This window comes from Bradyrhizobium sp. GW821-FHT12B03 (assembly GCF_058807535.1).
The window spans coordinates 1-54,331 of sequence record NZ_JBXAQU010000030.1; the positions used below are offsets into that span (position 1 = coordinate 1).

Genomic DNA, 54,331 nt, shown 5'->3' on the forward strand with positions numbered 1-54,331 from the left:
AACCTGTCGCGCCGATGTGACTTGCGTCCACCGCAGCTCACCCCACGTTCGTGACGATCGCGATACGCCCCTCTGACCGGAATGAGGTGGCGCATGACTACGCCAAAGCCGAATTTCGGTAAAGTGGAATATTTTCGTGTGCGCGGATTGACCCCGCGATTGGGTGTTTTGCCCGTCGGGCAACGCGATATCTTGTAGCCCGGATGGAGCGCAGCGTAATCCGGGAATCCATCCAAGCGGAAAGTGCAGTCCCGGATTGCGCTACGCTCCATCCGGGCTACGAAACGCCCCCTTACAGCTTCGCCTCGGTAAAAATGCCCGATATCCAGTCCAGGAACACGCGCAGGCGCAGCGCGAGCTGGCGGTTCTGCGGGTAGAGCGCGGAGAGCGGCGTCGGCGACGGCGGATGGTCGGCCAGCACCTCGACCAGCGCGCCGCTGGCGAGATCCTCCGCGAAGCGATAGCGGGGCGCCTGCGCGAGGCCGAAGCCGAGCCGTGCCAAATCGGCCATCGTGTCGGAGTTGTTGACGCGAACCCGGCCCGGCAGCACGACGTGACGCAGCGCGCCGGCGACGGAAAATTCCAGCGGCAGCACGTCGCCGGTGCGCGACGAGACGAAGGCCACCATCTGATGGCCGCCGAGTGCATCCGGCGTCGTCGGCATGCCGTGGCTGGCAATATAGGCCGGGCTCGCCACCGTGATCTCCGCGATGGTGCCGAGGCGGCGCAGGATCATCCCGCTGTCCTCGGGCTCGCCCGACCGGATCACGCAATCGACACCCTCGCGCACGAGATCGACCAGGCGGTCGCCCTGCCCGATCTGCAAGTCGAGCTGCGGATAGCGCGCCAGGAAAGCCGGCAGATGCGGCAGGATGAAAGTGCGGGTCAGCAACGGATGCGCGTCGATGCGCAGGAGGCCGCGCGGCCGCGTATCGCGCATCGCGGTTTCGGCTTCCTCGACTTCCGCCAGGATGGCGACACAGCGGCGGTAATAGTCCTCGCCGTCGAGCGTCGGCGTGACATGGCGCGTCGTTCGTTCGAGCAGGCGCGCGCCCAGCCGCGCCTCGAGGGTCCGCAGGACCTCGCTCGCCGTCGAGCGGGGAATGCCGAGGTCGGCCGCCGCGGCTGTGAAACTCTGCCGTTCCACGAGGCGGACGAACAGCCGCATGGCGTCAAATCGATCCATGGCTCATTGTTCAGCACAGCCGACAAGTGATGGCAAGTTTCCTGCGATTATCCGGCTACAGCGATCAAGTATCTCCCAGTCAGACGACAAATTTGAGGAGATCCCGCCATGACCAACCAAGCTCAGCGCGCCGCCATCGTGACCGGCGGCTCCCGCGGAATCGGTGCTGCGATCGCCCGACGGCTGGCGCAGGACGGAGTCGCGGTCGCGATCAACTATGCGAGCGGCAAGGCGGCCGCCGACGAACTCGTTGCCGAGATCGAAGCGGCCGGCGGACGCGCCATCGCCGTGCAGGCCGATCTCGCCGACCCGGCAACCCCGGCCCGGCTGTTCGATGCGGCCGAGCGCGCCTTCGGCGGCGTCGACATCCTCGTCAACAATGCTGGCATCATGGAGCTCGGGCCGCTTGCCACGGTCACCGACGAAGCCTTTGCACGGCAAACATCGGTCAACCTCGACAGCGTGTTCCGGTCGTTGCGCGAAGCAGCGCGGCGGCTGCGCGATGGCGGCCGCATCGTCAATTTCTCCTCGAGCGTCATCGGCCTCTATCAACCGGGTTACGGCATCTACGCCGCAACCAAGGCCGCGGTCGAAGCCATGACGCACATCCTCGCCAAGGAGCTCGGCGGCCGTCGCATCACCGTCAACGCGGTGGCGCCCGGGCCTGTCGAGACCCGGCTGTTCCTTGAAGGCAAGAGCGAGCAGCAAGTGCGCGCCATTGCCGCCATGAACCCGTTCGGCCGCCTCGGCCAGCCCGACGACATCGCAGGCGTGGTCGGCTTCCTCGCAGGCAACGACAGCGGCTGGGTCAACGGCCAAATCATCCGCGCCAATGGCGGCGTGGTCTGACGCACTGCACGACACCTCACACGGAGACATCCATCATGCCGTTCGCCAATATCAAGATCCCGCAGGCCGCACTGTCGCAGGCTCAGAAGGCGGAGATCGTGCATAATCTCACCGCGCTGTTCGTCCACTATTTCGGCGAAACGGCGCGGCCGCACACGATGGTGCTGATCGAGGAAGTCCCCGACGGCGGTTATGGCCGCGCCGACGAGGTGTTCGTTGTTCCCGACGCCTATCGCGCCCGCGACACCGTCACGCCAGCTTCAGGCTGAGCTCGGTGCCGCCCTTGAGCGGCAGCGTCATCGAGACGAAGCCGTTTTTGGGATCGCGGATGAAATCGAGATAGTCGGGCTCGGCGTTGTCGTTCATGACGTAGCCGCCGACCAGAAGCTGCGGCGCGACGATCTCGATCACCTCGCGCGCCAGCGACGGACCTCCCTCGCCCGGCCAGCCGTCGATCAGCACGAAATCGACCGGGCCGCCGAGATCGCGCAAGGTTTTGCGCGCGTCGCCCTCGCGGATCTCGGCATAATCGGCAAGGCCCGCTTCAGCGAGATTGCGCCTTGCGGTTTCGACCTTGGTCGGCACGATCTCCGAGCCGATCACGGTGCAGCCGCCATTGTCGCGCAAGGCCGCCGCGAAATACAGCGTGGACATGCCGACGGAGGTGGCGAACTCCGCCACGCGCGTGGCGCGCAGGCCGCGACACAGCAAGTAGATCAATTCGCCCTGCTCGGGGTGGATCGAAAAGCCCTGCTCGGCATAGGCGTGCGGATCGCGGCTGTTGAAGGAACCGCGCGGGCCGCCGCCTGATGGACGCTGCCGCGCGCCTTGCAGGCGCGCGAGCACGGCGTTGACCCGCGGATCCTGAATCGGACTGTGAGGCCGATCGTTCATATGCTGGCTCCGTTCGGTCACTTCCCGAGGATTTCCGCTGCGGCGCGATCCAGGATCGCGGCGATACGGCGTGCTTCCGTGGCATCGCTGCCGTGCTTGGTACGCAGCGCGCGCTTGAGATTGTGACGGGCCCGGTGCAGCTCGTCCGAGGCGCCACCATCGAGATCGCTGACGCCGGCGAAGGCCTCGCGCACCTCGTCCATGCGGCGGCCGATCCGCGACAGCGCCTGCAGGATCGCATCGGCGGTCGCGCGGTTCTCGACCAGATGCGCCACGCCCTGTGGCGTGATGCTGTACAGCTTGCGGCCACCATCCTGTTCGACGCCGGCGTGGCCGACCTCTTCGAGATAGGTCAGCGCCGGATAGATCACGCCGGGACTCGGCGTGTAGAACCCCTCGGAGCGCTCCTCGATGATCTTGATCAGCTCATAGCCATGCGCCGGTTTTTCGGCGAGCAACGCCAGGATCACCAGTTGAAGATCCTGCGAGGACAGCCGCCGCGCGCCGGGAAAATCGTCACCGCCGCGCCCGAAGAAGCCGTGCCCGCCGCGACCGAAGCGATGCCGCCCGCCGCCATGCCGGCCCACGGCAAAGGCGAAGCGGAACTCATGGTCCTCCCGGCCGTGCCGGCCGTGGTGTTTGTCACGAAACATATCTTACGTCTCCATTGTTAGATATATCGTAAGATATGTTTTGAGATCCAATTGGCAAGGCACGAGTCCGTGATTTCGTCGCAAGGCTCGTTTCACCGGCAAAATCAGCTGGCAAGCTTGACATTCCTCTGCCATCCCGCTGGTATGTCAGTTATGCCCACTGCCTCCCTCGACCGCGACCGCGCCTATTCGCTGCTCCGCGATCTCGTCATCTCCGGCGAGTTCGCGCCGGACGAGCCCCTCTCCGAACGCAGCCTGTCGAGCCGGCTGGCGCTGGGCCGCACCCCGATCCGCGAGGCGCTGAAGGCGCTCGCCAGGGACGGCCTTCTCACCATCCATCCGATGCGCGGCACCTTCCTGCGCCAATTGTCGTTCGACGATCTGCGCGAGATCCATGAATTGCGGCTCGCACTCGAAGGCATGGCGGCCTATCTCGCCGCAACGCGCGGGCCAACCGAGCCGCTGCGCACATGCGCCGGGGAGCTGCGCAGCATCCAGTCGCGCGACAACCTCGATGTCGAGGAAGCGCAGCAGGTCGGCTGGGCCTTCCACGACGAACTGTTTCGCGCGACCGGCAATGGCCGGCTGGCGCAATCCTACGACAATCTGCGCGCGCAGAGCGGCCTCGCCCTCCAGAAGATGCGGCAATACAGCGTCGCGCGCACGCGCCAGGCCGTCAGCGAGCATCTCGATATCTACGCGGCGATCGAAGCGCACGACCCTGACGCCGCACAGCAGCGCATGTGGCGGCATCTGTCGTCCGCATTCGAGGCCCGCCTCACCGCGCTCGGCGCGATCCGCACGCAATATCCGGGACAAGGAGACCACCACGCATGATCCGGCCGCTGCTCAGACTGCCGCTCGTGTTCCAGATGCTGCTCGGCCTGGTGCTGGGCCTCTCCGTCGGCCTGCTCTGGCCGGATTTCGGCGCCAGCCTGCGCCCGATCGGCACCGCCTTCGTCGAAGCGGTGAAGATGATCGTCATTCCCGTGGTGTTCGCGGCTGTCACGCTCGGCCTCTACCGCATGGGGAGCGAGCTGAAGGTCCTCGGGCGCGTCGCCGCGATCAGCCTCGGCTATTTCTACCTCGCCACCGTGATCTCGATCCTGATCGGCCTGCTCCTCAACGCCGCCTTCCATCCGGGCGCCGGCGCCCCGCTGGCCGCGACCGGCAAGGTGCCGCAGAATCTCGCGGTGTCGGTGGACTGGATCAAGTTCTTCATGGACATGATCCCCTCCAACATCGTCGCGGCGATGGCCGAGCAGAAGATCCTGCCGACGCTCGTCTTCGCCATCCTGTTCGGCCTGGCCCTCGCTTCGGTCGGCAAGGTCGGCGAGCCCATGGTCGCGGTGCTCGAAGCGGTGATGGCGGCGATGTTCAAGATCACCAAATGGATCACCTCGCTCGCTCCGATCGCCATCTTCGCGGTGATGGCGTGGCTGTTCGCAACGCAAGGGCTCGCCACCGTGCTCGCGCTCGCCAAGCTCGTCGGCGTGATGTATCTCGGCCTCGCGATCATGGTTGCGATCTTCTGGCTGATGCTGCTCGCGATCGGCGAGAAGCCGATTGCCGTCACCAGGGCGGTGATGGAGCCGATGATCCTGGCCTTCTCCACCCGCTCCTCGGAAGTGACGCTGCCGCTGCACATGGAGAAGCTGCGGGCGATGGGCGCCTCAGAGCGCATCGTCTCGGTGGTGCTGCCGCTCGGCTATGCCTTCAACCGCGACGGCGCCATCATGTATTTCGCGCTGGCCGTCACCTTCCTCGCCGAGGCCTATGGCGTGACGCTGACCTGGTCGACGCTGTTCACCATCGTCATGGTCACGACCATCGCGAGCAAGGGCAGCGCCAACGTTCCCTCCGGCGGACTCGTTGCGATTGCCATGGTGCTGTCGGCGATCGGGCTGCCGATCGAGGCGCTGGCGATCATCGCCGGTGTCGACGCCTTCCTCGACATGGGCCGCACCGCGATCAACGTGTTCGGTAACACGGTCGCGGTGAAGCTGGTCGAAAAATTTGCCGGCGACGTGGTCGCCGATGAGGTACAGCCTGTTGCGGTCGGCCTGCAAACGCAGGACGCGTGATGGCCGCGGCGCAATCTCATGTCGATCTGCGCAGCGACACCGTCACGCTGCCAACCGGCGCGATGCTGGAGCGCATGCAGCGCGCACCTCTCGGCGACGACGGCCGCGAGGGCGACCCGACCGTCCGCGCGCTCGAGGTGCGCGGCGCGGCGCTGATCGGCAAGGAAGCTGCACTGTTCGTGCCGAGCGGCACGATGGGCAATCTGCTGGCGATGCTCGCCCATGCCGAGCGTGGCGCGGATGTCTTCGCCGATGCCGGCGCGCATCTGCTGAACTCGGAGCTCGGCAGCGTCGTGACGATCGCGGGGCTGGCGCCAAAGCCCATGCCGGGCCGTCGCGGCGCGATGGACGAAGCGGCACTCGCGGATGCGATCCGCGCATCAAGCCGCCCCGGCCTGATCGCGATGGAAACGACGCACAATGGCGCTGGGGGCGCCGTGCTGCCCCTGCCGCACATGATGCGAATTCATGCGCTCGCGCAAAGCCACGGGATACCCGTGCATCTGGACGGCGCCCGCCTCTTCAATGCGTCGGTCGCGCTCGGCGTGCCGGCGGCACGCATCGCCGAGCACGCCGACAGTGTGATGGTCTGCCTGTCCAAGGGACTGAGTGCGCCGGTCGGCAGCCTGCTGTACGGCTCCGCCGAACTCATCGCGAAGGCACGCGGCTTTCGCAAGCTCGTCGGCGGCACCATGCGTCAGTCCGGCGTTGTCGCCGCCGCGGGTCTCGTGGCGTTGGAGCGCATGATCGAGCGTCTCTCTGAGGATCACGCGGCAGCAAGGCGGCTCGCCGCGGCTCTGAGCTGGCTCGACCCGGCGCTTGCCGATCCCGACCAAGTGCAGACCAACATCCTGCGCATCGACGTCTCCGCAAGCGGGCGCGAGGCCGCCGCATGGGCCGAGGGCGTGAAGCAGCGCGGCATCCTGGTGCAGGCCAGCGGCCCCTCGCAGCTCCGGCTCGTCACCCATCGCCATATCGACGAAGCGGCGGTGGACCGCACCATCGCCGCCTTCGCGGCACTCGGCCGCTAGCGCGTTGCAAGCCGCACGCAACCTGCTATCGCTCGGGCGATGACGCCGAAAAACTTCGAAGCCCGCTGCCTGCGCCTGCCCGCCGCCACCAAGGTGGTGCAGTGGGAGGGCACCTCCGTGTTCAAGGTCGGCGGCAAGATGTTCGCGCTCGGCGGCGGCTTTGCGGCAGGCTCCGGCGGCTACATGTTCAAGGTCTCGGACATGGCCTATGCGATGCTGATCGAGCATGGTGTGGCACGGCCGGCGCCCTATCTGGCGCGCGCCAAATGGGTGCAGCTCGTCAGCAACAACGCCCTGCCGGATGCCGAGCTCACGGCCTATCTGGCGCAAGCCCATGCGCTGATCGTGGCAAAGCTGCCCCGCAAGCTCCGCAGGGAACTTGGCCTCGCCCCGCCGGCATGACCATCCCCGCGTGCACCGCACGAGTTGCTCGCGGCGACATTGAGCTTTCATTCTTCCCCGATATACTGCCGGTTCTGGATTCGATTTAGGGCATCGGCGTGGCGATTGATCTGAAGGCGGTCGAGCAACTCGCTACCGATCAATCCTCGCTCAAGGCCGCCGCCGGCCTTGCCAAGCCCGCCAAATGGTCCGGCGTCGGCGGCAGCCCGGATGGCGCGCTGATCTGGGGCGAATGCGCGGGGTCCGGTGCCAATCCCTACCGCGTGATGGCGGACCTCCGCGACCTCGGCAACAAGTGCACCTGCCCGTCACGCAAATTCCCCTGCAAGCATGTGCTCGGCCTGTTGTGGCTGAACGCCGAGGCAATCGTGCCGTTCACGCCCGCGGACACGCCCGCCTGGGTCAGCGATTGGCTGGGCCGCCGACGCGGCACCGCCGCGGCCAAGCCTGCAAACAGCGCACCGCCCGACGGCGAGAAGGATTTGCACGCCGCGCGCGCTGCCGAACCCGAAGTCGCCGAGGACCCGAAGGATACGGCGCGGCGCGAGGCCCAGGCGGCCAGGCGCAACGAGGACACCGACCGCGCCATTCTCGATGCGCTGGACGCACTCGAGCAATGGATTGGCGATCAGCTTCGCATGGGATTGTCGGGCTTCATCGACGATGCCACGGCACGATGCCGGCGGATCGCGGCGCGGCTGGTCGATGGCAAAGCCGCGGTGCTCGCCGGCCGGATCGACGAGCTGCCGTCCCGTCTGCTCGCGCTTGCCGCAGGCGACCGGCCACGCGGCGCCGTCGTCGAGCTCGGCAAGCTGGTTTTGCTCGCGCGCGCATTCCGCGCCACGCCGCGCGATACCGAGATCCGTCGCGCCGTCGCGGCATCGGAGACGCGCGAGACGGTGCTTGCCGACCCCCGCGCGCTCCGGGTTGACGCGCACTGGGAGGTTCTTGCCGAGCAGGTGCAGACGCGCCGCGACGGTCTGGTATCTCAGACGACCTGGCTGCTCAATCTCGCCGCAGCGGGTCCGCGCTTTGCGATGCTGCTCGATTTCTTTCCGGCAAGCGCCGGACGACGCGGTTCGGTCTTCACACCGGGCGAGCGCTTTCGCGGCGAGCTCGTCTTCTATCCATCGGCGCAGCCGCTCCGCGCCTTGCTCGTTCGACGCGACGCAGGGGAGGAGATGCCAGCACTGGAATGGCCCGCGCCGGACGAAACGCTCCCCGACGCGATGACGCGACCGCTGCTGACAGAACCCTGGGCGATCGACATTCCGTTGCTGCTGCCGCAGGGCCGGATCGCGCACGACGACATCGGACACACATGGTGGCGATCAGCCGATGGCATGGCGACGCTGCCGCTGGCGACGGAGGTCGACGGCCTGCTTTGCGGCACCGATCTCACGCGTACCGCTGCGGTCTGGTCGGGTAGCCGGCTCGCGATCCTCGCCGCGCAGACCCCTTGGGGACGGATCGGCGGCCATGACTGAAGCGATCAAGGCCGAGACGATCTACGACGCGATGGGCGCGGTGCTCGCGCGCTGGACGATGGGATCAGCGGCCGCGCCCGCGGCCTCGTTCTGGCGCGCCGAGCTTGGCGAGGATCCCGCCGAAGCCGAGTTGCGGCTGCTTGCCCTTTCGGGCCAGTTTCTCGGCATCGCGGTGACGATGGAGCCAGCCTCCACGCTCCGCATCCGGCCCGATATTCCAGCGCTCGCACTGCCGACGATACCGGAGCCCCTGCGTCCGCTCGTGCGCCGGATTCTGTCGGCAAAGAAGCAGGCACAGGGCGGGCCCGAACTCGCCCGCTTCCTCGCGGCGCGCGGCTGGACCACGCATCCCCGCGACTGGATGCCCGCGGCCGACGACGATGATGCCCCCGACGTCTACGCACCATGGCGCGACTGGGCGGCCGTTGCAGGGTCCGACAGCGAGACGCGGCAGCAGACGAACGACCGGCTCAGCGCCGGGAATTGGGACGACTTCTGGCCGGCCGCACGCAAGGTGGCATTGATCGAACTGAGGCGGCGCGATCCTTCCGCAGCGCGCACCGTGCTCGAGGCGAAGCTCGGTGGCGAGAATGCCGACATGCGGTTGCGCCTGCTCTCGCTGATGTCGGAGCGGTTATCGGATGACGACGTCAGCTTCCTCGAAGGTATCGCTGCGGACGACCGCGCCCCCAAGGTCAAGGCGCTTGCGACCTCGCTGCTCGCGCGTCTTGGCCGGGGCACTGCGACCGGCGAAGACGTCGCCGAGCTCGCCGGCTTCTTCGCGGTCAAGACCAAGGGTCTGTTGCGCCGCTCGCGCGTGGTCGAGGCCCAACTACTCAAGACGCCGGCGCAGGCACAACGCCGCAAGGCACTGTTCGACGGTGCCGATCTCGCATCGTTTTCCGGCGCGCTCGGCTTGACGCCGCAGGAGCTGATTGCCGCCTGGGACTGGAACGTGGATCCGGCTGCGGACATGGCGCTGATCAACCTGATCGTGGCGGCCGGGACCGATGCGCACGTCGCGCTGGCGGCGGAGACGATCGGCGAACGCGATGCGACCGGTCTCGTCGTGACGCTGGCTCCGCGGCTTGCCCCCGCCCAGCGCGCGAGACACGCCGAAGCGGCCCTGAACGCGCACAATATCCGCTTCGAGCTGGCGCAACTGATCGCGGGCCCGGCGGCACGACTGGACAATCCGCTGTCCGCCCCCGCCGGCAAGGCGCTGCTCGTCGCGCTCCAGCGCGACGATGCCAAATCTTCCGACCATGTTGCAGAACTCCATGCGCTGGGCCTCATCGCCTCGCGCGAAGGAGCACGACAATCGCTGGAACGGCTGACGGGCGCGGGCCTGCTGCAGGGCGACCCGCGCCTCGACATGCTGCGGCTCAACGCCGCGTTGGACGACAAGGGAGCGAAGCCATGAGCGAGAAACTGCGTCTGCCCGCCGAGGACAGCTATGCCGCTGAGCTGAAGGCGCTTGCCGCAGGCGATCAGCATCGACCGCCGGGCTGGGCGCTCGCGCCGCGGCAAGTCGTGACCTATCTGATGGGCGGAAAGGCAGCCGACGGGAGCGTGATCACGCCGAAATATGTCGGAGACCGGCGGCTGATCGAGACCGCCGTTGCGACACTCGCGACCGATCGTGCGCTGCTGCTGCTGGGCGTGCCCGGCACGGCCAAGTCGTGGGTTTCCGAGCATCTCGCCGCCGGCATCACCGGCGATTCAACGCTCGTGATCCAGTGCACGGCGGGGACCGACGAAAACCAGATCCGCTACGGCTGGAACTATGCCCAACTGCTCGCGCACGGCCCGAGCCGCGAGGCGCTGGTCCCGACCCCGCTGATGCGTGCGATGGAGGGCGGCAAGCTCTGCCGCTTCGAAGAGCTGACGCGAATGGGCAGCGACGTGCAGGACACGCTGATCACCGTGCTGTCCGAAAAGATGATGCCGGTCCCGGAGCTCAACACCGCCATCTATGCCCAGCGCGGCTTCAACATCATCGCCACCGCCAACAACCGCGACAAGGGCGTCAACGAATTGTCCTCCGCGCTCAAGCGACGCTTCAATGTCGTCGTACTGCCCCTGCCCGACAGCGCCGAGGAGGAAGTGGCGATCATCGTCAAGCGTGTCGGCGAGATGGCGCAGAATCTCGACCTGCCCGCACCGAAGAACGTCGCCGACGAGGTGGCGCGGGTGGTCGCGATCTTCCGTGAATTGCGTTCGGGCTCGACCGAGGACGGCAAGATCGCGCTGAAATCGCCTTCGGGCGGACTGTCGACGGCCGAAGCGATCGCGGTGATGATCGGCGGGATCAGCCAGGCGACCTTCTTCAACGACGGCAAGCTGACGCCGGAAACGCTCGCGAGCAACATGATCGGCGCCGTCGTGAAGGATCCGGTGCAGGATACCGCCGTACTTGGCGAATATCTCGAGACCGTCCTGAAAAAGCGACGCGGTTTCGAAGGCTATTATGCTTCGCTGACCGATTTGATCTGACAGCAAGACGCGCCCGATGGCAGGCCAGGTCTCTCTCTTCGGCATCCGGCATCACGGCCCGGGATCGGCGCGCCGGCTGGTGGAAGCGCTCGACGCGCTGAAGCCACTCGCGGTGTTGATCGAAGGCCCGGCGGACGCATCCGAACTGCTGCCGATGCTCGCCGATCCCGACATGGTGACGCCGGTGGCCCTGCTCACCTACGCCGAGGACAATCCGGCGAACGCGAGCTTCTTTCCCTTTGCCGACTATTCGCCGGAATACCAGGCCGCGCGCTGGGCGGTGCGCCACGGCGCAACCCTGCGCTTCATCGACTTGCCGGCATCGGACAGGCTGGGTGCCGCCGGCGACATCGCGGAGCAAACCGCACCGAGGGCCGACGTCGATCCGGTCAGCCACGACCCGATCGGCACGCTCGCGGCCGCCGCCGGCTATGATGACGGCGAATCCTGGTGGTCCGACGTCATCGAGGAGAATCCTGCGACAGGCCCGGTCTTCGCGGCCGTCGCCGATGCGATGACGGCGCTGCGCGCCGAAGAAAAATCGCTGACGACCCGCGAGGCCGCGCGCGAGGCCCATATGCGGATCGAGATCGCGAAAGCGGCAAAGGAATGCGATGGCACCGTCGCGGTCGTCTGCGGCGCCTGGCACGTGCCGGCGCTCGCCGAGCGTCGCAGCGTTGCCGCGGATCGCGAGTTGCTGAAGGGTCGGCCGAAGACGAAAATCAAGGCAACCTGGGCGCCATGGACTGCGCCGCGCCTGGCGCGCGCGAGCGGCTATGGCGCGGGCGTGGTGGCACCGGGATGGTGCGCACATGTCTGGGAGACGCGCGACCGCGATCGCGCTGCGGAGTGGCTTGCCAAGATGACGCGTGTGCTGCGCGATCGTGGCCACTTCGTATCGACCGCTTCGGTGATCGAGGCACAGCGTCTGGGCACGACGCTCGCGGCGCTCCGCGGCCGCCCTGCGCCGGGTTTCGCAGAACTGCGCGAGGCGGCGATCGCCTGCCTCTGCAATGGCGAGCGCGCCATGTGGGACGATATCTCGGCCGAGCTCCTGATCGGTGCAGGTGTCGGCGCGATCCCGTCGGCGACACCGCTCGCGCCGCTGCTCGAAGATCTCCAGCGGCAGCAGAGAACGACGCGGCTCAAGCCGGAGGCGCTCGAACGGCCGCTGACGCTCGATTTGCGCAGCGAAAGCGGGCTGATGCGCTCCACGCTGCTGCACCGGCTGAACGCGCTCGATGTGCCCTGGGGACGGCTTGTGGATGCGGGGCGCAGCCGCGGTACGTTTCGTGAGAACTGGCAATTGCGCTGGGAGCCGGAATTCGCGGTCAGACTCGTCGAAAATCTGCTCTACGGTTCGACCATCGCGGAAGCCGCGGGCGGACGCCTGATCGAGGTGATGGGCAAGGAAGCCGAGCTTGCTCCGCTCGCGACGCTCGTGCGCAACGCCATGATCGCGGACCTGTCCCGCGCCACTGAATTCGGCATTGCGGCGCTGGAGAACAAAGCGGCGCTGACGAGCGACGGCCAATCGCTCCTTGGCGCGCTGCCACCGATGGCCGACATCCTGCGCTATGGCGAGGCGCGCGCCGGCACGGTCGAGCATCTGGCGACCCTGATGCCGCGCATCGTGGTGCAGGCGGCACTCGCCCTGCCCTATGCTGCGCGCAATCTGGATGCGGCCGCGGCAGCCAAGCTACGCGGTGCGCTCCTCGCGGCCGACGCCGCGATCCAGCTCGCCCAGATCGAGACCGACGTCGTGGCCAGCTGGCGCGATGCGCTGAACGCGCTGTTGAACGACGGTCAGGCGACGCGGCTGATCGCCGGCACCGCCGCACGATTGCTCTACGAGGCCGAGCTGCTGACCGCCGGTCACGCGGCGGACCTGCTGACGCGAATGCTCTCGCCCGGCACACCCGTCGCAGATGCGGCCGGCTTCTTCGAAGGCTTTTTCGAGGGCGCCGGCCAGCGGCTGATCCATGATGCAACGCTCCGCAGCGCCGTCGACGCCTGGCTGATGACGCTGGACGAGGAGGCCTTCACCGCCAGCCTGCCGCTGTTCCGCCGCGTATTCTCGGCGCTGGACCGTACCGAGCGCAGGCGATTGATGGATGCTCTGTTTGCGCGGAGCACCGATGGAGCCAAGGGATATCGGCTGCTCGCCGGCACCAGCCAGATCTGGCCCGAGCATCAGGCGCGCGTGCTCGAACTCCTCATATCAGGAGCTGCGCGATGAGCGAGGCCGACGAACGCAACCGACGCTGGACGCTCGCCCTCGGCATTGACGCCGAAGGCGCCGAGAACGGCCCTGCCCTGTCCGCCAGCGACCGCCGCATGTCCGAGGCGCTGACGGCGCTCTATGGCGACGGCGAGGATGCGCCGAAGAAGGGCCGCGGCGGTCTCGGAGGCTCGGCACCGCGCGTCGCAAAATGGCTTGGGGATATCAGGGAATTCTTCCCCGCGCCGGTGGTGCAGGTGATCCAGAAGGACGCCTTCGAGCGCAAGGGTTTGCGCCAGATGCTGGTCGAGCCTGAATTCCTCGCAACGGTCGAGGCCGATGTGAGCCTGATCGCCGATCTGGTCGCGCTGCGCGGCGTGATGCCGGAGAAGACCAAGGACACCGCGCGCATCGTGATTGCCAAGGTGGTGGCGGAGCTGATGGAGCGGCTCGAGCGGCGCACGGCGGACGCGATCCGCGGCGCCCTGAACCGCTCGCTGCGGACCAGCCGCCCGCGCTTTGCCGACATCGACTGGCCACGCACCATCAAGGCCAATCTTCGCCATTACCAGCCCGAGCACCGCACCGTGGTGCCCGAACGGCTGATCGGCTTCCTGCGCCAGCAGCGTCGCATCGTCGATCTCGAAGAGGTCATCCTGTGCGTCGACCAGTCCGGGTCGATGGCGACCTCCGTCGTCTATGCCTCGATCTTCGCGGCGGTGATGGCCTCGCTGCCGGTGGTCGCGACCAAGCTCGTCTGTTTCGACACCGCAATCGTCGACCTGACCGAAGAGCTCGCCGATCCCGTCGAGGTGCTGTTCGGCGTCCAGCTCGGCGGCGGTACCGACATCAACCGCGCCGTCGCCTATTGCGAGGAGCGCATCGAACGGCCGGCGAAAGCGCATCTGATCCTGATCACCGACCTCTACGAGGGCGGCAACGCGGATGTGCTGGTCGACCGGCTGGCGCGGCTCGCAGTGCGCGGGATCAACGTGATCGTCCTATTGGCACTGACCGATACCGGCCACCCCTCGTACAACCCCGTGCTGGCGGCAAAGGTCGCAAGCCTCGGCATTCCCGTCTTTGCCTGCACGCCGGACCAGTTTCCGGATCTGATGGCAACCGCACTGAAGCGCGAGGACGTTGCCGGTTGGGCCGCCGATCAGGACATCAAGCTGATCCGGCCCGAAAGCTGAGGCATGATGCGGAAAAAAGCCCGCCATGGCTGTTAGCTACCTCAGAAATCGACGGCAACCTCGCCGAACCCCGCCAGGCGTGCGCGGACGCTGGCGCCCTCTCGTGCGAAGATCATGCCGGTGCACGAACCGGTCGTGACGATGTGGCCCGGCAAGAGAGGCGCGCCACGCTCGGCACAATGGCGAACGAGCCAGCGCAGCAGACGCCAGATGTCGCCTGCCGGATTGCCTCCGGTGGTTCGCCGGCTGATATCATCGCCGACGGAGATGTGCGCCTCGACGCTCCGCAGATCGATGGAATCAAGGCTGACTGTCGAGGCTGGTCCGATCAATAACGCGCCGTGGCTCTGCAAATCCGCGAGCTGGGCCAAAGCAGCGCTGTTGGTCCAATCCTCGAGCCGCGTCTCGACCACCTCGATGGCGGGATACGCAGCATCGAAGGCTCGTGCCAATTCGCGATCGGGCAATGCGGCATCGTGAGCCGTGAGCGCGCGCCCGACCCGGAGCGCGACTTCCGCTTCCACACCGCGCAGCAATCCGATCCCCAGTCGCGCGCCGGAGGCAAGCAGACACGACGCGGGCAGCGGCGCGCAGATCGGCTCGGCCTCCGGGCCTGACGCCCCGACCTTCCAGCCGCCGATCGGGCCGATCCGGGCAAGCGTGGCATCCTGGATCGCGTAGGCGGCGGCACGATCCGAAGGCAGAATATCGCGCCAAGAAACCGGCCCGCTGCTGCGGGCTGCGACCAGCCGGTCCGCAACTTCACTCGCATTGCTCACGATGCTCTCCCGTCATGCGTTCCGGCCTCGGCGGCAGGCGCTTCAAGCGGAAAGTTCTGCTCGAATTCCCGCCCCAACGCCAGCACGGCGGCGTCAGCTCCCTTCGGGCCGAGCAACTGGAAGCCGGTCGGCAGCTTCGACACCCATCCGCAAGGGATCGCGAGCGCCGGCAAGCCGGCGGCGTTGGCGATGGCGGTGAAGACAGCGTGCCCGCGCGGCCCGACCGCCTGCCCTGCGATCGTTTCGGGATAGGGTTGATCGGCAGGCCAGGGCAAAGACGCGGTGCCGGGCGTGAGGATCGCGTCGTAGGACGCGAACAGCACATCCAATTGCCGTTCGAGCCGCGAAATTGCATTGACGAGATTGAACAGGCCGGTCGCCCGGGCCGCGCGGCCCTCTTGCAGAGCAGCGCGAGCCGCCTCGCCACACATCAACTCGTCAGGTTGCGCCCCGTGGCGAAGGCCAAGTTCAGGCCAGCGTGCGTCATCTTCAAACAGCCAGGCCAGACCGATCGCGGAAAGCAGTGGCCACAAGCCGTTGATCTCCTCGGCGAGGTCGAACGATGCTCCGGTCTCGACGACATGTCCCATCGACTCAAAGCGCTGCGCCGCCCTTTTTACAGCATCGTCGATGCCCGGATCGACGGGCGCGCCCGAAAAGCTCGGCACGTACAGGATTTTGATCTTCTTCGAAGCGGCGAAGAGCTGCTGCCCGGCCAGCGTCTCCGTGAAGCTCGCAACGTCCGCAATTTTTCGCCCAATTCCGCCGACCACCTCGTGCCCCCAAAATATCTCGGGCAGACCACCGCGCCGCTTCACGAGCCCGGCGGACGGTTTGAATCCGACGAGGCCGCAATGCGAGGCCGGTCGCCGTATTGAACCGCCGCCGTCGGTCGCCAGCGCCAGCGGTCCGCAGAAGGCGGCAACAGCGGCCGCCGCGCCGCCCGAGGAACCACCGGGTGTCAGCGACAAAGCGAGCGGGTTGAACGTGGTGCCTTTCAGGGCATTGGCGGTATAGCCCTGCATTGCGAACTCCGGCAGGCTGGTCTTTGCGAACAGCACCGCGCCCGCCGCTCGTAACCTGGCCACCGGCTCCTCGTCTTCAGTCGCGACGAAGCCGCGCATCAGCTCGCTGCCCCACGTGGTCGGCATGCCCGCGACATGCAAATTGTCCTTTACCGACACCGGGATGCCATCGAGCACGCCGAGCGGCCTTGCTTCGTCCCAGCGCCTGCGGCTTGCCTCAGCCGCGCGCAGCGCGTCGGCCTCGCTGAAATGCAGGAAGGCATTGAGCGAGCGATCGCAATCGCGTGCGCGATCCAGGCAATCCCTGATGACGTCGACCGGGGTGAACGCGCGCGTTCTGTAGCCCTGTGTCAGTTGCGCGACGTCGAGATGCCAGAAATGGGTCATGCGGAATTATCGTTTGAGGGGCCACCCGGGCGATAGCATGTCGGCCAAATCTTGTATACAAGTATGACTGTAACACGCCCTCATTGGGGACTTGCGATGACCACTGCCCTGCAGATCAGCGATCGCCTGCTGGACGCCATCCTGGCGAAGAAGCTGGAGCCGGGAAGCCGCCTCGGCGAGCAGCAACTGGCCGAATTGTTCGGCTGCAGCCGCACCATCGTCCGCGAGGCGCTGGTGCGGCTCGAAACGCGCGGCCTCGTGTCGGTCAGCGCCCGCCGCGGATGGTACCTGCTGGAGCCCAGTGAAAAACAGGCCGCCGAAGCGTTCGCGGCGCGCCTCGTGATCGAGACCGGGCTGTTGCGTGGCGCCGGCCCGCTGGACACTGCGCAGCTGCGCCTGCTGCGGGATCATTTGCGGCGCCAATCGCAGGCTATTAAAGGCTCCGACGTCGGCTTACGAAGCTTCATCCTCGGCGATTTCCATGTCTGCCTTGCCCGCTGCCTCGGCAATGAGCTTCTTGCCCAGACTTTGCGCGATCTCACCGTTCGCACGGCGCTGATCGCCGCGCACCATCAGACGCAAGGCGAAGCCAGGCGCTCCTACGACGAGCATGTCGGGATCGTCGCCGCGCTGGAAGCCAAGGACATCCCGCTCGCGGAACGGCGCATGGGCGCGCATCTGCGGACCTGGAAGCAGAAGCTTCGCCTCGCCTCCGGCAGCGATCCGCTGGCGATGCTGCGCCAGGCCCTGTCGCCGATCGATCTTGTGGAACAACACTTGCATACAAGATCGAACAGCGGAACGCGATCCAATCGCCGTACCGCCAGGTCGCGTTCAGTCAGCAAGGAGAAATCGTGATGCGGGTTTCAAGGCGTGGTTTTTCGATCGGTTTCGCCGCCATACTCTCGGTCTTTGCCGCCGTGGAGGCCTCGGGGCAGACGGCGCTCGACGGCATCGTCCGCAGCAAGGCGGTCCGGATTGCCATTCCCACGGACTTCCCTCCTTACGGCTTCGTCGGTTCCGACATGCAGCCGCAGGGTCTCGATATCGACATGGCGCGACTGATCGCCGGAAAGCTCGGCGCAACTGTGGAGCTGATCCCGGTCACGACCGCCAACCGCATTCCCTATCTTCAGACCAAAAAGGCCGATCTCGTCATCTCGACGCTTGGCAAGAATCCGGATCGCGAGAAGGTCATCGACTTCACCGTCGCCTATTCGCCGTTCTTCATCGGCGTGTTCGCGCCCAAGACGATGGAGCTGAAGACGCCGGACGCGCTGGCCGGAAAATCGATCGCCGTGACACGCGGCTCGGTGGACGATACAGAACTGACCAAGGTCGCGCCACCGACGGCCGAGATCCGAAGGTTCGAGGACAACAACGCCACCATCTCCGCCTTCGTCGCCGGCCAGACCCAGACGGTCGCGACCAGCGCGCAAGTCGCAGCGGCGATGATCACCAAGAACCCGCAACTCGGCGCCGAATACAAATTCCTGCTCAAGGACAGCCCGAACTTCATCGGCGTCGGCAAGGGCGAGGACGCGTTGCGCGCCAAGCTCAACGAGATCATTCTCGCGGCCAAGGCCGAAGGCGCCCTCGAGGCGCTCTCGCGGAAATGGCTCGGCAGGTCCACCGGCGACCTGCCGGAGTGAACGGCGCCGTGGTCGATCTCGATTTCGGGTCCATTCTTGTCGACTGGCGCATGCTGGCCAAGGGCGTCGCATGGACGCTTGGATTGACCGCGGCTTCCGCGACCGGAGGGCTTGCGCTGGGCGTCGGATGCGCCTGGGCGCGCATTCATGGACCGGCCTGGTTGAAGGCCGTGACGGGTGCTTATGTCGAACTATTCCGCAACACGCCGTTCATCGTGCAGCTCTTCTTCATCTTCTTCGGCCTGCCGGCGGCAGGCTTCCGACTGTCGCCGGAGGCCGCGTCCATCCTCGCGATGGTGGTCAATCTCGGCGCTTATGCCACCGAGATCATCCGCGCCGGCATCGAGGCGACACCGCGCGGCCAGGTCGAGGCGGCACTAAGCCTGGCGCTGTCGCCGATGCAGACCTTCTTTCACGTCGTGCTGCCGCCGGCACTGCGCAAGATCTGGCCGGCACTCGTCAGCCAGATCATCATCGTGATGCTTGGCTCGTCGGTGTGCGGGCAGATCTCCACCGAGGAGCTGAGCTTTGCCGCCAATTTGATCCAGAGCCGCAACTTCCGGGCCTTCGAAGCCTTCATCGTCGCCGCCCTGATCTATCTCGCTCTGTCGATCGTTCTGCGGCGACTGCTCAATTGGCTCGGCCCACGCTTCCTGTTTGGAGACTGAGGGCATGGTTGAATTCACGCTGTGGGATATTGTGCGCAACCTGCTGCTCGCCGCGCGCTGGACCGTGGGCCTGTCGCTGATCGCCTTCATCGGCGGAGGCCTGGTCGGTTTCGCCCTCTTGATTGCCCGCCTGACGCCTTCGAACGGTGCCCGCCGTGTCGTCGGCTTCTACATTCAGCTGTTCCAGGGCACGCCGCTCCTGATCCAGCTCTTCCTCGCCTATTTCGGCCTGGCGCTGTTTGGCGTCCAGACCTCGGCATGGACCGCCGCGGCGCTGGCGCTGACCGCCTATACGAGTGCCTTTCTGAGCGAGATCTGGTTCGGCTGCGTCGCCTCCGTTCCGCGTGGCCAATGGGAGGCGGCGCGGAGCCTGGCTCTCACTTTTGGAGAGCAACTGCGTCACGTCATTCTCCCCCAGGCGCTGAACATTGCGATTCCCCCAACCGTTGGATTCCTGGTCCAGGTCATCAAGGGCACGGCGCTCGCCTCCGTCATCGGCTTCGTCGAACTGACCAAGGCCGGAGGCATGATCACCAACGCAACCTTCCGGCCCTTCACGGTCTATGCCGTGGTCGCACTGATCTATTTTGCCTTGTGCTATCCGATCAGCCTTACCGCTCGCGCGCTCGAAAGGACGCTCCATGCCGCCCATCGTTGAGATCGCCGCGCTCTACAAGTCATTTGGGGAAACGCAGGTCCTCAAAGGCGTTGACCTGAACGTGGAGCCTGGAGAGGTCATCGCGATCATCGGCAGGAGCGGCTCGGGCAAATCGACCCTCCTGCGCTGCATCAACGGGCTGGAGCGCTTCGACAGCGGCGCGATCCTGATCAAGAACAAGCAGATCGATCATGACAGCGCCGCTGCGATGCGTGAGCTGCGCCAACAGGTGGGCATGATTTTTCAGAGCTTCAACCTGTTTCCCCATTTAAACGTCGGGCGCAACATCATGTTGGCCCCGAAGCTCGTCAAGAAGCGAGCAGCGCGACACGGCGAAGAGCAGGCCCGCGCCCTGCTCGCACGCGTCGGTCTGGAGGAGAAATTCGACGCGATGCCCGACCGCCTTTCGGGCGGCCAGCAACAGCGCGTCGCCATCGCGCGCGCGCTCGCCATGGAACCGGCCGTGCTCCTGTGCGACGAGATCACCAGCGCGCTCGATCCGGAGCTGGTTGGCGAGGTCCTGCGTGTCGTCGAAAGCCTCGCCAAGGAGGGCATGACTCTGATGATGGTGACCCACGAGATCGGCTTTGCGCGCAAGATCGCCGATCGCCTCATCTTCATGCATCAGGGCAAGGTCCATGAGATGGGACCGCCCGAGGAGCTCTTTGCCAATCCCAGGACTCCCGAGCTTCGGCAATTCCTGTCATCGCTCCACAATTGAAACGCAACCAAACCGGCCGCCGATTTGCAGATAGGCTAGTCGTCGGCCTTCGTCGCGCGCAGCAGATTGTCGCGCAAACGGCTCACCGTCTGCTGCACCACCGGAAAATCGTCGCCGAGGCCGGTCGCCTCGATCAGCGATCCCCCGAGATCCTGCTCGATCAGCTTGCGCCCCGCAGGCGTCAGGCTCAGGCGCACCTGCCGCTCGTCGGCGGGATCCCGGTGGCGCTTGATGTAACCCATCTGCTCGAGCTTCTTCAGGATCGGCGTCAGCGTGTTCGATTCCAGGAACAGCTTCTCGCCGAGCGCGCCGACGGTGAGCTCGTCCTCGTCCGAGAGCGCAACCATCGCGATGTACTGGGTGTAGGTCAGACCGACCTTGTCCAAGAGAGGCTTGTAGGCGCGGCCAAAGGCGAGATTGGCCGAATAGATCGCAAAGCACAGGAAATTCGACAGTTTTCGGCCTTTGCCGGCGGCTTTGGGGGGACGGGCCACGGGAACCTCCGCAATTCGTGATCTGGCCACGGATATAAATCGCATCCGATTAAATCGGAAGAGCTTGACTAGGTCGGGCACGGGGTTTATTTCAGCGCGTATCCGATTAGATCGGATACGATATAAATCGATCCCGAAGGAACTCCGCCATGTCATCCGCTGCAAAACTTCTCTTCACCGGCAAGACCCACGTCACGTCAGGCGCCGACGGTGCTGCGCGCTCCAGCGACGGCTCGCTGGACATCAAGCTGGCGCAGCCGCATCCGGCCGCCGAAAACCTGTTCGCCGCCGCCTGGTCGGCCTGTTACCTCGGCGCGCTCGGGCTCGCCGCCGCGCAGCGCAAGGTCAAGCTGCCGAGCGAGCCGTCGGTCGACACCACGATCGACCTGAACAACGCCGGCGGCGCCTTCTTCCTGCGTGCCCGTCTCGACGTCAGCGTCCCCGGCGTCGACCGCGTGGTTGCGCAAGAGCTGATCGAGGCCGCGCACGGCATCTGCCCCTACTCCAAGGCGGTGCACGGCAACATCGACGTGACCACCACTCTCGTCTGAAGCGCCACGACGCGGGAACCGGCCGGCGTCGGCCGGGCCCGCGCGGTGCGATCAATCCAGCGACCACACGGAGCCGACCATGAGCCATCATCTCTTGCGAACCCTGCGCGTGCTGTCGAGCGCCGCCCTGCTCGCCGCAAACCTGTTCACCCTGCCGGCCGCGGCGGCGCAGCCGGCCAGTGTCACACGCACCGACCTCCAGCGCCACGATCTCAGCACACCCGGCCACGAAGCCGTGCAGGTGCGCGTCGACCTCGCGCCCGGCGTGGCGTTCGGCCGGCACACCCATCCGGGCGAAGAGGTCATCTACGTGCTGACGGGCGCCATCGAATACGCCGTCGAAGGCAAGCCGCCCGTGACATTGAAGGCGGGCGACGTGCTGTTCATTCCGGCCGGCACGGTGCATGCGGCCAAGAACGTCGGCAACGAGACCGCGAGCGAGCTTGCGACCTATATCGTCGCCAAGGACAAGCCGCTGCTGACGCTGGCGAAGTGAAACCGACACTCCGATTGACCTTGAACTAATATCTGACTAAAGTCAGATATATGCTCGACCCCGTCTCCCGCGTTCGCCGCTTCAACCGCGCCGTCACCTCAGCCGTTGGCGCGCTCGACACCTCGTTTCTCGGACGCGGCCGGCCGCTCGGCGCGGCGCGCGTGCTCAACGCGATCGGGCACGGACGTTCGGACGTCGCCGAGATCCGCGACTATCTCGGGCTCGATTCCGGGCTGATGAGCCGGCTGCTCCGCAGCCTCGAGGACGATGGGCTGGTCAAGACCACCACCCATGGGGACGATGCGCGCCGCCGCGTGGCAAGACTCACGCGCACGGGCCGGCGCGAGTTCGCGGCCTATGAGGCGCTGTCGAACGCCCAGGCCGAGGGTTTCATCGCCCAGCATTCGCAAGCCGAGGCGCTGCTGGCTGCGATGGACCTGATCGCCTCTGCATTGACGCGCGAGCGCGTTGCGCTGGAGGAGATGGACCCGCGATCCGAAGAGGCGCGCTACTGCCTCGGCGAGTACTATGCCGAGCTCGGCCGCCGCTTCAAGCAGGGCTTTGACGTCTCGCTGTCGCGCGACCCTGACGCCAAGGACATGCGCCGTCCGCGCGGCAGCTTTCTCGTCGCGATGTCGGACACGCTGCCGATCGGCTGCGTGGGACTGAAGGGAACGGATCACGGCTATGCCGAGATCAAGCGGCTGTGGGTCGCCCCCGCCGCGCGCGGATTGCGGCTCGGCCGTCGCCTGATGGACGCGGCCGAGGACGCGGCGCGCGGGCTCGGCATCGAGCTGCTGCGGCTCGACACCAACAGCGCACTGCCGGAAGCCGGCCAGCTCTACCGCACCACGGGCTGGAGCGAGATCCCGCGCTTCAGCAACGATCCCTATCCGGATCTGTTCTTCGAGAAACGCATCCGGTCATAGACCCCTCACGCCACGGCGATTGCCGCCTCGCCTTGCGGCTTGGCGAACGGCCTAAAATTCATCGCCATCAGGAAGGCCCCCAAGCCCATCGCCCAGGAGGCGATGTAGAGCCAGGCGTAGCTCGAGAACGCGTCGTAGATCAGTCCGCCGGCAAGCGGGCCGGTCGCCATACCGAGGCTGCCGGCCATCGCAGTGCCACCGATCACGGTGCCCATCATGCGCAGTGGAAAGTTTTCGCGGATCAGCACGGCATAGAGCGGCATGGTGCCGGCATAGATGAAGCCGAACACCGCGCCGACCGCGTAGAACGTCGCAAGCTGATGCGCGAAGACGTAGGCGAGCGCGCCGAACGCCTGGAGCAGGAGGCCCGAGACCAGCACGCGCTTGGCGCCGAAGCGGTCGCCCATCAGGCCGAAGGCGATGCGCCCGCCGAGGCCGGCAAACCCCTCGATGCTGTAGATCGTCACCGCCGCGACCAGCGGAATGCCACAGCTCACGGCATAGCTGACGGTGTGGATGATCGGGCCGGAATGGGTGGCGCAGCAGAAGAAATTGGTCGCGAGCAGGATGAGGAATTGCGGCGAGCGCAGCGCCTCCCCCATCGACATCTCGCTCTGCGCGGCCCCCTCGCCCGTTGGTGCAGCCACCGCGTTTGCGAGCGCGGGCGGACGACGCACGAGGAACGAGACCGGAATCATGATGGCGCCGACCACCAGCGCGATGATCTGCATCGAGGTGCGCCAGTCATGGCCGGAGACGAGCCAGGCCGCGAGCGGCGACATCGTCATCGGCGCCACGCCCATGCCGGCCGACACCAGCGACACGGCAAGGCTGCGATGAGTGTCGAACCAGCCGGTGACGGTCGCCATCATCGGCGCGAAGATTGCGGCGCAGGAGGCGCCAGTCAGCAGGCCGAACACGAACTGGAACACGATCAGCGAGGTCGCATGGCTCGCCGCGAACAGGCTGAGCGCCAGCACTGTCGAGCCCGTCAGGACGACCGGCCGCGGCCCGAACCGGTCCGTCGCCGTGCCCCAGGCCATGCTGGTGAAGGCCATCGCCAGGAAGCCGATGGTCATGGCGCTGGAGATGCCGGTCACCGACCAGCCGGTGTCCTTGGTAATCGGCTGCAGGAACACCGGCAGCGAAAACATGCCGCCGATCGCGACGCAGCCAAGCAGGCCGCCGGCGGCGACAATCACCCAGCGATAGGGGGATTGGGTCATTTTGGTCTCCCGTCAGATCTGTCTCGTGTGGAAGACGAACGGGAACGATGCCAGCCGACACCGCTCCCGCAATTTTCTGGTCCGGCGGGAACCCCTGGTCTGCCGCAGGCCGCCCCCTAATTCGCCAGTCCCTGCTTCCCGATCCAGTCGTTGACCAGCTTGGCGATGTCGTCGGAGTTGCGGTCCATCATCATCATGTGGGTGTTGCCCTTGATCCCCATCTTGGGCAGCTCAAACGTATCGACCTTGCCGCCGGCGGCCGCAACCGCCTGCCCCCATCTGGTCGGATTGACCACCAGCTTGGACCACACCGGGACCTTGTCGAGGAAATCGCCCCACACAATCAGATGCGGTACGCCCTTGAGCTTTGCGGCATCGACCTTGGCGGGATCAGGCGCGCCCGACGGTTCGATGGCGATCAGCGCCTTCACCTTGTCGGGCGCATTCAGCGCCGCGGTGAAGCCGAAATTGCCGCCCTGGCTGTGCACCAGGATGATGCACGGGCAAACCTTCTGCACCAGGGCGTCATAGGCTTTTTGCGTGGCGGCGTCGTTCGTCGCCCAGCGCGGAATGCCCTGCTTGGCGAACTGGTCGAACGCCTCGATCGGAAATTGCTCGCCCTCGAACGCCTCGCGCTTGCCGCCGACCTCGTAAGCAGGTCCGATCCGGAACAGCTCCCAGGCCTCCTTCTTCGGCCGGAAGAACGGCTCGCTCTTGAAGATTTCAGGGTAGCGCGCCCACGAGGCGCGGCCGCGCTCGACCGCATCGGAGACGTAGACGTCATAGCCGGCATTGAGGAAGAACTGCTGCCAGCCCGGCTTGCCGTCGGGCTTGGTCTCCCAGGTGACGCCGGACAGGCCGCCGCCATGCCAGAGCAGCAGCGGCAGTTTCGACGTTGGCTGAGCCTGCTTGACGAACTGGACATACATCTGCTCGACCTCGAACTCGCCGTTCGGGTCGACCCTGATCGGCGGCGCGCCCGGCGAGAACACGATCTCCTTCGAGGGCAGCCCGTTCAGCGTCTCGGTGCGCCCGCCGATGTGGAAGCTGCCGACCTCCTTGACCAGATAGTCGGCCGCGGCCGGCGTTGCCGCTGCAAGGGTTGCCGCCACTGCGATCGCGATTCCGCGCATGAAGTTGGTCCTCCCGGATGCTTCTTGTTGGGAGCATTGTTAGGCCATGCGCCGATGCGGGGCAATTCCCGCCTCGCGCTGACGCCGAGGCACGCCGATCGACCGGATCATCGTCCTTGAAGAGACGTCCGCGCGGCGCCATCGGCGAGGCCTGGTCGCGCAGCGGTGGCGCAGGCCTGCTCGACGCACCGGCTCGCGCGCAGAATAGTCTCCTCGGCGAACATCGGCCCCACGATCTGCAAGCCGATCGGCAGCCCCTCGACAAATCCGCAGGGCACCGAGGCGGCGGGCTGGCGCGTCAGGTTGAACGGCCATGTCAGCGGCGTCCAGTCGAACCATTGCGGGAAGCGCGCAGCATCGGGCGTATCGATGCCGGCCGCGAAAGCGGTGATGGGAACGGTCGGCGTCAGCAGCAGATCGTAATCCCCGTGAAACGCCTGCATCTGCTGGCTCAGCGCGCGCATCTCGACATAAGCGACTTGCAGTTCGCTCGCGGACAGATCCTGGGCCGCGATGATCAACCGCAGCAGGCCGGGATCGAGCGCCGCCAGTTGCGCACCGCTGAAATCGCGCACCAGCGCGGCGTGCGAGGCGCCCCAGATCGCTTCCAGCGCTGGCTTCGCGCCGGACAGATCGAGCGCAACATTTCGCACATCGGCGCCGGCCTTCTCCAGCGCGTCGAGCGCCGGCCGCATGCCGGCCACCACGGCGGGGTCGGCGACCGGAAAGCCGAGATCGGGCGACCATGCGATCCGCAGGCCAGCGACGCCGCGGTCGAGTCCATCGAGATAATCGATGCCGCGATGGGGAATGGCAAAGGAGTCGCGCGGGTCCGGGCGCGTGAGCACGTTCAGGAGCAGCGCGCTGTCGGCGACATCGCGCGACAGGCCGCCATAGACCGCGAGGGTTCCCATGACGCCGGGGAGGTTCGGCACCACGCCGTAGCTCGGCTTCAATCCGAACACGCCGCTGAACGCCGCCGGGATGCGGATGGAGCCGCCGCCGTCGCCTCCGGTGGCGAGAGGCACCACTCCGGCCGCCACCAGCGCGGCCGAGCCGCCGCTGGAGCCGCCGGGCGTGCGGGAAACATCCCAGGGATTGCGGGTGATGCCGGTCAGCGGGCCATGGGTGATGCCCTTCCAGCCGAATTCGGGGGTCGTCGTCTTGCAGAAGAACACGGCCCCGGCCTCGCGCAGCCGGGCCACGCCGGGCGTATCCTGCGTGCTCGGCGCGGCCGCAGTGGCGTGGGAGCCGATCCGCATCGGCCATCCCGTGACCTGCGCGGTATCCTTGATCGCAACGGGCACGCCGTCGAGCGGCCCGAGCGGCGTTCCGCGACGCCAGCGATCCCTGGACTCCGCCGCCAGACGCCGCCCCTGCGGCTCGTCCAGCAGACACACCGCATTCAGGACGGGATCGACCGCGTGCAGCCGCGCCAGGGTCGCGTCGAGCACATCGACCGGCGACAGCTCGCCGCCGGCGAAGCGCCGGGCCAACTCACGGGCAGAAAGCCAGTTCAGATCATCAGACATGAGGCATGCTTCGGCGCATGTTCTGGCGCGAGGGGAAGCCTGCGCGCGCTTTGGATCATCGCCTGCAGGTCATAGACCAACTATCGATCAAACGCGACCTGCCAACAAGAAGCGCGAAAACAACCCCATGCACAGTAGACGGCCCAAGCGGGATCAATGACTTACGATGCGAGCGGCTGGCCGTGCCGGTGGCTTGCGATTCCGAGCCGCGATTTGACACGTCGGGCAAAACACCGGCATGATGTCATCCTCCCATTGTCACCATCGCATCAGCCCAATTGAGCTCGCCCGGCGCGCTGGCGCCATTCGCTGACGGCGAGCCAGATCGCCGAGACCAGGAAGTAGACCGCGCCGACCGCCGCATAGCCTGTGACGGTCGCGATCGACGGCACCGTGGGCGTCGACGCCTGAAAGATGAAGAAGCCGCCGGCCAGGGCCGACTGGCCACCGCTCAGCACCATGGCCCATTGCGCACCAAAGCTCCTCCAGCGCCGGATTGCCGTTCCCAGCTGAAGCAATCCTGACAGGATCGCCCAGGCTCCGAACACGGCGAGCACGAGGTTCATGCTCATCTGCAGCGCGATGAGGACCGCGACGGTGGTCGCCAGGCTGACCACGACGTTGAACGACTGGGTCGGATTTCGTTTCACCCCGCCGCTGCGAAGCGCGTCCACGACATTCGCCGCGGCATCCCACGCGGGATAGAGCACGAGCAAGGCGCCGGCGATCGCGGATGATTGGCCGACAGCCAACGCGGCAACGACCCAGGCAACGGAGAACGCCGCCCGGGTGAAATAGTATTGCTTCAGCCATCGCTCGCGATCGGCTCGAACGAAATTCAATTGATCATGTGCCACTGCATCTTCTCCTTACCTACTAGTTGGTAGTTTTCGACGTAACAAATCACCCTCGCCCGCCTCCGGGCGTGTCGTTGTCGTCTCGCCGATATCTCTCAGTGCTTGGCGGACAGCCGATCCAGCATCGGGGCGGTGATCACACCGAACATTTTTGGATCGCCATAGGCGCGCGCCGACAGCATCGCACCGTGAACAGTCGCCATGAATCCTTCAGCCTCGACCCGGGCCGTGCCGGAGAGTTTCAGCCGCCCTTTCCGCTTGCCGCGCTCCATCACCGAATTCAGCCACGACGCCAGCGCGCGAAAATGCGCGCGGACCTCGAGCGCCACCTCCTCCGGCAGGATCGGAAGCTCGCTGGCCAGCAACGCGCAGACACAGAACGGAGCCGTCGCATCGGAGATGCACGCCTCCCAGTATCCGACATAGCTTTTGAGCTGGTCGCGCGGATCAGGGACATTGCGCTCGAGCGCCGCCAGCCCCGCCTCCGCTTCCTCGCGATACCGCGACACGAGAGTTCGGACCAGATCGACCTTGCTGGCGAAATGGTGGTGAATGCTCGGCTTGCGGATGCCGACGATTTCGGCGACGTCGGCGTAGCTGAAGCCGTTGTAGCCGCCCGCAATGATCAAGCTGCGGGCGCAGGCCAGGATGTCGTCGGCGGTCGAGGAAACGTTGGGCATGCCGCTTAGCTACCTTCCAGTTGGTAGGGCGTCAAGAACGGGATGCTTCAACCATCCGTGAGTGGTAGGAGGCTGCATGGCCATCCGTCCGATCATCCGTTACCCCGACCGCCGCCTCGCGATGCCGGCCCGTCCCGTGACCGCATTCGACGACGCCCTCCGCGAGCTTGCAACGGACCTGCTGGACACGATGCGTGCCGCCCCCGGCATCGGCATCACGGCGCCACATATCGGCGTGCCCCTGCGCGTCGTCGTGCTCGAGCTCGACCCGAAGGACGGCGCGCGGACCTACGTCAATCCGGAGATCACATGGGCCTCGCCCGAGATGATCATGCACCGCGAGGGCAGCGTCTCGATGCCCGGCGTCAACGACGAGGTTCAGCGCCACGCCCGCGTGCGGATCAGCTATCGGGATCTCGACGGCACCGTGCAGACCGAGGAGTCGGAAGCCTTGCGCGCAGTCTGCCACCAGCACGAGATCGATCAGCTCGACGGGATGTTCTGGATCCAGCGGCTGTCCCGGCTGAAGCGGGATCGACTGGCGAAGAAGTATGAGAAGATGTCGCGAGATTAGTAGGGTGGATTGGCGACCCGTAATCCGCCATCCCCCGGCGCGACGGGAGAGATGACAAACGACGCCAACGGCCTGCTTTCGCGCAGCCGCGGGCAAATCCACCCTACGCACCCGTTCAGATCATCCGGCGTTGCCTGGGACAGGCGTGTTGAGCAGCTGCTGCTCCCACAGATACGCGATGCCGCTGCCGCCGGCGTGCTGCGTGATCACCTCCGTCAGCGCGACAGCTTGATCGGTCCTGGCCCAGTCGCGCTGCCATTCGGCCGCCAGCGCCAGCCAGGTCATCATGTTCGCGCCCGCAGCGATCATGCGCTGGATTGCGATCTCGTGGGCCTCGACCGAAACGGCGCCCGAGGCATCGGTGATGACGGTGACATCCCAGCCTTCGCCGAGGGCCTGAATCGTCGGCATCGCAACGCAGACCTCGGTCCACAGGCCCGCGATGATCAGCTGCTTGCGGCCTGTCGCCTTGACTGCATTCACCACCTTCTGATCCTGCCAGGTGTTGATGAGCGTCCGGTCGATCACTTTCTGGCCAGGGAATACATCCGTGATCTGAGGGAAGAGGAGACCACCCCGCTCAGCGATCACGGTGGTCAGGATCGTGGGGACCCCGAAGGCCTTGGCGGCCTTCGCGAGGCCCGTCGCATTGTTGATCACCATCTGCGGTTCGTGGCTGTTCACGTTCGCGAGCTGGTACGGCTGGTGGTCGATCAGAACGAGGACAGAGTCTTCGGGGCGAAGCAGCGAAGCAAGGCCGTTACGGAAAGTCATTGTTGCATCCTTTGCTGCCGTTGTGAGCGGCACTGGTTTTCGGAGACATACGCCTGCGACGACGTTGCCTCGGACGGACATTGGCGTTCCCAAATGCGATGCGGTAGCGTCGCTTCGTGGCACGCTGTGTCGCAAAATGAGGAACGTTGAATTGGATATTGAAGAGATCCGGACATTCGTCGAAGTTGCCGACGCCGGCGGGATTTCGTCCGCGGCGCTCCGGCTCGGCGTCTCCAAGTCGATCGTCAGTCGTCGGCTGTTCCGGCTTGAAGCGGAACTCGGCGTCCAGCTCCTTGCACGAACGACCCGCGGGGCTGCTCTCACGGAAGCCGGCGTCACGTTCCGAGACCATGCAGCCAGAGTCCGCGCCGAGATCGACATGGCCAGGGAAGCGATCCTACCTGCCGGTGACCTTCGCGGCCGCCTGCGGGTTGCAGTGCCGCTTTCGATCGGCCCGACTCACTTCGCTCCCATCTTCGCGGAAATGGCCCGACGCCACCCCCAGCTCCAGATCCACACCTGCTACAGCGATCGCTTCGTCGATCTCATCACGGAGGGTTATGATTGTGCGATACGGGTTGGCTATCTCCAGGACTCCAACTTGATCGCAAGACGCATCGGACCGATCCACGGGAAGCTTGTCGCGAGCCCGGACTACATCAAGGCGCGTGGGTCGCCCGGGACGCCGGAGGAACTCGTCGCCCATGAGGCCCTCATGCAGAGCACCGAAGCTTGGCAGCTCATGGATGGCGACAAGATCATCACGGTTCGTCCGCAGGGGCGGTTCAAGGCCGACAACGGCGCGGCTCTGCTCGCCGCCGCAACAGCAGGCCTCGGGATCGCCTATCTTCCCGACAGCCTCACCCACGAATATGTAACCTCCGGAGCGCTCGTGCCGGTCATGACAAATTATCCCCCGCCTCCGGCGGGTGCATATGTGATCCGCCCGCCGGGTCAGCATCCCGCACGGAAGATACGTGTCCTCACCGAATTGCTGATCGAGTATTGCGAACCGGCTCCGCACCCTGCGTGAGCTTCCCCCGCTGGCGTGGTCCACCATGATGGTTTGGATCACGAGAACGACGACGGACGGTCGTTTCTGGATCCAGCGGCTGTCCCGGCTGGAGCGGGAGCGGCTGGTCAAGGAGTTCGAGCAGATGGCGCGCATATCGGGCGGATGAGCCAAGCGCAACCGCCCTACGCGCGACAGCTCCGGGCCAGGGGCACTCATAACACACTACCCGAAGAGCGCCTTTCGGATTGCCGTATCGCGTGTATCCATATCCCCGCAGTAACAGCGCAAATGTTCCGGGACGGCCTCATACGCCGAGCGCAAGGCATCCTTCATCTGAGGCGTCGGCTCGGACTTATACTGCTCATAAAGTCGAGCGCAGTGCTGAACCACGCCGGAGCCACCGTTCAATTTATCGAGCATGTCGTGGATTTCGCCGATACGATCATGGACAGAGATGCGTCCGAATACTTCTGTCGGCCGGAATTCGCCTAATCCAGGCAGATGGACCAGACTTCCGGCTGGAGCTTGATTGCTGATCTCTCCTTCTGCGTATCGCGAAGACAATTTCTCAAGCGGGAAAGGATCGCCGTCAGGGCCGATCCGCAACAAACCGTCGGCAAACACGAATAGCCGCGTCAGTTCCGTTCCTACGCCCGTTGCCTTGAGAATCGGCACGTCGTCGGCTAGAATTTCCTCGTCCGCTGCGCCTGCGACGCGGTAGGCCCTTTTGTCGGAAATCCCCATCTTTGCGGTCCGCACTTTGCCGCGAATCTCGACGTCCGAACCCTGCATGTCGATCAAACCCTGCATGCCGGGATTCAATGACCGGATGGTCGCGTCGACCTCCTCCGCTATGCTCGATCGCGTCTGAAACCACTTGCCGACACTCATGCAGGCCGTGTCCAGGTGAAAGACTGACAAGGACTGATCTCCTGCTGGATCAGGGACAACCCACCGAGAGTTCAATTTGGCCTTGAACAGTGCCCTATCGACAAAGCCCCAACAATCTATCGAGCCGTCCCCGTACACATCCACAGTCGTGAGATGGCACTGCACATTGTTGACGAACAACGAGATCGAGCGGCCGTAGGTCTTCCCACCGGGTTTGGAACGCACGATTGGCCAGCTCTCGAAGCGCTGACTCTTGTCTTTCGTGAAGGGCCACACGTCATTGCCTCTCTCCGGCTTTCATCGAGCCTGGATTCAGAACGCGCAGGATGGGTGGAGCGCAGTTGAACTCATCGATTAGATGATGGGTTTCGCTTCGCTCTACCCATCCTACATACCGGATGAAGGGTTATCGCGCGATGCACGCCGCGCATGGTTGTCAGGGAACGGCGAAAAGCCTATACGTACTGTTGAAGTGCAGCAAATCCGTCACTCAGGCGACCAGCCTGACCTTCGGCGTTATGACGCGGATTGCATCGGACGAGACTGATCCGCCCGGCACTGTTCCAGCCAAACATCGATGAAATTGGAGGATGAGATGATCTCTGCCGGATATTGCCGACTCATGTCCCGTTATAACACTTGGCAGAATGCCTCGTTGGTAACGGCCGCCGATGGGCTCACCAACGAGGATCGCTGGAAAGATCGAGGTGCCTTCTTCCAATCGATCGCAGCGACATTGAACCATCTCTATTGGGCTGATGCGCTGATACTGGAACGATTAAAAGGGAACGAGCGTCCGGAGGAAACCATCAAGCACTCGCTTACAAGCCCGTCGGATTGGGCTGACTTCAAGGCGCTTCGTTTACAAAGAAACGAGGAAATCGAAGAGTGGGCCGCGAGATTGCGCGACGCGGATTTGGACGGGATGCTTGTCTGGTATCCCGGGGATGGTACCACCCGGATCGAGAAGCCAAAAGCGCTCTGTGTCATGCAGCTTTTCAACCACCAGACACACCATCGGGGCCAGGTTCACGCGATGCTGACCGCAGCAGGCGCGAAACCGGAGCCGACTGATCTTCAGATGCTCGAATACTAAGCCAAGTGCGTTCTTGAAGGAGCGACGTGGACTGGCTCGCAAAACTCGGGGTCCCTTAGCGTAGGATGTCGTCCCCTCCCGCAAACGACCCTTCCTGCCGGGAAGACCGGATTGCTCGGCGGCCCGCATCACCGCCTCGAAGCGGACCCTGCCCGGTGAGCGGCAAAGCTCCGGCCAAACCGCCCACTAGGGGCGCCGCATTTCGAAGTAGGTCTTGCCGCCGCGAACAAAGCCGGCCCCCTCGTAGAAGCGCAAGGTGGTCTCCCGCTTCGACCCCGTCGCGAGCAGGACCTTGTAGCAGTCGGCCTGCCAGGCCAGATCGACCGCATGCGCAAGAACCCGCCGGCCGAGCCCCAGCCGGCGGTGGTCGGCGTGCGTGACGACATTCTCGATCACCCCATAGGATCGACCGCCTCGCGACAGGTTCGGCACGATTGCGAGGGTGCACGAGGACACAAGCCGTTCCGCTGCCTGCGCCACGATCACGGTCGTGAAGCCCGATGCCAGCAATCTGGACCAGACGCGCTCGGCAGCTGCCGGTTCCAGCTCGGGATCATCGGGGTGAAGGTGCCGATAAAGGTCAAGCACCTCGGGCAGATCATGCTCCGCCGCAGCGCGGATGATGGCTTCGGTCATGTTGTGGCACCAGAGATCGCGGCTTCGCAGGGGACACTATCAGATCGCAGGGTGCGTTCGCGACTTGTCCGCCGAAGCTGAGACCGCAGGATGGGCTTCGCTTCGCTCGACCCACCCTACAGAGCGCGCTACTTCAGCGGCAGGAAAACGTCCGCGACCGCCTCATGCTCCGGCACCTCCGGAAACAGGCTCAGCCGCTGGCAATAGATCGGGAAGTCGCGGGCTTCCTCGCCGCTGGCCGGAAGCCAGTCGCGATAGAGATAGAGCGCGGCGGGCTCCAGATTGTCGGTGTAGCCGACGACGCGCAGCACGGCACAGCGTCCGCCGGGGATCTCACCGGCCCTGATCTTTTCGCCATTCGCCTCGATCGGTTGGTCGGTCCCCACGCAAAGGTCGATGCTGTATTCATCCAGCTGCACGGGACGCCCCTCGGAATGCCAGACATTGAAGGTCGGACTCGTCCGGGGGTGCAGGCCGGCGGCCCTGCGCCACGCGATAAACCGCCGGATCGTGTCACCAAGTGTCTCCGGGCTTCCCCGATGCTCCATGATCGCCACCCTCGTCGCCGGCACGTCGCGGATCGTCACGTCGTCACTGGTAAAACTCGTCTGCATGAGCTTGCTCCTCGCATTGTCCAGAGGCCCGAAGGCCGCAAGCCACGGCTCCCAATCCGGTGATTTCCGGAACGACGACGGCGATTGCCCGAACCGTTGCCGAAAGGCGCGGGCGAAGGCATCGGGTGCGTCGTAGCCGGCATCCATCGCGATGTCAGTGACGCTCTGCGCGCTATTGTAGGCCAGCTGATGCGACGCGCGCTTCAGACGGGCCAGCTGGACATAGCGATGCACGGACAACCCGAAGGTCGCCGCGAACTGCCGGTGAAAATGAAATTTCGAGAAGGCCGCAACAGCGCTTAAGCTGTCCAGGTCGAGATCAGCGTCGAGATGCCGGTCGATATGGTCCAGCACCCGTCGCATCCGATCCTGATAGTTTTGCAGTGCCGCCGTCATCGTCCCTCCTCCGTGGCGGCTCCAGTTAGCCGTTGACGGCCGTAACGCGCTCGACCGATCTTGCGGTTTGGCGGAAACCGTAGGACCTGTAGGATGGGTAACCCATCCTACAAAGCGCACTTGCAGTTTGCCCCCTACCCGCCCGCCATCAGCTGCCTGGCCAGCGCCATGTAGGCCGGCAGCGTCACGGGATCGTTGGCGGCGTTGCCCGCGACGGGGTGCGATGCGTAGCGCGCGATCACCATCTCTGCTTCGGGATCGATGTAGAGGCCCTGGCCGTACACGCCGCGCGCCATATAGGCGCCGTGGGCATTGTGCGTGACCCACCATTGATTGCGGTAGGAGGCGCCCGGCAGCGTGGTGTAGCCGGCCGGCTTGAACTTTTCGGGGTCGCCACCGCGGGCGATGTCCTCGACGACAATCGAAGGCACGATCTGGCGGCCATTGAAGCGGCCGTGATTGCGCATGGTCTCGCCGAAGCGGGCGAGATCGCGCAAGCTGGTGGACAGGCCGCCGCCACCGCTTTCGGTGCCGATGCGGTCGACGTGGTAGTGCGCGTCCTCCTCCGCGCCCATGGGCTGCCAGATCCGCTCGGAGAGGAGATCGGCCAGCGTCATGCCGCTGGCGCGCCGGATGATCCAGGCGAGCACGTCGGTGTTGACGGTCTTGTAGGCGAACGCCTTGCCGTGCTCGCCCCGCTTTGTCTGCGCGACGAGGAAATCGAAGATGTTGGTCGCACCGTCATAGTCGGGCGGGATCGGCGCCATGCCGTTGGCGCGCCGCAGGCCCCATACGTGCGAATTCGTGTCGGTGTAGACTTCGGTGTATTCGAGGCCGGTGGTCATATCCATGACCTCGTGCACGCGCGCATCGCCGAACGCGCCGGCCTTCAGCTCCGGCACGTAGTCCGTCACAGGCGCCTGCGGATCGATTCTGCCTTCGCCGACCAGCATGCCCGCGAGCACGCCGGTGAAGGATTTCGTCACCGACATCGCGATATGCGGCTTGTGCGGCTTCAAGGCGCCGAAGTAGCGCTCATAGATCAGCTTGCCCCGGTGCAGCACCGCGATGCCATCGGCATAGGTCTCCTCCAGCATTTTCGCGAAGGTCATGGGACGGCCGTCCATCGTGATCGAGGCCGACGCGCCGATATCGTGGTCCTCGCGCGGCAACACCGACGCGGGCCCTGCCCCGCGCCAGACGTTCACGGTCGGCACCAGCTGTCGCACATTGCTCCAGGCCCAGCGCAGCTCGGGGAAGCTGCGGAACGAGCCGTTCTGGAAAGTGATGGTGCGGTCCGGCGCCGGCGGAAAGCCTCTCATCCAGCCGAGCGTTTCGGGATCGGTCTCGGCGGCGGTTGCGGGCGATTGGCTCGAGGCAGTGGCAACGGACATGAACGGCGGCTCCGGAGAGAATGATGCGAACGACGTATCATGGGGCGGCGCAACCCGCATCCCGCGTTTGTGCCGGGGTGCCGTGCGGCGAAGCCTGAGGATGGCCGGTCCCGGCGACCGCCCGCGCGGTCCGATCGCCGTCTCGTGAACGGCGTTGAGGCGCGCCGATTGACCTGCCTCAACGTGACGAACTCCATTGTGATCCATCGTTTCGTCAGCACTGGCGAAAGGAACGACGTCGCATGGCCTACGCAACCACCTATCCCTACACGGGCGAAACCCTCAAGACATTCCCCACCGCAAGCGATGCCGAGGTCGCCCGCGCGATCGACGCGGCGCACGCGGCTTTCCTGGCCTGGCGGGAGACATCCTTTGCCGCGCGCGGCGCGATCCTGCAAAAGGCGGCCGACCTGCTGCGCAAGGATGCCGACGCCTACGCAAGGCTCCTGACGCTCGAAATGGGCAAGCTGTTCGCCGAAGCGAAAGCCGAGGTCGAGCTGTCGGCGAAGATCTTCGAATATTACGTCGAGAATGCCGAACGCCTGCTCCGTCCGGAAAAATTGAAGGTCGCCGATCCCGCCGAGGGCGAGGCCGTCATCGTCTGCGAGCCGCTCGGCGTGCTGCTCGCCATCGAACCCTGGAACTTCCCCTACTACCAGATCGCCCGTATCATCGCCCCGCAGCTTTCGGCCGGCAACACCATGCTGCTGAAGCACGCCTCCAACGTGCCGCAGAGCGCCGCGGCGTTCGAACGGCTGATGCGTGAGGCGGGGCTGCCCGAGGGCGCCTTCATCAATCTCTATGCGACGCGCTCGCAGGTCGAGACGATCATCAACGATCCGCGCGTTCATGGCGTGGCGCTGACGGGCTCGGAAGATGCCGGCGCGGTCGTTGCCGCGCAGGCCGGCAAGGCGCTGAAGAAGTCGACCATGGAGCTCGGCGGCGCCGACGCCTTCATCGTGCTGGCCGACGCCGACATGGCCAAGACGATCAAATGGGCGGTGTTCGGCCGTCACTGGAACGGCGGTCAGGTCTGCGTCTCGTCCAAGCGCATGATCATCGTCGACGCGGTCTATGACGAGTTTCTCGCACGCTACCGCGACGGCGTGGCCGGCCTCAAGGCGGGCGATCCCTTCGCGCCCGAAACCACGCTCGCCCCGCTGTCCTCGCAGGCGGCGGCCGACGAGATCAAGGAGAAGATCCGCCAGGCCGTCGCCCATGGCGCCAAGGCCGAGCAGGTCGGCCCGCCCGTCCCCAACCAGGGCGCCTTCGTGCAGCCGACGATCCTGACCGATGTCGGCGACGACAATCCGGCGCGCTATTGGGAATTCTTCGGCCCGGTCTCGATGCTGTTTCGCGCCAGGGACGAGAACGATGCCGTGCGCATCGCCAACGATTCCCCGTTCGGCCTCGGCGGCTCGGTGTTCACCTCCGACACCAAGCATGGCGCTGATGTCGCCAGGAAGATCTCCACCGGCATGGTGTTCGTCAACCATCCGACCAAGGTCGAGGCGGACCTGCCGTTCGGCGGCATCCGCCGCTCCGGCTACGGACGCGAATTGCTGGGGCTCGGCCTCAAGGAATTCGTCAATCACAAGCTGATCGACGTCGTCGACATCGACGCCCGGTTCTGAACGGCATCATGCGTCACCCGCGCCGGCATGGCGCGGGTGACGTGACGTCGGATGAGATGGGTAACGATCCCCATCACTCCGGCTTCGGCTTACCCCTTTCGTCCCGTGCGCTTCTTTGCCTTCGCCGCGCGCTTGCGCCCCGGCGCCACAGCGCGCGCCGGTCCGCGTGCCGCGCGGCCGCCCGTGTCGGCGGTCAATTCGGGACGCAACCTGGCGAGCTTGGCGCGGTCGGGCAGCATGTCGGCGAAGCCGTCGAGCACGCGCGGCGCGGGCGCACCGTCGCCGGCAACGGCCTGCGCGCCGGCCGGCACCGCGGTCTGGCTGAGAGCCTGCAACCGCCGGCACGCCTCGCCGAGGTGATAGGCATCGCCGCCGAGCGCCACCCATTTGCCGACCTCGGGATGCAGCACGAGATTGGCCGAATGGTTGTCGCTGGCGCTGGACGGATAATCGACGAACACGTCGATCCCCGACTGCACGCCCACCATCACGCCCTGCGCCGACCACGACACGGCGACGTCGACGCGGTAGCGGCCCGGCCGCTCGAAGGCGAAGCCCGCCGTGCTCCAAAACACCTTCGCCGTGGCCGTGACGCTTTGGCCTGCCTCGAGCTCGCTCAATTTCGCGTGCTCGCACAGGATCACGAAGGGCCTGACCGGACGCTCGCGCCCTTCCGCATCGGTGACGGTGATCGAAGCGAACAATGCCTCGGTGCCGACGTCGTTCGGCGCGCGCAGCGACACGCCGCTCGTGTTCGTCATCGTCCACGACAGATCCAGCGGCTGGCCGAGCGCGACGCGGTCGGTCGTGGCCGTCACCGTCAGCGCCAGCTCGGAAGGTTCGAAATCGTGCCGGTCGGCGGCCTGCGGCGCGCCGGTCGGGAACCAGCTTGCGAACGGCCATCCGCCCGGACGAATGACGGGGTCCGGCATGTGGTTGAGGTGGTGACGGACGTTGGTGTTGTGCGCGAGCTTGATCTGATCCGGGAATACGCCGGGCTCGCCGGTCGCCGGACCGCCGAGCACGTCCGCCACGCTCGGCGTCGTGGTCATGATCGAGTTGTCGGCCGCGGTTTCCTGCTCCTGGTGGATCTGGTTCAGGGTGTGCGTCAGCTCGTGGGTCGCGCTGCGCAGGAACGCCCGCGGCACGTCACGCTGCTTCCGGTTGGCGGCCAGACCGAAGTTCGACGAATCCGAGGTGGGATAGCCGTCATCGGAGAAGCTGGCGCAGCCTTCGCGGGGAACGCCGATCTGGTCGTACATGATGCCGCGCGAGCAACCGAGCTTGGCGGGCACCACGATCATGTGGACGCGCCATTCGGCGTCGAGATTCGTCGCAGGATTCCGCACGCTGGTCATCAGCGCGTGCAGATCCGCCGAGCTCCAGCAATTGGTCGCAACGACGCCTGCGGGCACCGGGACGTTGAGCTGGTCCTGCACGACCGTCAGCTGCCAGCCGGTCCTGGCAAAGACCGTGTCGAAGAACTCCGTGCCGCCGGCGCCGTCGGGCACCGGCGCGGGCCGCACGGCTCCGACCAGCGTGTCGATCTCCAGCGTCGCTCGGCGGAAGAATTTCGACACCCAGGCGAGCGTGATGCTGCCCTTGTCCACACCGCCCTCGAACAGCCGGCCCTCGTAGAACGGCCCGCCGGTCAGGGAGAACGGAAACGGCGCCGCCACCTTTGACAGCTTCATCGTTACGGTGCGCGAGGGCGTGGCCGGGAACGAACCCCTGAACTGGCCGGCCGGGGGCTGCGTGTAGTTGAACTGCTCGGCAACGATCGTGAGCTCGCACTTCCTCGGGAACGGGACCGCGACGGGCGCCGACACGCTGGTCACCCTGAGATAGGAGTGATAGCGCGCGCGGGGGAAGATGGGGATTTTCGGCCTGCGGATCGGGAATGGAATAGCCGGCTCATCGACCGCGCTGAGCGAACCGGCGAGGCTCGTCAGCCCCGAGTCGGCCGCGGCCTCATCTTCGTCCTTGTTGCCCACAGGCGGCAATGGATGGGGGAAAGGATCGATCACCGGCCGCTTCGAGTAGAGATCGCCGCTGACGATCAGATGGTCTGCGCCGCCGTCGGGCGCAGAGCGATCGACGCGCAGCGTGCCTTCGAAGGACACCAGGCTCGCCGTCGGCCTGAAGTTGATCTGGTAGCAGCCTTCGCGGAAGTCGAGCTTGCAGAGCCTGAACGGCGGAAAGGGCTTCAGGTCGGTTGCGGCCGGCTGGTCGCCGGACTCGTCATCGCCGATGCTGATCTGGCGCGACAGCGGCACGAGCGGCTTCATGGCCGGCTCGACCGACGCCGCGGTCATCTTCGAAAGGCTGCCACTGGATTCATGCTCTGAGCAATTGCACATGTCGTAATCTCCTCGTTGAAATGACGAGGCGATCGACGTGAGCGTCGGGCTCGTTCGCGGGTACGCCCGCGTTATCTCAAGTCAGCTGTGGCGTGCGCAGTCCTACGCGCGCCGATAGGTCACGACACAGCCCTCGGAATCCGTAAACTCAAACCGGTCGGCCTCGAGTGAAATGCGATAGGTCACGAGTTCATCGTTCGCCGTCCCGACGACGAGCGTGTTGGAGTCTTCGAGACGGTAGATTCCCGCATCCCACCACACCATGCCCTGCCCTTCACCGCGCAGGCCGCGGTAGGTGCCGGTCGAGAATGTGAGGGTGGCGGGATATTTGTCCGCACACGCAGCCGCCGTGGTTTTGGTCCACGTACCAACCATGCTCTGTTCGTGTTTGTCAGCCATAGTGTCTCCATAGCTCTCATCAACCGGCGCGATCGGCCGGTTGGAGGCTATCTCAACATGTCGTTCTGGCGTGTGCAGCTCATTTCAAGCTGATGTGGTGGCATTCTGCCATGCACAATCACAGCAGGTACTTTATGGCCGTATTTATGCAAGCGTGCGTGTGAGATGCTTCACACCGAAGGTGCGACAATTGAGCACCGGCGCGAAGCACGGCGCGCCGCGGAGCACGATCGATATCCAGCGTTCGCGCAAGACGATCTGCACGACGATCGCAAGCGCGGCGTGAGGCCTCTTGCGGGCCGACGAAGCGGCTGGCAGTAAGAGCACGCGGCGAGCACGCGCCGCTGCGATTGCGGCGGCCTGCGCCAAAAAGCCGAACTGTCGCGCCACCGTTTCTCGCCAGAGTGAGCATTCCCCTCCAAGATGACGATGCGGATGAACTACCTTCCCTCGCTCAAAGTGGCCCATCCGGCGGTTTCGGCGCAGGACGGCACCGCGACGTCAGGTCTCCTCCGGCAGTACGAGAGGCTCGCGCCGGACTTCGAGCGCGTCATCCTCGACCTCGAGGACTTCGATCGCAGCTGATGCGGCCGCCGGCCCTTCAGGCCGCCCCCTCATGGACATCCCATTCTCAATTAGAATCCAAGCATGAATACAGCTCTCTCGATCGTCGTCCTGGCTGCCGAGCTTCTCGTCAGCGCGTTGAGTGCCTTCGTTTCGATTGCCGCTCTCGGCTTCGCGGGTGAAGCGACCCGATCGAAAGATTTGACCGCGTTCGGCTGGATGCTGGGGGCTCTTTACGTCCTTGTCGCCTTCACGCCACTCATCGCAACCGGATGGGTGGCTCAAAGAAGGTTCTTTTCGGACAAGGCATTTCCCGTGCTCGAAATCATTTCCTCGCCGTATCTGGTCCCGGTGGTGCTGCTGGTCGGCGCCGCGATCTTCTGCATCGGGCTGCTGGCATTTCAAAACGGCGCAGGGCTGGCGCCGCGGTAGATGCGGCGCGCGGCGGTCTTGCCCTGGCATTTCACGCCGAACTGGACGAGTCCACGCTCACGGCTTCAATTGCCGCTGCTTCAGCTCCAGCTCGCGTTGCGCCTGCTGGAGCATCCTGATGCGCGGCGGATCGTCGGGGTTGAGCAGGGCGAACTTCATGGCCTTGTCGATCGCGGCTTGAAGCGCGGTGTCGGCGCTTGCGGGGAGGCTCCGAACCGCCTGCGCGATTGATGTCGCCGCCTGGAAGCCAACGAAGGGTTTCTCGCGCTCGGGGTGCAGCCGGTCGGCCAGCCAATCAAGCTGATCTTCGCGCGGAAACGCACGCAGGATCGCGATGGCCGCCAGACGTTCGCCGGCCGAGACGCTCCCCTTGAGCAGATCGAACGCCTTGATGGCGGTCGGCGCCTCGGCGACCATGCTGCCGACGATATCAGTCATCCGGTCAGTTCGCTCCTGGCCGCCCGTCATCGTGACGCGGACCTGGTCATAGGCTTTTGCCAGCTCCGCAATCTTGCTGGGCGACTCGGTGACGGGCCCTTCCTTCGCCAAATTTGCCGTCTGTGCCATCGGTACACGGTTCAGCAGATCGGATACGGCACGCAACAACCCGCCCCTCGCTCTCTCCCTGAAGGTTTCGCGATCGGGATAGACCATCGTCAAGCCGATCTGCTCGAGCTCCTTCCGGAACAGCAGCACCTGCTTCATCTGCTCCAATTCCTCGACCGTTTGAGCAGCCGCCGGGGGCGGCTGGCCGGAGAAATAGAACATGATGATCGGCTGGCCCGTGGCTTCACGCCGCTTCATCGCCTGCCGGAACTCATGAACCGTGCCGCTGGGCGCGTCCGCCGTCGGCGTCCCGCATCGCATCCACATGATGCCCAGGAAGATGTCGAAATCCTGCGGGATCTGCCTGTCGACCACGTCCTGCGGCTTGCCGAGATCGGGGAACACGTTGTCCTGATAGCGCAGCACCTCGAGCTTGACGTCGAGCGATGGTGCCAGGAAGGTGATCACAGCATTGATCTCCGCGGCCAGCGCCAGGACCAGTTTCTGTTCGGCCGCAACGTCGGACGGGGATGACAGGAAGATTTTGACGATGCGCGTCATTGCTCTGCAATCCTCTCGCTATGGAGGCGCGTGTCCGGTCCTCAATCCTCGAGGCCGGTCTATCGATCAACCAATTCGTCGCAAAATTATCGAAATCGCAGAAAACCACAGACTACACGCAACCTCAGCGTTTGCAACCTTGCCCCTGCTCCCACTTCATCGTGCCAGCGGATAGCGAGGCCGAGGGCGCGGGGGCTCGCCAAAGCCCCGGCGATCAAAGGCGATGGCCTTGTTGCTCGCGACGACGGCATCCAATTGCGCGCGCCACATGCGGCGATCGCAGATATTGGCGTGCAGCAAGACGACGGGGTCGCCGCGACAGGCGACGTCCACAGCCAGCGCCGACCTGCCGCGCGTCAGTCGCGCGATAGGGACAGCCCCGCGAGAAGCGGCGCGTAGGCGGCAAGCCTGCGGGATACGAACTCGGTGAAGAGCCGCACGCGCTTGGTCTTGCGTGTCTCCCCCTGCGTGAGAAGCCAGAGCGTTCCGTACATGTGCAGGTCGGTGCCCGGCACCCTCACCAGCTGGGGGTCAGCATCGCCGACGAAGCACGGCAGTGTCGCGATCCCGATCCCTTGCCTGACGGCAACGATCTGCGCTCCGGCATCAGTGACTCTGAACGGAACCTCGGCGGCGCGAACCTCACCCGCGCCGGCCCAGTCCGGGACGCCATGCATGCTGATGACGATCCACCTGACAGGATCAGGCGCGCCCGCACGCCACGCGGCCAGTCGATCCCTGGACATGTAGACGCCGCCGAACACCTTCGGTCCCTTCAGGCCGTGAAGATTCAGCGGCAGGGTTTTGCGGTCGTAGACGACGCGGATCGCGACGTCGGCCTCCCGGTTGGTCAGATTTGCCAGCTCGCCTGATGACAGGATGTCCATCTCGATATCAGGATGCAGCCGCGCGAAATCGGCAAAATCAGGCATGAGCAGGTGTGTCGCAAGCGGCGGTGCCAGCGTCACCCGCAGACGCCCGCGCACGCTCTGGTCGCGGCCGAAGACGCGCGTCTCCAGCTGGTGCGACGACGCTTCCATCTGCTCCGCGAACGCGAGGACCTCCTCGCCCGCAGCCGTCAGGCGGTAGCCCGACGGCAGCTTTTCGAACATGTGGACTCCGAGGCGTTCCTCGAGCTGGGCGATGCGTCGCAGCACGGTCGCGTGGTTCACACCGAGGCGCTCGGCGGCAGCCCGCACCGAGCCCCCGCGCGCGACGGCCAGAAAATAGCGAACGTCGTCCCAGTCAATCATGGTGCAATCCCGCACCGCGCGGTGCGCCTTCCAGAGCCTGTGTCCAACCCATCGAACAGCATCTCGTATGTGGGTGGCGCGGGGCGATTGTTGTAGCCCATGCCGAAAAGCGCCTGACTCTGAGCGGCGGCCCCCGATCGTCGCGGCTGGCGTCAATCGCCCAGCCGGATCGATTTTGCACCACCGTTGTGCGCGCTTCCGCACTCAACGCCTGACTCCGGCGGACCTATGTCGAGGCTCTCGGGGGTGTCCCCGAACGACCAGAGACGGCGTCTGAAAGGAAGTCATGGGAAAGCTTGAGGGTAAGATCGCAGTCGTCACGGGTGGATCGAGCGGCATGGCGCTGGCGAGCGCCAGGCGGTTCGTTGAAGAAGGCGCCTATGTCTTCATCACGGGCCGAAGGCAGGAAGCGCTCGACGAGGCCGTTAAGCTGATCGGCCGGAACGTGACCGGCGTGCGCGGCGACGCGGCCAATCTCGCCGACCTCGACCGCCTGTTCGATACGGTCAAGCGGGAAAAAGGCAGCATCGACGTCCTGTACGCGAGCGCCGGCACGGGCGAAGCCGTCCCGCTGGACGAGATCACCGAGCAGCATTTCGATGCGGCCTTCGGCCTGAATACGCGCGGCACGCTGTTCACGGTTCAGAAGGCGTTGCCGCTGTTTCGCGACGGCGGATCGATCTTCATGACCGGGTCCGTTGCGTCGGTGAAAGGTTTTCCCGGCTACGGCGTGTATGCGGCGAGCAAGGCGGCGTTGCGTTCATTCGCACGCACCTGGCTCAACGAACTGAAGGGCAGGAATATCCGCGTGAACGTGCTGAGCCCGGGGCCGATCGCCACACCGATGCAGGACCAGGTCCTCACCGAGGAGGCGAAGCGGATGTTCGAATCCCTGATCCCCCGGGGAACGATGGGTCGTCCTGAGGAAATCGCGGCGGTCGCGCTGTTTCTGGCTTCGGACGATTCCAGCTTCGTGAACGGGGTGGAGCTGTCCGTCGACGGCGGCTTCTCGGCCATCTGAAAAACGGAGACGCATGATGAGCTACGCAATCATAGGATTCGGCAAGATCGGCCAGGCCCTCGCCCACGCCTTCGCCCGCAAGAACGTCGACGTCACAGTCGCGAGCCGCCGGCCGCCCGAGGCGTTGGCGCCGCAGGCCCGGGCGATCGGAGCCACGGTCGTCGCGAGGTCGCTGCGGGACGCGCTGGAGGCCGACACGATCATCCTGGCGGTCCCGTTCGGCGAGCATCGCGAAGTTGCGAAGGCGCTGCCGAACTGGATAGGCAAGACGATCATCGACGCGACGAACGGGTTTGGAGAAGAGGTGGACGATCTTCTGTCCTCCGCCGTCGTCGCGAAGGCGTTCACCGGCGCCAGGCTCGTGAAAGGCTTCAATCATTTGGGTGCGACCAAACTGGCGGCCGATCCGGTCGTCGAGGGCGGCCACCGGGTCGTCTTTCTGTCTGGCGACGACGAGGACGCAATCGCTCCCGTGGCAGCCCTGGCCAAACAACTCGGCTTCGCACCCGTGAAGCTCGGAAAGCTCAACGAGGGCGGCGCCCTGGTGCATGCACGCGGCCGCGTGTGGGGCCAGCTGATCTTCCAGGATTTGTTCAGGAAGGAGCAGTAGTCGATTTGCGGCCGTGTGATTGACGACGAGAACAGGTCGCGCGCGATAACTTCTTCGAGCAGCGCGCGACCGGATATTTGAAGCGAACTAGGACGCGGACTCATAAAGACGCAGCCATAGCCTGATTGACGCGAGCTGAACGAAGGCAAGGTAGTTGGCGGCCAGCTTGTCGTAGCGCGTCGCTACCCGACGACATTGTTTGATCCTGTTGAAGAACCGCTCGACCTGGTTGCGAGCACGGTAGAGATAGGGGCTGAAGCAAATCGGATCGCTGCGGTTGCTTTTCGGCGGGATGTTGGCCCACGCGCCCTTCTTCATGGCAAGCTCCCTGATCCAGTCGGCGTCATAGCCACGGTCGGCAAGCAGCATTGACCCGGATTTAGGACGAGAGAGCAGTTTTCCGGCAAGTCGAACATCATGGGCCTCGCCAGGGCTCAGCGCCAGCCGTAGCGGCAGACCATTGCCATCGACCACCGCATGAATTTTGCTCGTCAAGCCGCCGCGTGACCTTCCCATCGATTGGCGCTGGTTTCTTGTGATGCAAGCTCCATGCTGATGCACGCGGACAATGGAGGTGTCGATCATCTGGACAGCGGCATCATGGGCAGTGGCAAGCGCTTCTATGATGCGGCCCCAAACACCGGCCCGCCGCCACCTAACGAAGCGGTTGTAGCAAGTGGTGTATGGACCAAACGCCGTCGGCAGATCACGCCAGGGTGCTCCTGATCGGAGGACCCAGAAGATGCCATTCAGGACCCGTCTGTCGTTCACCCGAGGAACGCCACGCGGCTGTTCGGCAGCATCGGCTTGATGGCGGTCCATTCGTGGTCGGCGAGTTCGTAGCGCATGATTCGAGTCCCCAGTTCGGGAGTTTGAATCACGGCAGTCCGGCCAAACGCAACGCTCCTGGCCCGCTCTTGGTACGGCGCTTACGGACAGGAGCGGACATCAACCAGTCCTCAATCTTTGACAAATGCGTCGAAAATGACCCGAAGCGGACTTGTGCGATTTGGTATTCTTGCCGACAGTGTTCGAGAATTGTGAGACACAGCGTGCCAAAGCTAGTTTTAACTATTCGAGCGATATCGGCGATATTGTTGACCGGCATAGTCTCGGGCTTCGTTGTCATAGCTTTATCGTCGGCATATTATCTGTTGTGGAATTACTTGTTGTCTTACGGCAGCGGGAGCGCGAGCGGCCTTTTGGAGATGACGTCATTTCTCTGGTTTGTGGCCAGCCTTGTCGGAATTGGGGCCGCAACCATCCTGGGAGCTACGACAGAGTGGCCCAAAGCGCTGTGGCTTGCGAAGCAGAGCTGTCCTTCCCGGACATCGAACATCCTCGTAAGCATCCTCGCAGCTGAAACACTCATGCTTGTTCCTACAATCGTCGGCCTCTGGCGCAATCCTGCTCCGATTCGCGACATGTGCGAGACGCTACTATTCAGCGGTTTTGCGGGTGCCGTAGGAGGGATATGCTCGGCCGTGTTGTGGTGGAAATTGGTATTAGTGCCGTTACGACGCGGTCGATAACTGCTCATCGCGAATCATGCTTATCTTCGCCTCCAATGTCCGCTTCTAGCCCGTCGCGACATATTGCGCTGCCGCCCGAAGTCGGTCGCTATGGGGGCAAAGCAGACATTGCTTTAGTCGCATCACGCCGCCTGTTTATGGATACACGGCCTAGGATGACGGCGCATTTAACTCGCAAGCGATCCTTGACGAGCGGGAGTTAAATGCACTGTCACCGAAACGGCGGCCATTCGTCGAAGCCGCTACGAATCGGGGACCAGAACAGCGAGAAATTCCGGGAAGCTCATCGCGACCAACTCCACGCGATCCTCGCCAAGCTCCTGTTCGTGATCCCACCAATAGACGGCTCCGGTGCTCGGACCCGCGCGGCAATCCAAAAGGTAGAGGTTACCACCTTGGTCTTCGCCAACCGGCAACATCCTATCCGGAAGGACATCGCCAACCAGTTCATAACAATGATCGAGCTGGAGGTAACTTTCAGCGTCGCCGATTTCGAAGATGCAGCTCACATCCCAATAGTCTGGATTGGTCGAGACGACCTGAACCGGACGAGAGGGCTCTTCCCTATGTGACCGCAGGAAGGCGCGATATGTCACGGGCAAGCTGGCCCCAAGCGCCGTTTCCAAGTTCTCAATTCGTTGTTCGGCGTTCATGACGCGATGCTAGGGCTCGATTCAATTTGGATCAATCGTCATTCCGCTCCAGTTCCTGAGCTTTCGGTGCTGCCGGATCACTTTTTAGTCGTGCCCTCAGATGGCTGCTCTGCCGACCCGCCGATTTTCTTCGAGACCACGTAGACGTCGACGCCGCTCATCGAGCATTCCTCGCTTGATGCCTGGCTTTTCGTGATGACCTCGATCGTCTTGCCATCCCTGGTGTGAAACGTGATGTCGTAAACCTGCTGGTAGAGGTCCTTGCCGATCTTTTCGGATGCGAGACGAACGGCCTTGGTCTGCGCCTCGATCACTGATGGGATATCAATCAGGCCGGCGTTCTTGAGGTGCACGAGGGCCATGTTCGTGGGCCAACTCGCGCAGTCCGGAGACTTCGCCAGAGCCACCGCAGCCGGCATGGCAAATATTGCGGCCACCACCACTTTCAACGCGACGCGCATCAATGCACCACCTTGATGGTGTGGTCGCCACTTTCCCGGATCTGCCTGCGCCTATTGATGGGCAGGACGGCAACGCACATGCCGTCGCGGTCGCCCCGCTTGTAAAGCTTCTCGCCAGGCCTGAGCTTCTGAAGTCCCGTATCGGTCAACAAGGTAGTCTCCGTTCGGTTCGCCGCCAGATACCATCATGGTACAGAACCGACCGAAACGGAGCCCCTAAAAACGTGCCCTCGGCGGCACCAGCATGCCGGCGAGCACGCCGGTGAACGACTTCGTCACCGACATCGCGATATGCGACTTTTGCGGCTTCAGCGCACCGAAATAGCGAAGAGCCGAAAAGCCAACCTGCTTCCTTATTTCCAAATGCGTTATTATCTTTTGTCGGAAGACAGTCGGCCGAGGCCCCTTGTATGAACAGCTTGAACAATCTGGAGTGCGTGACCCTCTTCGTTGACGACCTTGCGCGCACGAGGGCATTCTACGAGGCCGTGTTCGACGCCAGGCCGATCTATTCCGATGCCGTGTGCAGCGTGATCGCGCTCGGTGGCGTCATGATCAATCTGCTACAGGACGCGCAGGCACCGCAACTCGTGGAGCCGGTGGTGCCTGCCTCATCAAGCGCCGGACCTCGCATGCTTATGACCATTCGCGTCGCCGATGTCGATGAAGCCTGCGCGAAGCTCCGGCAAAGCGGCGTCGATCTGGTAAACGGCCCCATCAATCGTCCCTGGGGGCGTCGCACCGCTGCCTTTTCCGACCCATCCGGTCATATGTGGGAGATCGCGCAGGAGATACGCTCCTAGAATCCCAACTATGCTCTGTCCGCGTTTGCCGGCCAGAGTGTTTCCATAGCCCTCATACGATTTCATTGCTTGAAGCAATGCTCGCGGTGCCACTTCAAAAAGTTCGGATGAGGCCGATCCGACGGTCTTCTTGGCTCGAGAGCGTGCCCGGTCTTGTTGATGACCGATCGGACTCCTTCCAGATCGTTTGTCTGACGGGAGATCAGTATTTCCAGATTATCAGCCAAGCTGATCAAACCACGGTCGAACATCCAATGAGCAGTACCCGAGAGAGCAATCCCATTGCTCACGATGTCCGGCCCACTTGCTTCCACAGGTCGAATGTGCGCCGCCGCGACTTCTGCGCGCCCCATTCCATTGATGAGCTTCAGGCCCGTAATGGCACAGCGCTCGTCGTAGGCACGTAGCACGATCCGACGAAAAACTCGGTCGCGCAGAACTCTGGATACGGTAAGGCTGACGCGATCTCTTTGCTGCTCAAATAGGAACGCCGTCTGTTCTTTCTCGTCAAGTTGGGACAATCGAACATCGGCATCGACGCGGGGCAGCAGCGGCTGCCCCTCAGCAAAGCCGAGTTCGACTATTCTATTGAAATCGTCGGAAGAGATAGGGCGGACCGCGGACTGGGCACGTCCCGAAATTCGCCCCAGCTCGTTCAGGACACCGCGTTCAACGGGACCGGCTGGCCCGTTGAAAGAAACCGGATAGGCAAAATCCAGATAACTTCCGGGTTCGATCAAAGCGAGATACATCCCCGAAGTACCGGAGTCGGGAATAACTCGCTGAACCCGAGCAATCGCAAAGTAGCCACGCGTCTCGGCGACCTTGCTCGGTTCGTAATAGATGATCCAGTCGCCGACACAGGCTTGAACACGGCGCAAATACTGACTGGGGAACTGATACCGCTCAGCCGGGCTATCATCGTAGATCGAGTCCGATCGATGGATGAATACCCCAAACCCCATGCTCAGTTCTGCCTGCCGGAAGAGATGCCCATCAACCTACTTAAAATGGCGATGGGTTTCGATGCGCTCTACCCACCTTACCTACTGATCACCACGGGAGACCACAACATCCAAGCACGGTTGAGACCGTCTGTCAGTCCGTAGGACCTCGTTTCAATCCCACCAGAAGAACCACCAGTCGTTCGCCATCAAATAGGCGGCGAGCGCACTCAAGGTTCCGATGCCTTGATCCACGATATCGGGGCAGTAGATGTAGTGTTCGCGCGCAAGCGCGAGTGCTTCTTCACGTGTCTTCGGTTTGACCGAGACGCGCAAATTGAGCGTATCGGAGTTTATTCCGATCAGCTCCGCGCCGTAGCGGTCGCGCCAGCCCCTCATCGCAGCAACGTGATATTCTGGCGCCGGACAGCCGTTCCAGCCACCCCAGCGGAGATACGCAGGAATGGTGGTCCAATGGTCAGTCGGCGCGACGCCGACATAGACCTTGGATAGCGGCTGCCCTTTCAGGTCTCGCGCAACCGAAAGCCCGATGGCTGCTTCCGTCGAATCGGGCCATTCCCCAATTAGGGGATCGGGCTGCGTGCGCCCCATCGCTGCAATCGTCTCTTCGCGCGATAGGGTCCGCGTCGTTCCGTCGTTCGTTTGGTTGATCTGCGGAAGTGGCCTGTTCGGATCGGCCGCGAGGAGCTCTCGAAGCTGATTCATCGCCGCTTCCTGGTCGGCCTGCTTGCGCTTTACGAGATCCTCAGGGAAGTGGATGTCAGCTGCTCGTCGAAGTATTTCCTCGACGGAGGGAGGCGACGGGACGTGCGGCCCGTTCGGGCCGAACGGCGTCAGCAGATTGGCGAAAGAGCCCCCGTTGTCATCGGCTCCAAGAACGACCGGACAACCTGCGCCGGCCGATTTCAGCTCTTCCCATTTCGCCAGCGCCTGGTCGCCAGTCGTCTCGATCAGTTTGAGCGGGAAGTTCACCAGAGCCTTCTTTTTGTACTCATCCGGCGTCATCGCGCTCGTCCCTCGTGTCCCCGCGACGCACGCTCCGGCAAGCAGCCATCTCAACAGTGCTCGTCGCTGCATCTCGACGGCTCTTCATTTTGACAGTCGTGTTTCGAATGGCCGCCCCGCCCCTACTCCCACTCAATCGTCCCAGGCGGCTTGCTCGTCACGTCATACACCACCCGGTTCACGCCCTTCACCTCGTTGATGATGCGCGTGGCGGTCTCGCCCAGGAACTTCATGTCGAACTGGTAGAAGTCCGCGGTCATGCCGTCGGTCGAAGTCACGGCGCGCAGGCCGACGACGAAATCATACGTGCGGCCGTCGCCCATGACGCCGACGGTCTTCACCGGAAGCAGCACGGCAAAAGCCTGCCAGATCTCGTCGTAGAGGCCGTGCTTGCGGATCTGGTCGATGTAGACGGCGTCGGCCTTGCGCAGGATGTCGAGTTTTTCGCGCGTGATGTCGCCGGGGCAGCGGATGGCAAGGCCCGGGCCCGGGAACGGGTGGCGGCCGACGAAGATTTCGGGCAGGCCAAGCTCGCGCCCGAGCTTGCGCACCTCGTCCTTGAACAGCTCGCGCAGGGGCTCGACGAGCTTCATGTTCATGCGCTCGGGCAGACCGCCGACATTGTGGTGCGACTTGATCGTCACCGAGGGGCCGCCGGTGAAGGAGACGCTCTCGATCACGTCAGGATAGAGCGTGCCTTGCGCGAGGAAGTCGGCGCCGCCGATCTTCTTGGCCTCCGCCTCGAACACCTCGATGAAGAGGCGGCCGATGGTCTTGCGCTTCTTCTCGGGGTCGGTGACGCCTTCGAGCTCGCCCAAGAACTGCTTCGACGCGTCCACGTGCACGAGCGGGATGTTGTAGTGGTGGCGGAACAGGTCGACCACGGTCTTGGCTTCGTCGAGGCGGAGCATGCCGTGGTCGACGAACACGCAGGTGAGCTGGTCGCCGATGGCTTCGTGGATCAGCACGGCAGCGACGGCTGAATCAACGCCGCCGGAGAGGCCGCAGAGCACCTTGCCCTTGCCGACCTGGGCGCGGATTTTTGCGATCTCCTCCTCGCGGAAGGCGCGCATGGTCCAGTCGCCGGTGAGGCCGGCGATCTTGCGCACGAAATTGCGGATCAATTTTGCGCCGTCGGGCGTGTGCACCACTTCGGGGTGGAACATCAGGCCGTAATATTTGCGCGTCTCGTCCTGGATGATCGCGAACGGCGCGTTCGGCGAGGTGCCGGCCACCGAGAAGCCCGGCGGCATTTTTGTAATGCGGTCGCCATGGCTCATCCAGACCTGGTTCTTGCTGCCTGATGACCAGACGTCCTCGAACAGCTTGCTCTCGGCCTTGACCTCGACGTCGGCGCGGCCGAATTCGCGGTGATGGCCGCCCTCGACGGTGCCGCCAAGCTGCTCCGCCATGGTCATCTGGCCGTAGCAGATGCCCATCACGGGCACGCCGGAGGCGAAGATCAATTGCGGGGCGCGGGGCGAGCCGGCCTCATGCACCGACTCCGGGCCGCCGGAGAGGATCACCGCCTTCGGCTTCATCTCCTTGAAGGCTTCTTCGGCCTTGTTGAACGGGACGATCTCGCAATAGACGCCGTCCTCGCGCACGCGACGCGCGATGAGCTGCGTCACCTGGCTGCCGAAGTCGACGATGAGAATCTTGTCATGCGCCGAGGCCACGGATGGCGTCGACGCGGAGCGGTCGGTCTGTGCTGCTGTCATGGCAAGCAAATACGCGACGGCGCCCCGGCCCGCAACCGCGCGCGGCACGCACCCACATTCTTCTTTGGGCATGGACAAATGGATATAGGTAAGTATTATTGACCTAATTGCCCCACTGACCAAACAGGGGCCGATCAGGGAGAACGCTTGTGTCACAGCATCATCAGTCGTCAACGCTCGCCGCGCTCGGCCGCACCTGGGTCGAGGCCTGGAACGCGCGCGACCTGGAACGCGTGCTCACACTCTATACCGAGGACGCCGTGATGACCTCGGACCGGATTCCGGTGCTGGGCTTCGATGCCAGCGGCACCGTGCGCGGCAAGGAAAGCTTGCGGGCCTATTGGGGCAAGGCGCTCGGGCTTTTGCCGGAGCTGCACTTTTCGCTGATCGATGTGTTCGTCAGCCCTGACAGCGTCGTGGTGTTTTACGCGAACGAGCGGGGCAAGAAGATCTGCGAATATCTGCGGGTGAATGATGCGGGGCTGATCGTGCAGGGGTCGGCGAACCATTTGGTGGGGTGATGTTTGCGTGGGTTGCTGTCGCCGCCGCGCGCTTGTCGTGTGCAGCCGGTGCCACCTCACCCACCGCTGGCATTCCCCGCGAAAGCGGGGAATCCAGTACGCCGCAGCTTCTCCGTAGCACGGCACGGCGTCTGGAATACTGGATCGCCCGCTTTCGCGGGCGATGACACCGAGTCTGAGGCGCGAGCGTGCCACACGCGTCATTGCGAAGGCGGACGCAATCCGGACTGCCGCCGCGGATGCATTTCTGGATTGCTTTGCTGCGCGCGCAATGGCGGAGACTGGGGCGGACGCGTGCGCTAACACTGCGCCCGCCGGCTCTGACAGCTCTGACACAGGATTCCCCATGAAACTCCCCACCTCCCCCTTCACCGTCACCGACTGGAGCAAGGTCGAGCCGACCAGGCATGCCGGCGAGACCGGGCAGGCGCTGTGGCGCACGCTCAACATCGGCGATCTCCGGGTGCGGATGGTGGAATATTCGCCGGGCTACCTCGCCGACCATTGGTGCGACCGCGGCCACGTCATCTACGTGGTCAAGGGCGAGCTCGATTCGGAGTTGCGCGACGGGCGCAAGTTCAAGCTGACGGCGGGGATGAGCTACCAGGTCTCGGACTTCGGCGACGCCGCGCACCGGTCCTCGACGGCGTCAGGGGCGACGCTCTTCATCGTGGATTGAGAGGCGCCGGAGCGGTTAATTTGCACCGCAAAATAGAAAATCCACACCAGGTGCCGGGTGGCGGGTGGTGCCTTGAAGTGGCCCAAAATTCTCGCTATATTGTGATCATCGATACTTGGCCGAACGACTGGGCCGCTTCGCTTCGTTGCAGACGGGCGCGCACGTTTCCAGATGAATTCTCCAAACATCGACTCATCAGGGCTATGGGCGCAGCGATGCGTACCGGTCCGCGTGCGTATCCTCATCTAACTAACTAAAGGAAATTCCCATGGCTATGGGCACCGTGAAGTGGTTCAACACCCAAAAGGGTTATGGTTTCATCCAGCCGGACGACGGCCAGAAGGACGTGTTCGTGCACATCAGCGCCGTCGAGCGCGCTGGCCTCTCCTCCCTCAACGAGGGTCAGAAGGTCTCGTTCGACATCGTCGCCGACCGCCGCAGCGGCAAGTCGTCGGCTGACAATCTCCGCGTCGGCTAACACCCGCGCACCGTTCTGACCACGGACGTACCGGCAGAACGCAAGAGTTAGAAGGCCCCGCGACCGGGATCCGGTCCGCGGGGCTTTTGTTTTTGGGGGAACCGCCGCGTCGGCGGCGGTGCCGCAGGGGGCCGGAGGGTGGGCAAAGGCGCGCTCTTCGCGCGCCGTGCCCACCATCTTTCACGTTGCGAATGGCAGCACGCTTCCGCCTTCGTTCTTCGAGCTCCGGCAGATAAGTCGCTTTGCCCACCTACAAGAGCTACGCTTTTCGCAGCAGCGAGACGAAGAACCCGTCCGTGCCCGTCCGGCGCGGCGTCATCAGCCAGCCCTCGGGCGATTGCAGCGCGGCTTGCGCAAAATCCTCCGCCTTGTCCCAGAGCACGCTCGCGGTCTGCTCCGGCGGCACCACCGCGAACGCCGGATGGCGGGCGACGAACGCCCTCACCTGCTCGCCGT

61 protein-coding genes (1 of these 61 cut by a window edge) are annotated in these 54,331 nt (G+C 64.5%); 32 read left to right on the top strand and 29 right to left on the bottom strand.

Annotated features, from left to right (window positions below; translation table 11 throughout):
- Window positions 1–292: 292 nt before the first annotated feature.
- Complete coding sequence (locus AC1RUR_RS35970; protein WP_492852872.1) at window positions 293–1,186, bottom strand: LysR family transcriptional regulator; 894 nt, start codon at window positions 1,184–1,186, stop codon at window positions 293–295.
- A 108-nt stretch (window positions 1,187–1,294) separates the two neighbouring features.
- Here AC1RUR_RS35970 and AC1RUR_RS35975 point away from each other — a divergent pair, with 108 nt between their 5' ends.
- Window positions 1,295–2,035 carry an SDR family oxidoreductase gene (locus AC1RUR_RS35975; RefSeq protein WP_492852873.1) on the top strand — a complete coding sequence of 247 codons (741 nt, stop codon included), beginning with the start codon at window positions 1,295–1,297 and terminating at the stop codon, window positions 2,033–2,035.
- 35 nt (window positions 2,036–2,070) lie between these two features.
- Window positions 2,071–2,304 (top strand): tautomerase family protein, encoded by a 234-nt coding sequence (locus AC1RUR_RS35980; protein ID WP_492852874.1) that lies wholly within the window; start codon window positions 2,071–2,073, stop codon window positions 2,302–2,304.
- On the opposite strand, the gene AC1RUR_RS35985 is transcribed toward AC1RUR_RS35980, so the two are convergent.
- Window positions 2,285–2,929, bottom strand: a complete 645-nt coding sequence (locus tag AC1RUR_RS35985; protein ID WP_492852875.1) for an O-methyltransferase — start codon at window positions 2,927–2,929, stop codon at window positions 2,285–2,287. The two genes, AC1RUR_RS35980 and AC1RUR_RS35985, sit on opposite strands and share 20 nt — an antisense overlap.
- A gap of 17 nt (window positions 2,930–2,946) precedes the next feature.
- Window positions 2,947–3,582, bottom strand: coding sequence for a PadR family transcriptional regulator (locus AC1RUR_RS35990; protein ID WP_492852876.1), 636 nt, complete (start codon window positions 3,580–3,582; stop codon window positions 2,947–2,949).
- Between the two features lie 153 nt (window positions 3,583–3,735).
- Here AC1RUR_RS35990 and AC1RUR_RS35995 point away from each other — a divergent pair, with 153 nt between their 5' ends.
- From AC1RUR_RS35995 to AC1RUR_RS36035, 9 genes are all read left to right on the top strand, one after another.
- On the top strand, window positions 3,736–4,419 hold the full coding sequence (locus AC1RUR_RS35995; RefSeq protein WP_492852877.1) for a GntR family transcriptional regulator: 684 nt from the start codon (window positions 3,736–3,738) through the stop codon (window positions 4,417–4,419).
- On the top strand, window positions 4,416–5,666 hold the full coding sequence (locus tag AC1RUR_RS36000) for a dicarboxylate/amino acid:cation symporter (RefSeq protein WP_492852878.1): 1,251 nt from the start codon (window positions 4,416–4,418) through the stop codon (window positions 5,664–5,666). The genes AC1RUR_RS35995 and AC1RUR_RS36000 overlap by 4 nt, the downstream gene beginning before the upstream one ends.
- Window positions 5,666–6,697, top strand: a complete 1,032-nt coding sequence (locus AC1RUR_RS36005) for a GntG family PLP-dependent aldolase (protein ID WP_492852879.1) — start codon at window positions 5,666–5,668, stop codon at window positions 6,695–6,697. Before AC1RUR_RS36000 ends, AC1RUR_RS36005 begins: the two co-directional genes overlap by 1 nt.
- Window positions 6,698–6,736: 39 nt before the next feature.
- The gene (locus AC1RUR_RS36010) at window positions 6,737–7,099 is read left to right on the top strand and encodes an MmcQ/YjbR family DNA-binding protein (protein ID WP_492852880.1); all 363 of its coding nucleotides are present in this window, start codon (window positions 6,737–6,739) and stop codon (window positions 7,097–7,099) included.
- Window positions 7,100–7,197: 98 nt separating this feature from the next.
- The gene (locus tag AC1RUR_RS36015) at window positions 7,198–8,586 is read left to right on the top strand and encodes an SWIM zinc finger family protein (protein ID WP_492852881.1); all 1,389 of its coding nucleotides are present in this window, start codon (window positions 7,198–7,200) and stop codon (window positions 8,584–8,586) included.
- Window positions 8,579–10,009, top strand: a complete 1,431-nt coding sequence (locus AC1RUR_RS36020; protein ID WP_492852882.1) for a DUF5691 domain-containing protein — start codon at window positions 8,579–8,581, stop codon at window positions 10,007–10,009. Before AC1RUR_RS36015 ends, AC1RUR_RS36020 begins: the two co-directional genes overlap by 8 nt.
- On the top strand, window positions 10,006–11,082 hold the full coding sequence (locus AC1RUR_RS36025; RefSeq protein WP_492852883.1) for an ATP-binding protein: 1,077 nt from the start codon (window positions 10,006–10,008) through the stop codon (window positions 11,080–11,082). Before AC1RUR_RS36020 ends, AC1RUR_RS36025 begins: the two co-directional genes overlap by 4 nt.
- Before the next feature lie 16 nt (window positions 11,083–11,098).
- Window positions 11,099–13,321, top strand: a complete 2,223-nt coding sequence (locus tag AC1RUR_RS36030; RefSeq protein ID WP_492852884.1) for a DUF5682 family protein — start codon at window positions 11,099–11,101, stop codon at window positions 13,319–13,321.
- The gene (locus AC1RUR_RS36035) at window positions 13,318–14,499 is read left to right on the top strand and encodes a VWA domain-containing protein (RefSeq protein WP_492852885.1); all 1,182 of its coding nucleotides are present in this window, start codon (window positions 13,318–13,320) and stop codon (window positions 14,497–14,499) included. Before AC1RUR_RS36030 ends, AC1RUR_RS36035 begins: the two co-directional genes overlap by 4 nt.
- A gap of 41 nt (window positions 14,500–14,540) precedes the next feature.
- Here AC1RUR_RS36035 and AC1RUR_RS36040 read toward each other — a convergent pair whose 3' ends face one another.
- Both AC1RUR_RS36040 and AC1RUR_RS36045 read right to left on the bottom strand, forming a co-directional pair.
- On the bottom strand, window positions 14,541–15,278 hold the full coding sequence (locus AC1RUR_RS36040) for a 2-keto-4-pentenoate hydratase (RefSeq protein ID WP_492852886.1): 738 nt from the start codon (window positions 15,276–15,278) through the stop codon (window positions 14,541–14,543).
- Window positions 15,275–16,690, bottom strand: a complete 1,416-nt coding sequence (locus AC1RUR_RS36045) for an amidase (protein ID WP_492852887.1) — start codon at window positions 16,688–16,690, stop codon at window positions 15,275–15,277. Before AC1RUR_RS36045 ends, AC1RUR_RS36040 begins: the two co-directional genes overlap by 4 nt.
- Before the next feature lie 96 nt (window positions 16,691–16,786).
- Between AC1RUR_RS36045 and AC1RUR_RS36050 the strand changes: the two genes are divergently transcribed.
- The 5 genes from AC1RUR_RS36050 to AC1RUR_RS36070 are packed head-to-tail and all read left to right on the top strand — an operon-like array spanning window position 16,787 to window position 20,389.
- Window positions 16,787–17,548, top strand: coding sequence for a GntR family transcriptional regulator (locus AC1RUR_RS36050; RefSeq protein WP_492852888.1), 762 nt, complete (start codon window positions 16,787–16,789; stop codon window positions 17,546–17,548).
- Window positions 17,548–18,342, top strand: a complete 795-nt coding sequence (locus tag AC1RUR_RS36055; RefSeq protein ID WP_492852889.1) for a transporter substrate-binding domain-containing protein — start codon at window positions 17,548–17,550, stop codon at window positions 18,340–18,342. The genes AC1RUR_RS36050 and AC1RUR_RS36055 overlap by 1 nt, the downstream gene beginning before the upstream one ends.
- A 50-nt stretch (window positions 18,343–18,392) precedes the next feature.
- Complete coding sequence (locus AC1RUR_RS36060; RefSeq protein WP_492852939.1) at window positions 18,393–19,010, top strand: amino acid ABC transporter permease; 618 nt, start codon at window positions 18,393–18,395, stop codon at window positions 19,008–19,010.
- Between the two features lie 4 nt (window positions 19,011–19,014).
- Window positions 19,015–19,668, top strand: coding sequence for an amino acid ABC transporter permease (locus AC1RUR_RS36065; protein WP_492852890.1), 654 nt, complete (start codon window positions 19,015–19,017; stop codon window positions 19,666–19,668).
- Complete coding sequence (locus tag AC1RUR_RS36070; protein WP_492852940.1) at window positions 19,652–20,389, top strand: amino acid ABC transporter ATP-binding protein; 738 nt, start codon at window positions 19,652–19,654, stop codon at window positions 20,387–20,389. The genes AC1RUR_RS36065 and AC1RUR_RS36070 overlap by 17 nt, the downstream gene beginning before the upstream one ends.
- A gap of 35 nt (window positions 20,390–20,424) precedes the next feature.
- On the opposite strand, the gene AC1RUR_RS36075 is transcribed toward AC1RUR_RS36070, so the two are convergent.
- Entirely contained in the window at window positions 20,425–20,883 is a 459-nt protein-coding gene (locus tag AC1RUR_RS36075; protein ID WP_492852891.1) for a MarR family winged helix-turn-helix transcriptional regulator, read from the bottom strand.
- A 149-nt stretch (window positions 20,884–21,032) separates the two neighbouring features.
- On the opposite strand from AC1RUR_RS36075, the gene AC1RUR_RS36080 reads away from it, so the two are divergent.
- The 3 genes from AC1RUR_RS36080 (at window position 21,033) to AC1RUR_RS36090 (ending at window position 22,859) form a co-directional block, all read left to right on the top strand.
- Window positions 21,033–21,434: an Ohr family peroxiredoxin gene (locus tag AC1RUR_RS36080; protein ID WP_492852892.1), complete on the top strand. Its 402-nt coding sequence runs from the start codon at window positions 21,033–21,035 to the stop codon at window positions 21,432–21,434.
- A 79-nt stretch (window positions 21,435–21,513) separates the two neighbouring features.
- Window positions 21,514–21,930, top strand: coding sequence for a cupin domain-containing protein (locus tag AC1RUR_RS36085; RefSeq protein ID WP_492852893.1), 417 nt, complete (start codon window positions 21,514–21,516; stop codon window positions 21,928–21,930).
- A 50-nt stretch (window positions 21,931–21,980) separates the two neighbouring features.
- Complete coding sequence (locus AC1RUR_RS36090; protein WP_492852894.1) at window positions 21,981–22,859, top strand: bifunctional helix-turn-helix transcriptional regulator/GNAT family N-acetyltransferase; 879 nt, start codon at window positions 21,981–21,983, stop codon at window positions 22,857–22,859.
- Window positions 22,860–22,864: 5 nt separating this feature from the next.
- Here the strand turns inward: AC1RUR_RS36090 and AC1RUR_RS36095 are convergent, their stop codons facing one another.
- The 5 genes from AC1RUR_RS36095 to AC1RUR_RS36115 form a co-directional block, all read right to left on the bottom strand.
- A complete protein-coding gene (locus tag AC1RUR_RS36095; RefSeq protein WP_492852895.1) occupies window positions 22,865–24,085 on the bottom strand; it encodes an MFS transporter in 1,221 nt (406 codons plus the stop codon).
- A 116-nt stretch (window positions 24,086–24,201) separates the two neighbouring features.
- Window positions 24,202–25,218, bottom strand: a complete 1,017-nt coding sequence (locus tag AC1RUR_RS36100; protein ID WP_492852896.1) for an alpha/beta hydrolase — start codon at window positions 25,216–25,218, stop codon at window positions 24,202–24,204.
- Between the two features lie 107 nt (window positions 25,219–25,325).
- Window positions 25,326–26,750, bottom strand: a complete 1,425-nt coding sequence (locus AC1RUR_RS36105; RefSeq protein ID WP_492852897.1) for an amidase — start codon at window positions 26,748–26,750, stop codon at window positions 25,326–25,328.
- A gap of 269 nt (window positions 26,751–27,019) precedes the next feature.
- Window positions 27,020–27,607 carry a DUF308 domain-containing protein gene (locus AC1RUR_RS36110; RefSeq protein ID WP_492852898.1) on the bottom strand — a complete coding sequence of 196 codons (588 nt, stop codon included), beginning with the start codon at window positions 27,605–27,607 and terminating at the stop codon, window positions 27,020–27,022.
- Window positions 27,608–27,702: 95 nt separating this feature from the next.
- The gene (locus tag AC1RUR_RS36115; protein ID WP_492852899.1) at window positions 27,703–28,287 is read right to left on the bottom strand and encodes a TetR/AcrR family transcriptional regulator; all 585 of its coding nucleotides are present in this window, start codon (window positions 28,285–28,287) and stop codon (window positions 27,703–27,705) included.
- A 76-nt stretch (window positions 28,288–28,363) separates the two neighbouring features.
- On the opposite strand from AC1RUR_RS36115, the gene AC1RUR_RS36120 reads away from it, so the two are divergent.
- Window positions 28,364–28,861, top strand: coding sequence for a peptide deformylase (locus AC1RUR_RS36120; protein WP_492852900.1), 498 nt, complete (start codon window positions 28,364–28,366; stop codon window positions 28,859–28,861).
- A gap of 120 nt (window positions 28,862–28,981) precedes the next feature.
- Here the strand turns inward: AC1RUR_RS36120 and AC1RUR_RS36125 are convergent, their stop codons facing one another.
- Window positions 28,982–29,635: a hydrolase gene (locus AC1RUR_RS36125; protein ID WP_492852941.1), complete on the bottom strand. Its 654-nt coding sequence runs from the start codon at window positions 29,633–29,635 to the stop codon at window positions 28,982–28,984.
- Window positions 29,636–29,786: 151 nt separating this feature from the next.
- Between AC1RUR_RS36125 and AC1RUR_RS36130 the strand changes: the two genes are divergently transcribed.
- Window positions 29,787–30,668 carry a LysR family transcriptional regulator gene (locus AC1RUR_RS36130; RefSeq protein ID WP_492852901.1) on the top strand — a complete coding sequence of 294 codons (882 nt, stop codon included), beginning with the start codon at window positions 29,787–29,789 and terminating at the stop codon, window positions 30,666–30,668.
- Window positions 30,669–30,693: 25 nt separating this feature from the next.
- On the top strand, window positions 30,694–30,816 hold the full coding sequence (locus AC1RUR_RS36135; protein ID WP_492852943.1) for a hypothetical protein: 123 nt from the start codon (window positions 30,694–30,696) through the stop codon (window positions 30,814–30,816).
- Window positions 30,817–30,872: 56 nt separating this feature from the next.
- On the opposite strand, the gene AC1RUR_RS36140 is transcribed toward AC1RUR_RS36135, so the two are convergent.
- A complete protein-coding gene (locus AC1RUR_RS36140) occupies window positions 30,873–31,817 on the bottom strand; it encodes a DUF7638 domain-containing protein (protein ID WP_492852902.1) in 945 nt (314 codons plus the stop codon).
- Window positions 31,818–32,136: 319 nt separating this feature from the next.
- Here AC1RUR_RS36140 and AC1RUR_RS36145 point away from each other — a divergent pair, with 319 nt between their 5' ends.
- A complete protein-coding gene (locus AC1RUR_RS36145; RefSeq protein WP_492852903.1) occupies window positions 32,137–32,637 on the top strand; it encodes a DinB family protein in 501 nt (166 codons plus the stop codon).
- Window positions 32,638–32,823: 186 nt separating this feature from the next.
- On the opposite strand, the gene AC1RUR_RS36150 is transcribed toward AC1RUR_RS36145, so the two are convergent.
- The 3 genes from AC1RUR_RS36150 to AC1RUR_RS36160 all read right to left on the bottom strand — a co-directional run bounded on the left by AC1RUR_RS36150 (window position 32,824) and on the right by AC1RUR_RS36160 (window position 35,677).
- Window positions 32,824–33,273: a GNAT family N-acetyltransferase gene (locus tag AC1RUR_RS36150; RefSeq protein ID WP_492852904.1), complete on the bottom strand. Its 450-nt coding sequence runs from the start codon at window positions 33,271–33,273 to the stop codon at window positions 32,824–32,826.
- Between the two features lie 128 nt (window positions 33,274–33,401).
- Window positions 33,402–34,283 (bottom strand): AraC family transcriptional regulator, encoded by an 882-nt coding sequence (locus AC1RUR_RS36155; protein WP_492852905.1) that lies wholly within the window; start codon window positions 34,281–34,283, stop codon window positions 33,402–33,404.
- A gap of 134 nt (window positions 34,284–34,417) precedes the next feature.
- Window positions 34,418–35,677, bottom strand: a complete 1,260-nt coding sequence (locus AC1RUR_RS36160) for a serine hydrolase domain-containing protein (RefSeq protein WP_492852906.1) — start codon at window positions 35,675–35,677, stop codon at window positions 34,418–34,420.
- Between the two features lie 173 nt (window positions 35,678–35,850).
- On the opposite strand from AC1RUR_RS36160, the gene AC1RUR_RS36165 reads away from it, so the two are divergent.
- Window positions 35,851–37,311 carry an NAD-dependent succinate-semialdehyde dehydrogenase gene (locus tag AC1RUR_RS36165; protein ID WP_492852942.1) on the top strand — a complete coding sequence of 487 codons (1,461 nt, stop codon included), beginning with the start codon at window positions 35,851–35,853 and terminating at the stop codon, window positions 37,309–37,311.
- Between the two features lie 89 nt (window positions 37,312–37,400).
- Here AC1RUR_RS36165 and AC1RUR_RS36170 read toward each other — a convergent pair whose 3' ends face one another.
- A complete protein-coding gene (locus tag AC1RUR_RS36170) occupies window positions 37,401–39,671 on the bottom strand; it encodes a hypothetical protein (protein ID WP_492852907.1) in 2,271 nt (756 codons plus the stop codon).
- Window positions 39,672–39,773: 102 nt separating this feature from the next.
- Window positions 39,774–40,070, bottom strand: coding sequence for a hypothetical protein (locus AC1RUR_RS36175; RefSeq protein ID WP_492852908.1), 297 nt, complete (start codon window positions 40,068–40,070; stop codon window positions 39,774–39,776).
- 435 nt (window positions 40,071–40,505) lie between these two features.
- Between AC1RUR_RS36175 and AC1RUR_RS36180 the strand changes: the two genes are divergently transcribed.
- Window positions 40,506–40,655, top strand: a complete 150-nt coding sequence (locus AC1RUR_RS36180) for a hypothetical protein (RefSeq protein WP_492852909.1) — start codon at window positions 40,506–40,508, stop codon at window positions 40,653–40,655.
- 63 nt (window positions 40,656–40,718) lie between these two features.
- A complete protein-coding gene (locus AC1RUR_RS36185; RefSeq protein WP_492852910.1) occupies window positions 40,719–41,066 on the top strand; it encodes a hypothetical protein in 348 nt (115 codons plus the stop codon).
- Between the two features lie 57 nt (window positions 41,067–41,123).
- Here AC1RUR_RS36185 and AC1RUR_RS36190 read toward each other — a convergent pair whose 3' ends face one another.
- Both AC1RUR_RS36190 and AC1RUR_RS36195 read right to left on the bottom strand, forming a co-directional pair.
- The gene (locus AC1RUR_RS36190) at window positions 41,124–42,173 is read right to left on the bottom strand and encodes a hypothetical protein (protein ID WP_492852911.1); all 1,050 of its coding nucleotides are present in this window, start codon (window positions 42,171–42,173) and stop codon (window positions 41,124–41,126) included.
- A 356-nt stretch (window positions 42,174–42,529) separates the two neighbouring features.
- Window positions 42,530–43,426: a LysR family transcriptional regulator gene (locus tag AC1RUR_RS36195; RefSeq protein WP_492852912.1), complete on the bottom strand. Its 897-nt coding sequence runs from the start codon at window positions 43,424–43,426 to the stop codon at window positions 42,530–42,532.
- Window positions 43,427–43,712: 286 nt separating this feature from the next.
- Between AC1RUR_RS36195 and AC1RUR_RS36200 the strand changes: the two genes are divergently transcribed.
- Both AC1RUR_RS36200 and AC1RUR_RS36205 read left to right on the top strand, forming a co-directional pair.
- A complete protein-coding gene (locus AC1RUR_RS36200) occupies window positions 43,713–44,447 on the top strand; it encodes an SDR family NAD(P)-dependent oxidoreductase (protein ID WP_492852913.1) in 735 nt (244 codons plus the stop codon).
- A 16-nt stretch (window positions 44,448–44,463) separates the two neighbouring features.
- Window positions 44,464–45,057 carry an NADPH-dependent F420 reductase gene (locus tag AC1RUR_RS36205; protein WP_492852914.1) on the top strand — a complete coding sequence of 198 codons (594 nt, stop codon included), beginning with the start codon at window positions 44,464–44,466 and terminating at the stop codon, window positions 45,055–45,057.
- Between the two features lie 87 nt (window positions 45,058–45,144).
- Here the strand turns inward: AC1RUR_RS36205 and AC1RUR_RS36210 are convergent.
- From AC1RUR_RS36210 to AC1RUR_RS36230, 5 genes are all read right to left on the bottom strand, one after another.
- Window positions 45,145–45,905 (bottom strand): IS5 family transposase gene (locus AC1RUR_RS36210; RefSeq protein WP_492852915.1). Its coding sequence is split into 2 segments (ribosomal slippage): window positions 45,145–45,848 and window positions 45,848–45,905, totalling 762 coding nucleotides; the frame shifts between segments, so codons are not numbered across the junction.
- Window positions 45,906–46,831: 926 nt separating this feature from the next.
- Window positions 46,832–47,242, bottom strand: coding sequence for an SMI1/KNR4 family protein (locus AC1RUR_RS36215; protein ID WP_492852916.1), 411 nt, complete (start codon window positions 47,240–47,242; stop codon window positions 46,832–46,834).
- 77 nt (window positions 47,243–47,319) lie between these two features.
- Window positions 47,320–47,703 carry a hypothetical protein gene (locus AC1RUR_RS36220; RefSeq protein ID WP_492852917.1) on the bottom strand — a complete coding sequence of 128 codons (384 nt, stop codon included), beginning with the start codon at window positions 47,701–47,703 and terminating at the stop codon, window positions 47,320–47,322.
- Window positions 47,703–47,855, bottom strand: a complete 153-nt coding sequence (locus AC1RUR_RS36225) for an integrase (RefSeq protein ID WP_492852918.1) — start codon at window positions 47,853–47,855, stop codon at window positions 47,703–47,705. Before AC1RUR_RS36225 ends, AC1RUR_RS36220 begins: the two co-directional genes overlap by 1 nt.
- A gap of 64 nt (window positions 47,856–47,919) precedes the next feature.
- Entirely contained in the window at window positions 47,920–48,066 is a 147-nt protein-coding gene (locus AC1RUR_RS36230; RefSeq protein ID WP_492852944.1) for a hypothetical protein, read from the bottom strand.
- 47 nt (window positions 48,067–48,113) lie between these two features.
- On the opposite strand from AC1RUR_RS36230, the gene AC1RUR_RS36235 reads away from it, so the two are divergent.
- Entirely contained in the window at window positions 48,114–48,506 is a 393-nt protein-coding gene (locus AC1RUR_RS36235) for a VOC family protein (RefSeq protein ID WP_492852919.1), read from the top strand.
- A gap of 62 nt (window positions 48,507–48,568) precedes the next feature.
- Here the strand turns inward: AC1RUR_RS36235 and AC1RUR_RS36240 are convergent, their stop codons facing one another.
- From AC1RUR_RS36240 to guaA, 3 genes are all read right to left on the bottom strand, one after another.
- On the bottom strand, window positions 48,569–49,471 hold the full coding sequence (locus AC1RUR_RS36240) for an HNH endonuclease (RefSeq protein WP_492852920.1): 903 nt from the start codon (window positions 49,469–49,471) through the stop codon (window positions 48,569–48,571).
- Between the two features lie 153 nt (window positions 49,472–49,624).
- Window positions 49,625–50,476, bottom strand: a complete 852-nt coding sequence (locus AC1RUR_RS36245; protein WP_492852921.1) for a DUF4253 domain-containing protein — start codon at window positions 50,474–50,476, stop codon at window positions 49,625–49,627.
- Window positions 50,477–50,598: 122 nt separating this feature from the next.
- A complete protein-coding gene (gene guaA, locus AC1RUR_RS36250) occupies window positions 50,599–52,197 on the bottom strand; it encodes a glutamine-hydrolyzing GMP synthase (protein WP_492852922.1) in 1,599 nt (532 codons plus the stop codon).
- A gap of 149 nt (window positions 52,198–52,346) precedes the next feature.
- On the opposite strand from guaA, the gene AC1RUR_RS36255 reads away from it, so the two are divergent.
- The 3 genes from AC1RUR_RS36255 to AC1RUR_RS36265 all read left to right on the top strand — a co-directional run bounded on the left by AC1RUR_RS36255 (window position 52,347) and on the right by AC1RUR_RS36265 (window position 53,875).
- A complete protein-coding gene (locus tag AC1RUR_RS36255; protein WP_492852923.1) occupies window positions 52,347–52,718 on the top strand; it encodes a nuclear transport factor 2 family protein in 372 nt (123 codons plus the stop codon).
- Between the two features lie 346 nt (window positions 52,719–53,064).
- A complete protein-coding gene (locus AC1RUR_RS36260; RefSeq protein WP_492852924.1) occupies window positions 53,065–53,397 on the top strand; it encodes a DHCW motif cupin fold protein in 333 nt (110 codons plus the stop codon).
- A 268-nt stretch (window positions 53,398–53,665) separates the two neighbouring features.
- A complete protein-coding gene (locus AC1RUR_RS36265; RefSeq protein ID WP_008141931.1) occupies window positions 53,666–53,875 on the top strand; it encodes a cold-shock protein in 210 nt (69 codons plus the stop codon).
- Window positions 53,876–54,134: 259 nt separating this feature from the next.
- Here the strand turns inward: AC1RUR_RS36265 and AC1RUR_RS36270 are convergent, their stop codons facing one another.
- Window positions 54,135–54,331: the 3' portion of an RsmB/NOP family class I SAM-dependent RNA methyltransferase gene (locus AC1RUR_RS36270; RefSeq protein ID WP_492852925.1), read on the bottom strand. 1,102 nt of this gene lie beyond the right edge of the window; the window shows 197 of its 1,299 coding nt (coding positions 1,103–1,299); its start codon lies off the right edge, out of view; the stop codon is at window positions 54,135–54,137.

Bases quoted from the DNA above. Each gene is read 5' to 3' on its own strand.
- AC1RUR_RS36090 (WP_492852894.1), top strand. From the start codon at position 21,981: ATGCTCGACCCCGTCTCCCGCGTTCGCCGCTTCAACCGCGCCGTCACC.
- AC1RUR_RS36235 (WP_492852919.1), top strand. From the start codon at position 48,114: ATGAACAGCTTGAACAATCTGGAGTGCGTGACCCTCTTCGTTGACGAC.
- guaA (WP_492852922.1), bottom strand. From the start codon at position 52,197: ATGACAGCAGCACAGACCGACCGCTCCGCGTCGACGCCATCCGTGGCC.
- AC1RUR_RS35985 (WP_492852875.1), bottom strand. From the start codon at position 2,929: ATGAACGATCGGCCTCACAGTCCGATTCAGGATCCGCGGGTCAACGCC.
- AC1RUR_RS36035 (WP_492852885.1), top strand. From the start codon at position 13,318: ATGAGCGAGGCCGACGAACGCAACCGACGCTGGACGCTCGCCCTCGGC.
- AC1RUR_RS35990 (WP_492852876.1), bottom strand. From the start codon at position 3,582: ATGTTTCGTGACAAACACCACGGCCGGCACGGCCGGGAGGACCATGAG.
- AC1RUR_RS36245 (WP_492852921.1), bottom strand. From the start codon at position 50,476: ATGACGCCGGATGAGTACAAAAAGAAGGCTCTGGTGAACTTCCCGCTC.
- AC1RUR_RS36190 (WP_492852911.1), bottom strand. From the start codon at position 42,173: ATGACGCGCATCGTCAAAATCTTCCTGTCATCCCCGTCCGACGTTGCG.
- AC1RUR_RS36030 (WP_492852884.1), top strand. From the start codon at position 11,099: ATGGCAGGCCAGGTCTCTCTCTTCGGCATCCGGCATCACGGCCCGGGA.
- AC1RUR_RS35970 (WP_492852872.1), bottom strand. From the start codon at position 1,186: ATGGATCGATTTGACGCCATGCGGCTGTTCGTCCGCCTCGTGGAACGG.
- AC1RUR_RS36220 (WP_492852917.1), bottom strand. From the start codon at position 47,703: ATGCGCGTCGCGTTGAAAGTGGTGGTGGCCGCAATATTTGCCATGCCG.
- AC1RUR_RS36135 (WP_492852943.1), top strand. From the start codon at position 30,694: ATGATGGTTTGGATCACGAGAACGACGACGGACGGTCGTTTCTGGATC.
- AC1RUR_RS36115 (WP_492852899.1), bottom strand. From the start codon at position 28,287: ATGCCCAACGTTTCCTCGACCGCCGACGACATCCTGGCCTGCGCCCGC.
- AC1RUR_RS36095 (WP_492852895.1), bottom strand. From the start codon at position 24,085: ATGACCCAATCCCCCTATCGCTGGGTGATTGTCGCCGCCGGCGGCCTG.
- AC1RUR_RS36010 (WP_492852880.1), top strand. From the start codon at position 6,737: ATGACGCCGAAAAACTTCGAAGCCCGCTGCCTGCGCCTGCCCGCCGCC.
- AC1RUR_RS36175 (WP_492852908.1), bottom strand. From the start codon at position 40,070: ATGGCTGACAAACACGAACAGAGCATGGTTGGTACGTGGACCAAAACC.
- AC1RUR_RS36185 (WP_492852910.1), top strand. From the start codon at position 40,719: ATGAATACAGCTCTCTCGATCGTCGTCCTGGCTGCCGAGCTTCTCGTC.
- AC1RUR_RS36055 (WP_492852889.1), top strand. From the start codon at position 17,548: ATGCGGGTTTCAAGGCGTGGTTTTTCGATCGGTTTCGCCGCCATACTC.
- AC1RUR_RS36120 (WP_492852900.1), top strand. From the start codon at position 28,364: ATGGCCATCCGTCCGATCATCCGTTACCCCGACCGCCGCCTCGCGATG.
- AC1RUR_RS36125 (WP_492852941.1), bottom strand. From the start codon at position 29,635: ATGACTTTCCGTAACGGCCTTGCTTCGCTGCTTCGCCCCGAAGACTCT.
- AC1RUR_RS36155 (WP_492852905.1), bottom strand. From the start codon at position 34,283: ATGACGGCGGCACTGCAAAACTATCAGGATCGGATGCGACGGGTGCTG.
- AC1RUR_RS36150 (WP_492852904.1), bottom strand. From the start codon at position 33,273: ATGACCGAAGCCATCATCCGCGCTGCGGCGGAGCATGATCTGCCCGAG.
- AC1RUR_RS36170 (WP_492852907.1), bottom strand. From the start codon at position 39,671: ATGTGCAATTGCTCAGAGCATGAATCCAGTGGCAGCCTTTCGAAGATG.
- AC1RUR_RS36005 (WP_492852879.1), top strand. From the start codon at position 5,666: ATGGCCGCGGCGCAATCTCATGTCGATCTGCGCAGCGACACCGTCACG.
- AC1RUR_RS36240 (WP_492852920.1), bottom strand. From the start codon at position 49,471: ATGGGGTTTGGGGTATTCATCCATCGATCGGACTCGATCTACGATGAT.
- AC1RUR_RS36105 (WP_492852897.1), bottom strand. From the start codon at position 26,750: ATGTCTGATGATCTGAACTGGCTTTCTGCCCGTGAGTTGGCCCGGCGC.
- AC1RUR_RS36195 (WP_492852912.1), bottom strand. From the start codon at position 43,426: ATGATTGACTGGGACGACGTTCGCTATTTTCTGGCCGTCGCGCGCGGG.
- AC1RUR_RS36045 (WP_492852887.1), bottom strand. From the start codon at position 16,690: ATGACCCATTTCTGGCATCTCGACGTCGCGCAACTGACACAGGGCTAC.
- AC1RUR_RS36080 (WP_492852892.1), top strand. From the start codon at position 21,033: ATGTCATCCGCTGCAAAACTTCTCTTCACCGGCAAGACCCACGTCACG.
- AC1RUR_RS35975 (WP_492852873.1), top strand. From the start codon at position 1,295: ATGACCAACCAAGCTCAGCGCGCCGCCATCGTGACCGGCGGCTCCCGC.
- AC1RUR_RS36180 (WP_492852909.1), top strand. From the start codon at position 40,506: ATGAACTACCTTCCCTCGCTCAAAGTGGCCCATCCGGCGGTTTCGGCG.
- AC1RUR_RS36100 (WP_492852896.1), bottom strand. From the start codon at position 25,218: ATGCGCGGAATCGCGATCGCAGTGGCGGCAACCCTTGCAGCGGCAACG.
- AC1RUR_RS36205 (WP_492852914.1), top strand. From the start codon at position 44,464: ATGAGCTACGCAATCATAGGATTCGGCAAGATCGGCCAGGCCCTCGCC.
- AC1RUR_RS36215 (WP_492852916.1), bottom strand. From the start codon at position 47,242: ATGAACGCCGAACAACGAATTGAGAACTTGGAAACGGCGCTTGGGGCC.
- AC1RUR_RS36025 (WP_492852883.1), top strand. From the start codon at position 10,006: ATGAGCGAGAAACTGCGTCTGCCCGCCGAGGACAGCTATGCCGCTGAG.
- AC1RUR_RS36020 (WP_492852882.1), top strand. From the start codon at position 8,579: ATGACTGAAGCGATCAAGGCCGAGACGATCTACGACGCGATGGGCGCG.
- AC1RUR_RS36265 (WP_008141931.1), top strand. From the start codon at position 53,666: ATGGCTATGGGCACCGTGAAGTGGTTCAACACCCAAAAGGGTTATGGT.
- AC1RUR_RS35980 (WP_492852874.1), top strand. From the start codon at position 2,071: ATGCCGTTCGCCAATATCAAGATCCCGCAGGCCGCACTGTCGCAGGCT.
- AC1RUR_RS36145 (WP_492852903.1), top strand. From the start codon at position 32,137: ATGATCTCTGCCGGATATTGCCGACTCATGTCCCGTTATAACACTTGG.
- AC1RUR_RS36065 (WP_492852890.1), top strand. From the start codon at position 19,015: ATGGTTGAATTCACGCTGTGGGATATTGTGCGCAACCTGCTGCTCGCC.
- AC1RUR_RS36060 (WP_492852939.1), top strand. From the start codon at position 18,393: ATGCTGGCCAAGGGCGTCGCATGGACGCTTGGATTGACCGCGGCTTCC.
- AC1RUR_RS36000 (WP_492852878.1), top strand. From the start codon at position 4,416: ATGATCCGGCCGCTGCTCAGACTGCCGCTCGTGTTCCAGATGCTGCTC.
- AC1RUR_RS36085 (WP_492852893.1), top strand. From the start codon at position 21,514: ATGAGCCATCATCTCTTGCGAACCCTGCGCGTGCTGTCGAGCGCCGCC.
- AC1RUR_RS36050 (WP_492852888.1), top strand. From the start codon at position 16,787: ATGACCACTGCCCTGCAGATCAGCGATCGCCTGCTGGACGCCATCCTG.
- AC1RUR_RS36160 (WP_492852906.1), bottom strand. From the start codon at position 35,677: ATGTCCGTTGCCACTGCCTCGAGCCAATCGCCCGCAACCGCCGCCGAG.
- AC1RUR_RS36200 (WP_492852913.1), top strand. From the start codon at position 43,713: ATGGGAAAGCTTGAGGGTAAGATCGCAGTCGTCACGGGTGGATCGAGC.
- AC1RUR_RS36260 (WP_492852924.1), top strand. From the start codon at position 53,065: ATGAAACTCCCCACCTCCCCCTTCACCGTCACCGACTGGAGCAAGGTC.
- AC1RUR_RS36070 (WP_492852940.1), top strand. From the start codon at position 19,652: ATGCCGCCCATCGTTGAGATCGCCGCGCTCTACAAGTCATTTGGGGAA.
- AC1RUR_RS35995 (WP_492852877.1), top strand. From the start codon at position 3,736: ATGCCCACTGCCTCCCTCGACCGCGACCGCGCCTATTCGCTGCTCCGC.